50 protein-coding genes, 4 tRNA genes and 1 pseudogene are annotated in these 45,732 nt (G+C 67.4%); 30 read left to right on the top strand and 25 right to left on the bottom strand.

What is annotated here, in order from left to right; genetic code table 11:
- Positions 1 to 168 precede the first annotated feature (168 nt).
- Positions 169 to 1,065, bottom strand: coding sequence for a M48 family metallopeptidase (locus ACVOK1_RS10620; protein WP_108769401.1), 897 nt, complete (start codon positions 1,063 to 1,065; stop codon positions 169 to 171).
- 89 nt (positions 1,066 to 1,154) lie between these two features.
- A complete protein-coding gene (locus ACVOK1_RS10615) occupies positions 1,155 to 3,026 on the bottom strand; it encodes an SUMF1/EgtB/PvdO family nonheme iron enzyme (protein WP_481561999.1) in 1,872 nt (623 codons plus the stop codon).
- 84 nt (positions 3,027 to 3,110) lie between these two features.
- Between ACVOK1_RS10615 and rnd the strand changes: the two genes are divergently transcribed.
- Positions 3,111 to 4,190 carry a ribonuclease D gene (gene rnd, locus ACVOK1_RS10610; protein ID WP_481561998.1) on the top strand — a complete coding sequence of 360 codons (1,080 nt, stop codon included), beginning with the start codon at positions 3,111 to 3,113 and terminating at the stop codon, positions 4,188 to 4,190.
- Positions 4,191 to 4,389: 199 nt separating this feature from the next.
- Here rnd and ACVOK1_RS10605 read toward each other — a convergent pair whose 3' ends face one another.
- The 4 genes from ACVOK1_RS10605 to ACVOK1_RS10590 all read right to left on the bottom strand — a co-directional run bounded on the left by ACVOK1_RS10605 (position 4,390) and on the right by ACVOK1_RS10590 (position 10,690).
- Positions 4,390 to 5,523, bottom strand: coding sequence for a hypothetical protein (locus ACVOK1_RS10605; RefSeq protein WP_481561997.1), 1,134 nt, complete (start codon positions 5,521 to 5,523; stop codon positions 4,390 to 4,392).
- Positions 5,524 to 5,651: 128 nt separating this feature from the next.
- The gene (locus tag ACVOK1_RS10600; protein ID WP_481561996.1) at positions 5,652 to 7,979 is read right to left on the bottom strand and encodes a TonB-dependent receptor; all 2,328 of its coding nucleotides are present in this window, start codon (positions 7,977 to 7,979) and stop codon (positions 5,652 to 5,654) included.
- 191 nt (positions 7,980 to 8,170) lie between these two features.
- The gene (locus tag ACVOK1_RS10595; protein ID WP_481561995.1) at positions 8,171 to 10,264 is read right to left on the bottom strand and encodes a Cache 3/Cache 2 fusion domain-containing protein; all 2,094 of its coding nucleotides are present in this window, start codon (positions 10,262 to 10,264) and stop codon (positions 8,171 to 8,173) included.
- 120 nt (positions 10,265 to 10,384) lie between these two features.
- On the bottom strand, positions 10,385 to 10,690 hold the full coding sequence (locus tag ACVOK1_RS10590) for a Rho-binding antiterminator (protein ID WP_200751914.1): 306 nt from the start codon (positions 10,688 to 10,690) through the stop codon (positions 10,385 to 10,387).
- Between the two features lie 95 nt (positions 10,691 to 10,785).
- Here ACVOK1_RS10590 and ACVOK1_RS10585 point away from each other — a divergent pair.
- Both ACVOK1_RS10585 and ACVOK1_RS10580 read left to right on the top strand, forming a co-directional pair.
- Positions 10,786 to 10,861, top strand: a tRNA-Ala gene (locus ACVOK1_RS10585).
- A 129-nt stretch (positions 10,862 to 10,990) separates the two neighbouring features.
- Positions 10,991 to 11,428, top strand: coding sequence for a hypothetical protein (locus tag ACVOK1_RS10580; protein WP_481561994.1), 438 nt, complete (start codon positions 10,991 to 10,993; stop codon positions 11,426 to 11,428).
- A gap of 30 nt (positions 11,429 to 11,458) precedes the next feature.
- Here ACVOK1_RS10580 and ACVOK1_RS10575 read toward each other — a convergent pair whose 3' ends face one another.
- Together ACVOK1_RS10575 and ACVOK1_RS10570 are read right to left on the bottom strand one after the other, a co-directional pair.
- Positions 11,459 to 11,635 carry a hypothetical protein gene (locus tag ACVOK1_RS10575; RefSeq protein WP_481561993.1) on the bottom strand — a complete coding sequence of 59 codons (177 nt, stop codon included), beginning with the start codon at positions 11,633 to 11,635 and terminating at the stop codon, positions 11,459 to 11,461.
- 108 nt (positions 11,636 to 11,743) lie between these two features.
- Entirely contained in the window at positions 11,744 to 12,505 is a 762-nt protein-coding gene (locus ACVOK1_RS10570) for a hypothetical protein (protein ID WP_481561992.1), read from the bottom strand.
- A 127-nt stretch (positions 12,506 to 12,632) separates the two neighbouring features.
- Between ACVOK1_RS10570 and ACVOK1_RS10565 the strand changes: the two genes are divergently transcribed.
- The gene (locus tag ACVOK1_RS10565) at positions 12,633 to 13,097 is read left to right on the top strand and encodes a hypothetical protein (protein WP_200751918.1); all 465 of its coding nucleotides are present in this window, start codon (positions 12,633 to 12,635) and stop codon (positions 13,095 to 13,097) included.
- On the top strand, positions 13,094 to 13,561 hold the full coding sequence (locus tag ACVOK1_RS10560) for a hypothetical protein (RefSeq protein WP_313204171.1): 468 nt from the start codon (positions 13,094 to 13,096) through the stop codon (positions 13,559 to 13,561). Before ACVOK1_RS10565 ends, ACVOK1_RS10560 begins: the two co-directional genes overlap by 4 nt.
- Positions 13,562 to 13,597: 36 nt before the next feature.
- Here ACVOK1_RS10560 and ACVOK1_RS10555 read toward each other — a convergent pair whose 3' ends face one another.
- The gene (locus tag ACVOK1_RS10555; RefSeq protein ID WP_159097529.1) at positions 13,598 to 14,626 is read right to left on the bottom strand and encodes an NADP-dependent oxidoreductase; all 1,029 of its coding nucleotides are present in this window, start codon (positions 14,624 to 14,626) and stop codon (positions 13,598 to 13,600) included.
- Positions 14,627 to 15,000: 374 nt separating this feature from the next.
- Between ACVOK1_RS10555 and ACVOK1_RS10550 the strand changes: the two genes are divergently transcribed.
- The 7 genes from ACVOK1_RS10550 to dxs all read left to right on the top strand — a co-directional run bounded on the left by ACVOK1_RS10550 (position 15,001) and on the right by dxs (position 21,390).
- Positions 15,001 to 15,076: transfer RNA gene (locus tag ACVOK1_RS10550), tRNA-Phe, on the top strand.
- A gap of 72 nt (positions 15,077 to 15,148) precedes the next feature.
- Positions 15,149 to 15,224 (top strand) — tRNA-Phe (locus ACVOK1_RS10545).
- A 107-nt stretch (positions 15,225 to 15,331) separates the two neighbouring features.
- Complete coding sequence (locus tag ACVOK1_RS10540; protein WP_481561991.1) at positions 15,332 to 15,910, top strand: lipocalin family protein; 579 nt, start codon at positions 15,332 to 15,334, stop codon at positions 15,908 to 15,910.
- 178 nt (positions 15,911 to 16,088) lie between these two features.
- Entirely contained in the window at positions 16,089 to 16,565 is a 477-nt protein-coding gene (locus ACVOK1_RS10535) for an LEA/WHy family protein (RefSeq protein ID WP_481561989.1), read from the top strand.
- A gap of 61 nt (positions 16,566 to 16,626) precedes the next feature.
- Entirely contained in the window at positions 16,627 to 18,417 is a 1,791-nt protein-coding gene (locus ACVOK1_RS10530; protein ID WP_481561988.1) for an acyl-CoA dehydrogenase C-terminal domain-containing protein, read from the top strand.
- A 294-nt stretch (positions 18,418 to 18,711) separates the two neighbouring features.
- Positions 18,712 to 19,377, top strand: coding sequence for an HNH endonuclease (locus tag ACVOK1_RS10525; protein WP_079222565.1), 666 nt, complete (start codon positions 18,712 to 18,714; stop codon positions 19,375 to 19,377).
- Positions 19,378 to 19,482: 105 nt separating this feature from the next.
- Entirely contained in the window at positions 19,483 to 21,390 is a 1,908-nt protein-coding gene (gene dxs, locus ACVOK1_RS10520; protein ID WP_406235448.1) for a 1-deoxy-D-xylulose-5-phosphate synthase, read from the top strand.
- A 424-nt stretch (positions 21,391 to 21,814) separates the two neighbouring features.
- Here dxs and ACVOK1_RS10515 read toward each other — a convergent pair whose 3' ends face one another.
- The 3 genes from ACVOK1_RS10515 to ACVOK1_RS10505 all read right to left on the bottom strand — a co-directional run bounded on the left by ACVOK1_RS10515 (position 21,815) and on the right by ACVOK1_RS10505 (position 23,503).
- A complete protein-coding gene (locus ACVOK1_RS10515) occupies positions 21,815 to 22,018 on the bottom strand; it encodes a hypothetical protein (protein ID WP_108769416.1) in 204 nt (67 codons plus the stop codon).
- 147 nt (positions 22,019 to 22,165) lie between these two features.
- On the bottom strand, positions 22,166 to 22,705 hold the full coding sequence (locus ACVOK1_RS10510; RefSeq protein ID WP_481561987.1) for a DUF3011 domain-containing protein: 540 nt from the start codon (positions 22,703 to 22,705) through the stop codon (positions 22,166 to 22,168).
- 138 nt (positions 22,706 to 22,843) lie between these two features.
- Positions 22,844 to 23,503, bottom strand: a complete 660-nt coding sequence (locus ACVOK1_RS10505) for a response regulator (RefSeq protein ID WP_481561986.1) — start codon at positions 23,501 to 23,503, stop codon at positions 22,844 to 22,846.
- Positions 23,504 to 23,749: 246 nt separating this feature from the next.
- Here ACVOK1_RS10505 and ACVOK1_RS10500 point away from each other — a divergent pair, with 246 nt between their 5' ends.
- The 8 genes from ACVOK1_RS10500 to ACVOK1_RS10465 all read left to right on the top strand — a co-directional run bounded on the left by ACVOK1_RS10500 (position 23,750) and on the right by ACVOK1_RS10465 (position 28,005).
- Complete coding sequence (locus tag ACVOK1_RS10500; RefSeq protein ID WP_481561985.1) at positions 23,750 to 24,457, top strand: hypothetical protein; 708 nt, start codon at positions 23,750 to 23,752, stop codon at positions 24,455 to 24,457.
- Positions 24,454 to 25,005 carry a GTP-binding protein gene (locus ACVOK1_RS10495; protein ID WP_481561984.1) on the top strand — a complete coding sequence of 184 codons (552 nt, stop codon included), beginning with the start codon at positions 24,454 to 24,456 and terminating at the stop codon, positions 25,003 to 25,005. Before ACVOK1_RS10500 ends, ACVOK1_RS10495 begins: the two co-directional genes overlap by 4 nt.
- Complete coding sequence (locus ACVOK1_RS10490; RefSeq protein WP_481561983.1) at positions 24,998 to 25,375, top strand: roadblock/LC7 domain-containing protein; 378 nt, start codon at positions 24,998 to 25,000, stop codon at positions 25,373 to 25,375. Before ACVOK1_RS10495 ends, ACVOK1_RS10490 begins: the two co-directional genes overlap by 8 nt.
- Before the next feature lie 60 nt (positions 25,376 to 25,435).
- The gene (locus ACVOK1_RS10485) at positions 25,436 to 25,798 is read left to right on the top strand and encodes a hypothetical protein (RefSeq protein WP_406235440.1); all 363 of its coding nucleotides are present in this window, start codon (positions 25,436 to 25,438) and stop codon (positions 25,796 to 25,798) included.
- A gap of 111 nt (positions 25,799 to 25,909) precedes the next feature.
- Entirely contained in the window at positions 25,910 to 26,365 is a 456-nt protein-coding gene (locus ACVOK1_RS10480; RefSeq protein ID WP_481561982.1) for a pilin, read from the top strand.
- A gap of 139 nt (positions 26,366 to 26,504) precedes the next feature.
- The gene (locus ACVOK1_RS10475; RefSeq protein WP_481561981.1) at positions 26,505 to 26,972 is read left to right on the top strand and encodes a pilin; all 468 of its coding nucleotides are present in this window, start codon (positions 26,505 to 26,507) and stop codon (positions 26,970 to 26,972) included.
- 79 nt (positions 26,973 to 27,051) lie between these two features.
- On the top strand, positions 27,052 to 27,519 hold the full coding sequence (locus ACVOK1_RS10470; protein ID WP_481561980.1) for a pilin: 468 nt from the start codon (positions 27,052 to 27,054) through the stop codon (positions 27,517 to 27,519).
- Between the two features lie 66 nt (positions 27,520 to 27,585).
- A complete protein-coding gene (locus ACVOK1_RS10465; protein ID WP_481561979.1) occupies positions 27,586 to 28,005 on the top strand; it encodes a response regulator in 420 nt (139 codons plus the stop codon).
- 18 nt (positions 28,006 to 28,023) lie between these two features.
- Here the strand turns inward: ACVOK1_RS10465 and ACVOK1_RS10460 are convergent, their stop codons facing one another.
- Positions 28,024 to 28,230, bottom strand: a complete 207-nt coding sequence (locus ACVOK1_RS10460; RefSeq protein ID WP_481561978.1) for a hypothetical protein — start codon at positions 28,228 to 28,230, stop codon at positions 28,024 to 28,026.
- 396 nt (positions 28,231 to 28,626) lie between these two features.
- Here ACVOK1_RS10460 and ACVOK1_RS10455 point away from each other — a divergent pair, with 396 nt between their 5' ends.
- From ACVOK1_RS10455 to ACVOK1_RS10435, 5 genes and pseudogenes are all read left to right on the top strand, one after another.
- On the top strand, positions 28,627 to 28,902 hold the full coding sequence (locus ACVOK1_RS10455) for a hypothetical protein (protein ID WP_481561977.1): 276 nt from the start codon (positions 28,627 to 28,629) through the stop codon (positions 28,900 to 28,902).
- A gap of 9 nt (positions 28,903 to 28,911) precedes the next feature.
- Entirely contained in the window at positions 28,912 to 29,145 is a 234-nt protein-coding gene (locus ACVOK1_RS10450; protein ID WP_079222578.1) for a DUF1653 domain-containing protein, read from the top strand.
- A gap of 72 nt (positions 29,146 to 29,217) precedes the next feature.
- Positions 29,218 to 29,985: a transporter gene (locus tag ACVOK1_RS10445; protein WP_481561976.1), complete on the top strand. Its 768-nt coding sequence runs from the start codon at positions 29,218 to 29,220 to the stop codon at positions 29,983 to 29,985.
- Between the two features lie 51 nt (positions 29,986 to 30,036).
- Positions 30,037 to 30,609: a TetR/AcrR family transcriptional regulator gene (locus ACVOK1_RS10440; RefSeq protein ID WP_481561975.1), complete on the top strand. Its 573-nt coding sequence runs from the start codon at positions 30,037 to 30,039 to the stop codon at positions 30,607 to 30,609.
- 8 nt (positions 30,610 to 30,617) lie between these two features.
- Positions 30,618 to 30,686, top strand: a pseudogene (locus ACVOK1_RS10435) (QacE family quaternary ammonium compound efflux SMR transporter); the annotation flags it as partial.
- Between the two features lie 32 nt (positions 30,687 to 30,718).
- Here ACVOK1_RS10435 and ACVOK1_RS10430 read toward each other — a convergent pair.
- Together ACVOK1_RS10430 and ACVOK1_RS10425 are read right to left on the bottom strand one after the other, a co-directional pair.
- Positions 30,719 to 30,892: a DUF1328 domain-containing protein gene (locus ACVOK1_RS10430; protein ID WP_200751934.1), complete on the bottom strand. Its 174-nt coding sequence runs from the start codon at positions 30,890 to 30,892 to the stop codon at positions 30,719 to 30,721.
- A 95-nt stretch (positions 30,893 to 30,987) separates the two neighbouring features.
- Positions 30,988 to 31,626, bottom strand: a complete 639-nt coding sequence (locus ACVOK1_RS10425) for a LysE family translocator (RefSeq protein WP_481561974.1) — start codon at positions 31,624 to 31,626, stop codon at positions 30,988 to 30,990.
- Positions 31,627 to 31,775: 149 nt separating this feature from the next.
- Between ACVOK1_RS10425 and ACVOK1_RS10420 the strand changes: the two genes are divergently transcribed.
- Positions 31,776 to 32,501 (top strand): aspartate/glutamate racemase family protein, encoded by a 726-nt coding sequence (locus ACVOK1_RS10420; protein WP_481561973.1) that lies wholly within the window; start codon positions 31,776 to 31,778, stop codon positions 32,499 to 32,501.
- A 9-nt stretch (positions 32,502 to 32,510) separates the two neighbouring features.
- Here ACVOK1_RS10420 and ACVOK1_RS10415 read toward each other — a convergent pair whose 3' ends face one another.
- From ACVOK1_RS10415 to thrS, 10 genes are all read right to left on the bottom strand, one after another.
- Positions 32,511 to 32,903 (bottom strand): hypothetical protein, encoded by a 393-nt coding sequence (locus ACVOK1_RS10415; RefSeq protein WP_481561972.1) that lies wholly within the window; start codon positions 32,901 to 32,903, stop codon positions 32,511 to 32,513.
- A gap of 224 nt (positions 32,904 to 33,127) precedes the next feature.
- Positions 33,128 to 33,204: transfer RNA gene (locus ACVOK1_RS10410), tRNA-Pro, on the bottom strand.
- A gap of 68 nt (positions 33,205 to 33,272) precedes the next feature.
- Positions 33,273 to 33,629: a MerR family transcriptional regulator gene (locus ACVOK1_RS10405; RefSeq protein ID WP_053518690.1), complete on the bottom strand. Its 357-nt coding sequence runs from the start codon at positions 33,627 to 33,629 to the stop codon at positions 33,273 to 33,275.
- On the bottom strand, positions 33,610 to 33,909 hold the full coding sequence (locus ACVOK1_RS10400; protein WP_005410432.1) for an integration host factor subunit alpha: 300 nt from the start codon (positions 33,907 to 33,909) through the stop codon (positions 33,610 to 33,612). Before ACVOK1_RS10400 ends, ACVOK1_RS10405 begins: the two co-directional genes overlap by 20 nt.
- 27 nt (positions 33,910 to 33,936) lie before the next feature.
- Positions 33,937 to 36,333, bottom strand: a complete 2,397-nt coding sequence (pheT, locus tag ACVOK1_RS10395; protein ID WP_481561971.1) for a phenylalanine--tRNA ligase subunit beta — start codon at positions 36,331 to 36,333, stop codon at positions 33,937 to 33,939.
- An 87-nt stretch (positions 36,334 to 36,420) separates the two neighbouring features.
- Entirely contained in the window at positions 36,421 to 37,416 is a 996-nt protein-coding gene (pheS, locus tag ACVOK1_RS10390) for a phenylalanine--tRNA ligase subunit alpha (RefSeq protein WP_150455548.1), read from the bottom strand.
- 196 nt (positions 37,417 to 37,612) lie between these two features.
- Entirely contained in the window at positions 37,613 to 37,972 is a 360-nt protein-coding gene (gene rplT / locus ACVOK1_RS10385; RefSeq protein ID WP_005410435.1) for a 50S ribosomal protein L20, read from the bottom strand.
- A gap of 11 nt (positions 37,973 to 37,983) precedes the next feature.
- Positions 37,984 to 38,181, bottom strand: coding sequence for a 50S ribosomal protein L35 (rpmI, locus tag ACVOK1_RS10380; RefSeq protein WP_005410436.1), 198 nt, complete (start codon positions 38,179 to 38,181; stop codon positions 37,984 to 37,986).
- A 254-nt stretch (positions 38,182 to 38,435) separates the two neighbouring features.
- Complete coding sequence (infC, locus tag ACVOK1_RS10375) at positions 38,436 to 38,978, bottom strand: translation initiation factor IF-3 (protein ID WP_079222586.1); 543 nt, start codon at positions 38,976 to 38,978, stop codon at positions 38,436 to 38,438.
- Between the two features lie 48 nt (positions 38,979 to 39,026).
- Positions 39,027 to 40,928 (bottom strand): threonine--tRNA ligase, encoded by a 1,902-nt coding sequence (gene thrS, locus ACVOK1_RS10370; RefSeq protein WP_200751938.1) that lies wholly within the window; start codon positions 40,926 to 40,928, stop codon positions 39,027 to 39,029.
- A gap of 360 nt (positions 40,929 to 41,288) precedes the next feature.
- Here thrS and ACVOK1_RS10365 point away from each other — a divergent pair, with 360 nt between their 5' ends.
- The 4 genes from ACVOK1_RS10365 (at position 41,289) to ACVOK1_RS10350 (ending at position 45,591) form a co-directional block, all read left to right on the top strand.
- On the top strand, positions 41,289 to 43,373 hold the full coding sequence (locus ACVOK1_RS10365) for a TonB-dependent siderophore receptor (RefSeq protein WP_481561970.1): 2,085 nt from the start codon (positions 41,289 to 41,291) through the stop codon (positions 43,371 to 43,373).
- A 61-nt stretch (positions 43,374 to 43,434) separates the two neighbouring features.
- Positions 43,435 to 43,746, top strand: coding sequence for a hypothetical protein (locus tag ACVOK1_RS10360; RefSeq protein ID WP_164072853.1), 312 nt, complete (start codon positions 43,435 to 43,437; stop codon positions 43,744 to 43,746).
- On the top strand, positions 43,746 to 44,009 hold the full coding sequence (locus ACVOK1_RS10355) for a hypothetical protein (RefSeq protein WP_481561969.1): 264 nt from the start codon (positions 43,746 to 43,748) through the stop codon (positions 44,007 to 44,009). The genes ACVOK1_RS10360 and ACVOK1_RS10355 overlap by 1 nt, the downstream gene beginning before the upstream one ends.
- A 22-nt stretch (positions 44,010 to 44,031) precedes the next feature.
- Positions 44,032 to 45,591 carry a PepSY-associated TM helix domain-containing protein gene (locus ACVOK1_RS10350; RefSeq protein WP_481561968.1) on the top strand — a complete coding sequence of 520 codons (1,560 nt, stop codon included), beginning with the start codon at positions 44,032 to 44,034 and terminating at the stop codon, positions 45,589 to 45,591.
- Positions 45,592 to 45,732: the final 141 nt, after the last annotated feature.

Raw genomic sequence — 45,732 nt, 5'->3', positions numbered from 1 at the left:
GTTGAGGGGGTGTGAGCGGCATGGATGCCGCGACCAAGCCCCCATGGATGGGTTTACGGCGTCCCCCTCAACCGGACCCGCCCCGCCAACCCACGGATAGCCGGCTTTTGACGTTGCCGTTGATTAAAGCAGGTGCAGGGCTGCAAGCCCTGCAAAACAAACACCACCCTACTTCGCCTGCTCGCAGAACTTCTGCCGGTACTCCAGCGCCTTCGGCATCAGCGCCTGCAGGTTCTGGATCCGCGTCCCCGGGTTGGGATGCGTCGAGGAAAACTCCGGCGGCGACTGCCCGCCACTCGCCTGCCCCATCCGTTCCCACAACGGCACCGCCTCTCGCGGGTCGAAACATGCCGCTGCCGCCAGCATCAGCCCCACCTCATCGGCCTGGGTCTCGTGGCTGCGCGCATACGGCAGCAGATAGCCATAGCCCATCGCCGACATCATCATCTGTTGCTGCTGCGCATCCATGCCGCTCGCCGCGCCTGCCACCTGGCCGATCTGCGTCAGCTTCTGCTGCGCCATCCGCTGCGCACCATGGCGCAGCAGCGCATGGGCAATTTCATGGCCCATCACCACCGCCATCGCATCGGTCGTGCGCGCCACCGGCACCAGGCCGGTGTACACCGCCATCTTGCCGCCCGGCAGGCAGAACGCGTTGGCCTGGTCGGACTGGATGACGTTGACCTCCCAGTCGAAATCACGCGAGAAATGCCCCGGCTGCACGCCGTGTTCCTGCGCCAGCGCGGTCTCCACCACGTCCACCTTGGCGATCAAGCGCTGCGCGATGGCGCGGATGTCACGCGAGATCTGCGCGTTCGGATCCAGCGGCCGCTCCTGCGACAGGATCTCCTGGTAGGCCTGCAGGCCCAGCGCCTTTTCCTGGCTGGCATCCAGCGTGCTGTCGATCAGCACCTTCTCGCCGGTATAGGGATCGACCGTGCGGTTGGAAAACCAGTAGAACGCCGCGTAACCGGCCGCCAGCAGCAGCACCCACCAGCGGATGTTGCCGAACAGGCCGCGCCGGGGGCCCTGTTGCGGCGAGCGGGAAAAGGGATCGTTGCGCATCGACAGGTCTTCCAGCAGACCCCGCCGGCCGGCGGGCACGGCGCAATCTTAGTGCGCCGCCGCCCATGTCGGGTGAAGCCGGGGTCGCCTCAGATGCCGCGCACCAGGCGGAAGCCGATGCGCGCGCTGGTGGTGTCCGAATCCTGCGACTGGCGCCAGGCCGCGCGGGTCTGTTCCGGGGCATTGGCCCAGTTGCCACCGCGGATCACCCGCGAACGGCAGCCCGGGTTGAACCAGGCCGCACCATCGGACGGCGCGCGCCGGTAGCTGGCGTGCCAGCAGTCGGCCACCCACTCGCTGAGGTTGCCGGACAGGTCATGCAGGCCGAAGGCATTGGCCTGGAAGGTCGCCACCGGTGCCGGCCCCCACCAGCCATCGCCATAGCCGACGAAGGCGTTCTGCCAGTGCCGGCCCGACGGCGAGACGTCGCGGCTGCCGGTGTAGTTGCCGTTGCCTTCCGGCGGCAGGCCGGCATCGCCCCAGGGGTAGCGGCCGCTGTTGCCACCGCGCATCGCGTATTCGAACTCGGCTTCGCTGGGCAGGCGGTAGGAACGCCCGGTCTGCTCGGACAGCCACGTCGCATAGTTCTCGGCGTCGCGCACGCTCACATGCATCACCGGCGAATTGCCCATCGCCAGGCCGCCGTCGTAATCCGAGCGCCAGTCCACGCCGCTGCGGCGGATGAAGTTGCCGCTGCGCTCGTCGTAGACCACCGAATGGCCACGCCGCGTCGCGCGCGGACGGGCGTTGGTCGCCTTCACGTAGCGCTCAAAGTCACTCACGGTGACCTCGGTGATGGCCATCGCAAAGCCGCGTTCGAAGCGGACGTAGTGCGAGGGTCGCTCGGCGTCGCTGGCGCCGGGCTCGGTATCGCCGGCGCCCATCTGGAAGCCGCCATGCGGCACCACGATCATCTGCGGGCCGCGGCCGCCGTCACGCAACGCATCGCTGAACACCTGGCCCGGGCGGAAACTGCCGTAATGGGTGGCCAGGTCGATGCGCTCGCGCAGCTGTGCCACCACCGGGTCACCTGGCAGGGCGATGCGCAGGGCTTCGGCCAGCTTCTCGCGCGCCGGCTTCAGGCCCTGCGGGGTGGTCAGGTCGCGCAGGCCACCGTCGCGCAGCTGCACCAGGGCGGCGGCACGGATCTGTTCGATGCGCTCGAAGGCATCGGCAATCGTCGGCGAGGAATCGCGCACTTTGCTGGCCTCGGCCAGCCAGGCACCCGCACTGGCGAAGTCGCGCGCACGCGCGGCGTCCTCGGCACGGCGGATCAGCCCGCTCTCGGCCGCGGCCAGGCCCTGCCGCGCACGCTGGTTGTCCTCGTCCAAGGCCAGGGCTTCACGGAAGTTGGGAATCGCACCGTCGCCGTCTTCACCGATGCGGTCGGCACGCAGGTCCTCCTCACCAGCACGGTTGTAGGCCACCACGCGCTGCGCGGTCTCCACCCGGCCCTGCAGCGCGCGCACTTTCCCGTCCTTCGGGGCGAGGGTCAGCAGCACCAGCGCCTGGCGGCTGGCCTCGGCCAATGCTTCGCGCTGCTTCAGCGGCCGCGCCAGCAGCGCATCGGCCTGCTGCAGCAGGCGCTGCCGTGCACGCTGCAGGCCGGCGCGGGCCTGGCGATCGTCCGGATCGACCTCCTGCACGGCCAGCCACAAGGGAATGGCCGCCTCGGCATCCTCATAGAGGTGGTCGCGGACGAAGGCCTGTTCGGCCGCGCGCCGCAGCTGTGCCTGGCTGCGCTGCTGCCGGTCCACCCGCGGCGGCGTCCACTGCTGGATGTCCTCGGCCGCATCATCATCGGCGATGGTCACCGTGCCCTGCCCCGGTGCCTGTGCCGGCTGCTCCCGGGCCGGGCGCTCGTCAGCGGCCCCGTCGGCGGGCACCGGAGGCGGCGGCGTGCAGCCAGCCAGGGCCACAGCCAGGGCGGCGCACAGCGCGGACGACAGCGGAAAACGCAAGCGGGAGCTCCTTCAACACGGACGCGGACCGACGTTAGGCTATTCTCCCCTGCCTGAGCAAACCCGAGTAGTAGGCCCTGACCCGTGGCAACCTGGATCACCACCCCCGCCGAGCTGGACACGTACCGCCAGCAGCGCCCGAGCCGCATCGGCCTGGACACCGAATTCATCCGTGAACGCACCTTCTGGCCGCAGCTTGCGCTGGTGCAGATGGCCGTCGGCGATGACATCCTGCTGATCGACCCGCTGATTCCCGGCATGCCCGAGGCGCTGGCGCCGTGGCTGGCCGACGAATCCATCACCAAGGTGATGCACAGCGCCAGCGAAGACCTGGTGGCCTTCAAGTGGACCTGCGGGGTGATGCCGCGGCCGCTGTTCGACACCCAGATCGGCGCGGCGCTGGCCGGCATCGGTGCCGGCATGGGCTACCAGAAGCTGGTGCAGGAAATCACCGGTGTCGCCCTGGCCAAGGGTGAAACCCGCTCGGACTGGATGCGCCGGCCGCTGTCCGAATCCCAGCTGCAGTACGCCGCCGACGATGTCGAGCACCTGTTCGCCCTGCATGATGCGATCGACGGCAAGCTGCAGGCGCTGGGCCGCCAGCGGTGGCTGCACGACGATGCCGAGCGCCTGCTGGCCAGTGTCGCCAACGATGAAGAGCGCTGGCCGCACCTGGGCATGCGTGCGGCGCAGTTCCTCGATGCACCGGCCCAGCACCGCCTGCTGCGCCTGCTGCGCTGGCGTGACGTGCAGGCCCGCAGCAGCGATCGCCCGCGCAGCTGGATCCTGGACAACGAACTGGCCGCCACCCTGGCGCGCACGCCGCCGGCCGATGCGGCCGCGCTGGGCAAGCTGTTCGAGCAGTTCCCGAAGGCACCGCGCAAGTTGGCCGGCGCGGTCTGGCAGGCGCTGTCCACGCCGCTGGACGACGAAGCCGATGCGCCGCTGGCCATGCAGGCCACCGACACCAACAAGCAGCTGGTGAAGAAACTGCAGGATGCGGTGGCCGAGCGCAGCCGCGAGCTGGGCCTGGCCGACGGCGTGCTGGCCTCGCGCAAGCATCTGGAAAGCTACCTGGAGCGCCGCCAGTGGCCGGCCGCCCTGGCCGGCTGGCGCCAGCAGGAACTGGAAGCCCGCCTGCAGGCCTTGCTGCCGGCACGTTGATGGCACGGCGCCGGCTCGTGCCGGCGCCATCCGCAGCGCAGCCCGGCTGGGTAGAGTCGACCGCTGGTCGACCATATACATCGCCCGGTAGAGTCGACCGTTGGTCGACTATCGCGCGCAGCGCGGGTATTCGCCTGCATCGTTCAAAGCAGTCGACTGACAGTCGACTCTACCTCGGCTCCGCCGCCTGCACCGTCGCTCAGACGTAACCGCGTTCCTTCAACCGGGCCCAGCGCTCCGGCCCGATCGCCCGGCGCATCCCGGGCAGCGGATCGATGCTGCGCGTGTTGTCGGCCACGGCCACCACGAAATCATCGGTGGTGTTGAGCAGTGCGCGGCGCTCGGGCGCGTCCAGCCAGGCCGCGACGCTCTTCAGCACCCGCTTGGCCGACACGTCACTGCGGCGCAGCTCCATGTACTGCGAATGGCGCTTGCAGGCCTCGACCAGCGCCTCGTCATCGAACCAGCATTCGCCCGCATCGCCCTGCCCGCCGCGCATCTCATCCGGCGCCCACAGGTAGTACGCCACATCCTCGCCACGCGACAGCACCGCTTCGCGGTATGACTGTCGGCCCCACACCAGGAACGGTGGCCAGGCCGCGGTGAAGTCGCTTTCGGTGAAGCACAGCAGCAGGCAGTACAGCGGTTCATCACGTGGGACGCGGGGCAGCTGCGCGGTGATCGCCTCGACCAACCGCCGCTCGACCTCGGCGGTGACCGTCGCCAGCGTCTCGCCCGGGCGTGGCCGCTGGTACTGCAGGCGGCGCTGGCCGGTGGCGCGGCCATTCCTGTCCAGGTACTCCAGCACGATGCGGTCGAGCTGGCCGGCATCGTCATAGCTGTAGACATCCTGGCACCACCACGTGCGCCCCGCCGTGCTCCAGTTGCACATCACTTCACGCAGCAGGCGGTCGCCTTCCCAGTGGTAGGTACGGTCGATGCCGCGACCCTCGTCCACCAGATCCAGTGCCTGCAGTCGTCCCTCTTCCTCGCGGAGTTCCCAGGCGGCGTTGATCCGACCACCGTCATGGAAGCTGAGGTACTGGCGATGACCCGGCGCATGCAGCCACACGCCGATGCGGCTGGACGGGCTGCGCTCGAACACGATGCGCCCTGCCTCATCCAGGCCGTGCTGCACGTGCTTGCGCGCATCCACCTTCGCTTCGGCGACCCAGCGCGGCGGCGGCGTGCCGCTGGATTCGCGCGGGAACGGCGTGAGGTACCCCATCGATGCAGCCGCCCAGCGCCAGCTGACCACCTGCGCTTCGCAGCGCGCCTGCAGCGCGAGGGCGGCGGCGGGTTCGGCGTGGGCCTGGTACAGCGCCTTGAGCATGGTCGAGATCCATTCAACACGGCGCGCGACCATAGCATGTGCATCCGCGCCGTCATGGCACGCAGGTCGCGGAAACGACAACGCCCCGCGGGTGCGGGGCGTTGCCGGGTGCTGCATGGAACCGGTGCTTACCAGTTCATGTTCAGCGAGACACCCACGGTGCGCGGTTCGTTGTAGACCGCCGCCATGTAGTTCTCGATCACGCCCTTGAGGTTCTTCTCGTTGGTGATGTTGCGCGCGAACAGCGCCACTTCGTAGGCACCGTAGTTGCCGGAGTAACCCAGCTTCAGGCCGCCTTCGAAATCACCCTTGGAGTTGAACTCCTTGCTGTCGTACAGGACGAAGCTGGTGTAACCCTGCTTGTTCCAGTCGGTGGACACGAACATGGTGCCGGCATCGCTGACCGGGAAGTCATAACGCGCAGCGAAGTTCACGTTGTACTTCGGCGCGTTCGGCAGCGGGTTGCCGTCGATCTGGGCGAAGGTGTTCGCACCGACCTTGATGGTCGGGTCGTTCACGGTGCACACCACGGCGCCGTTCAGCGCGCAGACCTGCGCATACACGCGCTTGTCCTGGATCTCGCTGTGCAGCAGGCTCAGGCCGGCGCTCAGGGTCAGGTTCGGGATCGGGCGCAGTTCCATGTCGGCTTCAAAGCCGTAGGCCTTGGCCTTGTCGGCGTTGAACAGCACGCCGTTGCCGTCCGAATCGTTGCCGTTGAGCTGGATGTCGTTGACGGTGTAGGTGAACGCGGTGGCGTTCAGGCGCAGGCGGTTGTCCCACAGGCTGCTCTTCACGCCCGCTTCCCACGACAGGATCGTTTCCGAATCGGCGGTGGTGAAGTCGGCGTTGAACACGGCCGAACGGCCCTGGATGGTCGGGCCACGGAAGCCACGTGCCACCTTCGCGTAGACGCTCACGTTCGGGGTGAACTGGTACATCGCGCTCAGGTCCCAGCTCGGGGTGGTGTCGGACATCTTCACGTCCGTACGGCCCTTGTAGGTGACCACGCCAGCAGCGGTGTCAGCGGTCTTCAGCAGGCGGGTGTGCTTCTCGTCCTTGGTCTGGCGCAGGCCGGCGGTGATGCTGAACTTGTCGGTGAAGGCGTAGCTGATCTGGCCGAAACCGGCCCACGAGGTGTTTTTGTTGCGCAGGCGCACCCAGTTGTTCGGGTTGCGGGCCGCGCCCTGCAGGAACCACGCGCGCTGGTAGAAATCGGTGGTGTCGCTGCCGTTGAAGTAGAACGCGCCGGCCTGCCACTGCAGAGCATTGTCGTCATGGCTGGCCAGGCGGAATTCCTGGGTCCACTGGTCCAGGTCGCGGATCTGGCCCATCGACTGGCCGTAGCCATTCGGCACGCCGTTGACCGGGAAGTTCACCGCGGCGCCGCCGTCGGTGTCGCCACGGCTGTAGCCGGAGGTGGTTTCGTAGGCGGTGATCGAGGTGAAGTCGACCGCGCCGAAGTCATAACGCGCCTTCACCGAGCCGCCGTAGGTCTTGTAGGCCTGCGGGTTGTTGTCGGCTTCGTCGTAGGCGACCTTGTCGCGCGGCACGTCGGTCTGGTTCGAGCCCTTGGTCAGCGCGTCGCGCAGGAACAGGGTCGAGGTACCTTCATAGTCGCGGGCGTGGGCCGAGGCCAGGATCGAGAACTGGTCGCTCGGGGTCAGCAGCAGCTGCGCGCGCACGTTGCGGTCGTCGAAGCCGCCCATGGCGTTCTTCTTCGGGCTGACCGTGCCATCGGCGCTGGGGCCGGTGTAGGTGTTGTCGACGTAGTCGTCGCGGTGCTGGTACAGGGCCGACACGCGGAACGCGGCGACATCGTTGATCGGGCCGCCGAAGCCGCCGTCGATCGACACGCTGTTGTAGCTGGCATAGCTGGCGCTGACGCGGCCGCTGTAGTCTTCGCTCGGCTTGATGGTGTCGAACTTGACGATGCCGGCGGTGGTGTTGCGGCCGAACAGCGAGCCCTGCGGGCCGCGCAGCACTTCCACCTGGTCCACGTCATAGACCGGGTTGGACTTCAGCACCACGTGTTCCAGCACCACGTCGTCCTGGATGATCGACACCGGCTGCGAGGCACCCAGGTAGAAGTCGATGTTGCCCAGGCCGCGGATGTAGAAGCGCGGGAAAATGCGGCCGGTGGTGGTTTCCGCATACAGGCTCGGCACGCGGCCGGACAGCGCCAGCAGGGTGTCGTCGCCGCCGGCGGTGAAGTCACGCATGCGCTCGCCCTGCACCACGCCCACCGACACCGGCACTTCCTGCAGGTTCTGTTCGCGGTGCTCGGCGGTCACGGTGATCGTGTCCAGCGCGGTCGCGCTCGGCGCGTGGTCCTGCGCGGCGGCGCCGAAACTGGCGGCCAGGGCCAGGCCCGCACAGGCCAGGGCCAGCGGATGGCGACGGAAGGAAACAACGGACGACATGCCCGACGAACGGCGGGAATCGGTATGGGAAGGCATCGAGAGCTCTGAGGAGGCATCCGTGCGGCCTGCGCGAGCCGGGCGGTAGAAAAGGGAGACGCTGCGCAAGCGTTCATTATCGCCCGAATTGTTACGATTTCGTTGCGCACTCCGTCGCAGTCAGGTTGCCGCCCACTGCGGCAAAGTGGGGGCGGCAGCCGATGCCACCGCCTCCCCGGGCCCTGCTCCCCTTACACGCCTGCGCCCACCGGCGGGCGATCCAGCACGAAGCGGCCGGCGGCATCCTGCAGCGCATGCGCCTGGCTGCTCATCGCCCGCGCCGAAGCCGACGCCTCCTCCACCAGTGCCGCGTTCTGCTGGGTCACGCCGTCCATCTGCACGATGCTCTGGTTGACCAGCTCGATGCCGGCGGCCTGTTCCTGGCAGGCATGGGCGATCTCGCCCACCAGACCACCGAGTTCGGTCACCGACGCGACCACGTCCTGGATGGTCCGCCCGGCATCACCGGCCAGCACGTTGCCTTCGGCCACCCGGGCGACCGAATCCTCGATCAGCCCCTTGATCTCCGCGGCAGCCAGCGTGGAACGCTGCGCCAGCGCGCGGACCTCGCTGGCCACCACCGCGAAGCCACGGCCTTCCTCGCCCGCCCGCGCCGCTTCGACCGCGGCATTCAACGCCAGGATGTTGGTCTGGAACGCGATGCCATCGATCACCGCGATGATCTCGGCGATGCGCCGCGAGGCGGCATCGATCAGGCCCATCGTGGCCTGCATCTCCGCCATCGCCGCGCCACCGCGCCCGGCAACCTGTGCGGCCTCGCTCGCCAGCCGGTCGGCGCGGCGCGCATGGTCGGCGTTCTGGCGCACGGCCGAGGTCATCTCCTCGATCGACGCCGCCGACTCTTCCAGGTTGGCCGCCTGCTGTTCGGTGCGACGGGACAGATCGTCGTTGCCGGCGGCGATCTCCGCGGCCGCCAGGCTCACCGCGCCGGCCGCCTGCTGGATGCGGCCGACGATGCCGGTCAGCGCCCCAACGGTAGCGTTGGCGTCCTCGCGCATGCGCGCGAACACACCTTGCGACTGCCCGTCGATGCGGTGCCGCAGGTCACCCTCGGCGAGGTTGCGCAGCAGACCCGAGAGCGCCATCAGGTTCTCATCGGCCGTGCCCATCACGCTGTTGAGGCCCTGCACCATCTGCCGGAAATCGTTGGCGAAGGCCTGCGCATCACCGCGCACGCTGAAATCGCCGGCGGCAGCGGCGGCCACCAGGCGCTTGATCTCGCCATTGATGCCCTGCAGCTTCGAACGCACGCCATTAAGCGCGCCGGTGATCGCCACCTGCTCACCGGGCAGCACGTCCATCGTCTGCTGCAGGTCGCCCTCGCCGTAGCGCTGCGCCGAGACAAACCAGGCCTGCTCGGTGCCGCCAGCGGCCGGGCGCAGGTGCAGGCGCGCCTGCGTGCTGCTGCCGTCCAGCAGCGCCTGCAGCGCGGGAAGATCCTGCGCGGCCACCTGTTCCTGCAGTACGCCACCCTCACCTTCCGCGGCGGCCAGCACGCGGCCGCGCTCCTTGCCTGCGCGGGTGTCCACCACGATGAAGCGCCCTTCGCGGCCCAGCGTGGCCTCGCGCAGGCGCGTCTTCAGCGCGGCCAGGCCCTGCGAATAGTCCTGGCCGACGAAGGCGATGCCGGCCACGCTGCCATCGGCAGCGAGGATCGGCATGTAATGGGTCATGTAGTCGGTGCCGAACAGATGCGCCGGGCCGGTATAGCCCTGCCCCGCGCGCACCCGTGCATAGGCCGGATTGGCGTGATCGAGCACGGTGCCGAGCACGCGCTCGCCCTGCGCATTGCGCAGCGAGGTGGCGACGCGCACGAAGTCATCGCCATCGCGCACGAACACCGTGGCCACGCCACCGGTGGCGTCGGCGAAGCGATCGACTTCGGTCGACGTCGGCCCGATCGACTGGCTGCCCAGCCGCAGGGTCGGCGCGCTGCGGCCGACCACGTCGATGGGCGCAGCGCCATCGGCCTGTGCCTCGCCCTGCGGCAGCATCGCGCGGAAGGTGCCGGCGATGCGCTCGGTGCTCTCGCCCAGGCTGCGGTCGTACAGCTGCACCGAATCGCGCATCAGCACGGTGGCGGTGTCCAGGCCGGCGCTCACGCGCTGCTGGTAGCTGTCGGCGGTATCGCGGTAGATCAGGATCGCCAGCGCAGCGAAAGCGACGGTGGTGATCGCGGCCATCAGCAGCGCCAACCGCGAGGCGATGGTCAGCGAACGGTACGGGGGCGAGGCGGAAAAACGGGATGCAGCGGGGGTCATCATGGGAAAACAGATCCGTGGAAGGGAGCGCTCGAAAGCGCCCCCTGTTAACCGCACCGTTCCGGTCCTCTTTACGCCTCCCGCCTAGCCGGATCTGGCTATTGACGCTGCCAAGCCATTGATTCAGAAACCTTGTTCAGCTTCGCCACTGGCGTCGGTGGGCCCGGGGCCCAGCACCGTGCGCTCGCCGGGAATGCCATCGGCGCCTACGGTCGCTACCGCATGCAGCTGGTCCAGGCGGACCCGGCGCTCGCCGTCGGGCGCATCCAGCAGCAGGAATTCCTCCTTCTCCGCAGTGCTGACGGTGGTCCGCGCACGCGCCACGAAGCGGCTGCCATCGCGCAGTTCGACCTGCAGCAGGGCGTGGTGCAGGCAGGCGATTTCCAGCACATCGTGCAGGTCGCACTCGATCGGGCGGTAATCGGTCATGGGGCGTCCCTCGGCGGTGAAGGTGCCCAGCCTGCCACGGCTGCCGGGTCGCTGCTTGGCAAGCCCCGGAGGCAGCGCTACACTGGATGCGCCGTGGGGCCATAGCTCAGCTGGGAGAGCGCGTCGTTCGCAATGACGAGGTCAGGAGTTCGATCCTCCTTGGCTCCACCACTATTCAGAGAAGCCCGTAGATCCCAGTGATCTGCGGGCTTTTTCTTTGGGCCGCCGTCGCGGTGGCGGTCACCCATCCCCACGCCCTGCGCTAGGATCATCATCTCGACACCTACCGAGGATGCACGGATGCATGCAGTCACTGCCCTGCTGGCGCTGGTCGCGCTGGCCGTTCCCGCCGCCCCTGCACTCGCCGCCGATGCCGCGCCGGAAGACAGTGCACAGTGGGGCCTGCGCAAGGAAAGCCCGATCAAGGTATGCCAGCCTGCTGGCCAGCAGGCCTATCTCGAACAGCTGGTCTGCAGCGACCAGACACGCCCGCGTTTCGAGCGTGGCGGCAACGTCGGCAGCCTCAATCCACCGTCCAGCGACCGTGCCGTCAGCGCACGTCAGTTCGAGGCGATGATGACCTTCGCGCCGCTGGCCGAAGGCACGCCCGACTACCACGTCATCGACCGTTACGACGTGCACTGCGGCGAGACCACCACCGCGGTCTACATGGACATGTACCACTGCCCAGCCGTACCTGTGCCGCGCGCGCCTGCCGGGTTCATGCTGCAGGACTGAACGCCCGGGCAGCCACAGCCGTCGCCGCCCTCAACCCGGCTCCTGGCTCCCATCCTTGCGCCGCGGCCGGCGCGAATGCGCGTCATACACCTGCTGGTCCTGCTGGCCGGGCCGCTGCTTTGCCACCTCGTCCTGACGGCGGTCCTGGCGGCTTTCCTCGGCACCTTCGCGGGCCTGCTGCTGGTTGGGGTTCTGCTTGTCGTTCATGGGGGCGCTCCGGCCGGCAACAGGCCGGCCCGGTCAACGCACGCTAGACGCGCGCCGGTGATGCGATGGTCAGGCCGCCGCGAGCGCCGCGTGCAGGGCGCCTGCGGCTCAGGCCTGCACGCACTCGCGCACCGCGAACGGATGTCCGCAGGCACTGCATTCGGAATGACCGAAGGCCAGTTCCAGCAGCTGCTCGGCGCGGGTATCGCCATCGCCGCGCACCTGCTGCAGCAGCCACTGCTCGGCCACGCCGACCGGTTCACCGGGCAGCAGCGCAGACGTCGCCGACGGGGCACCGGACACCGGGTCCTCATGGCAGACATACGGGGCTTCGACATCCAGCGTGCAGTACAGATCGGCCGAACAGGCCACGCACTCCCCCACGATCTCGCCCTCGGCAAGCCGGTCCAGGTGCTGTGACCAGGCTTTTTCACCACTCAGCCCCAGCCAGGCCTGGCGCAGCCAGCCACGCTCACCATGCCCATCCTGCGACAGCGGCACCGCCTCCCGGCCACTGCCCCGCAGGCGCTTCTGCACCTTGCTGCGCAACGCCTGGATGACATCACCGTGCGGCACCAGTCCCGGGTCGCCCACGTCCGAGCCGGCGACGATCGCACCGGCCAGCAGCAAGGCATCATCACTGTCGCTGCGCCCGGTCTGCCGTGCGATCGAGAGCAGCACCGGCAGTGCGGCGTGGCTGGCCGGGTAGACCGTGCCCTGGTGGCACAGATGCGACCAGATGTCGTTCCAGTCCTGCTGGTGCTGCGGGTCCATCAGCGCGGCCAGCAGTGCACCCGCTTCAGAGGCGTCGCCATAGGCACACTGCAGCGCGCCCCAATCGATGGCATGAACGTCGGCGGTCCTTGGCATGTCCTTCCCTGGTCGATGCGATAGGCGCCCAGCATGACCCATCGGCGGGCCGATTGGACAGCGCGCTTGTGGCTGCAACCCGCGCGCGGCCACAATCGGCACATCCACCGCCGCACAAGGAAGCGCCATGAATCGCCCCGCCCTGCTGGCTTCACTGCTGGTCCCGTTGCTGCTGACGACCGGCTGCGCCCATCGCCTGGCCGCCGCGCCGCCGCCGGTGTCCGGCTACATCGGCAACTACGAAGCCGTGCGTGCCGCGCAGGACGATCCGGCGCGCGGCATTTCCGGCACCTTCGCCATGAGCGTGCAGGCCGTCGGCAGCGACGGTGGCCGCATCTACCTCAACAGCGAACGCGACTACCGGCACCCGCTGAACATCACCCTCAGCATGGATGCCGCGCTGCGCCCCGCACTGGAAGAAGCGCTGGGCCTGAAGCTGGACTACCTGCAGAACCGCCGCCTGCTGGTAGGCGGCACCGCGCGCCGGGTCCGCATCGACTTCATCAACGCCAGCGGCCAGCCCAGCGGCAAGTACTACTACCAGACGCAGATCAGCGTCAGTGATCCACGCCAGGTGCGTTTCGCCCCGTGAGTGCGCGCGGCAGCGCACTGCGGGCGCTTGATTTCGATGCCGCCGACGGCAGCATCGGCCTGGGTGAGCTGCCGCTGAGGATCGGGCCGACGCTCACGCTGGCACAGGCCCACGCGGGTTTTGCCGCGCTGCTGCAGGACAGCCGCGACCTCGGCAACGGCTACCAGTGGCTGCACCTGCGAAGCCTGCAGCTGCAGGGCGTGCCGGCGGCAGTCGCCCTGTGCTTCCACGGGCAGGCGCTGTCGATGCTGTCCATCGGCGTGCAGCTGCCCGGCGCGCCGATGGAAGACGGCTGGCCCACCCAGGCCGCCATCGATGCCGAAGTCACGTTCATGCGCCGTGCCCTGGCCAAAGCGCTGGGACGCCCGCTCAACGCCGGCCGCGCCCGTTTCGAGTGGGGCGAGGCCTGGGCAGTGTTCGACCCGAAGGGCTTCATGGCCAGCAGTGGGTTGTCCTACCGCTAGCGCGGCGCCCTGCCCGGCCGAATCGCCGTGGCAGGTTCAATCAAGCTTCACCACCAGCTTGCCGAAGTTGCGCCCCTGCAGCAGGCCGAAGAAGGCTTCCGGGGCACGCTGCAATCCTTCCACCACGTCCTCGCGGTACTGGATGCGCCCTTCGCGCAGCCACTGCGCCATCTCGCGCTCGAATTCCGGCCACAGGTGCTTGAAGTCATGCACGATGAAGCCGCGCACGGTCAGCCGCTGGCGCAGGATCTGGCTGAACAGTGCTGGCAACCGGTCCGGACCCGGTTGCTCGACACCGCGTGCGTTGTAGGTGGCGATGGTGCCGCAGACCGGAACACGCGCGAAATCGTTGAGGAGAGGCAGCACCGCGTCCAATACATGGCCGCCGACGTTCTCGAAGTAGACGTCGATGCCATCCGGCACCGCGTCGCGCAGCTGCGCGGCGAAGTCTGGCGCGCGATGGTCCAACGCCACGTCCACGCCCAGCGTGTGCAGGTAGGCCTGCTTGGCTGCACCCCCGGCGATGGCCACCACACGCGCGCCCTGCAGGCGCGCCAGCTGGGCAACGGTGGCGCCGACCGGCCCGCTCGCCGCCGCCACGACCAGCGTCTCGCCCGGCTTCAAGCGGGCAATTTCATGCAGGCTGGAATACGCGGTGAAGCCAGGCATGCCGAACACGCCCAACGCCGTGCTCAGCGGCAACCCGGCCACGTCGAGGCGGCGCCCCAGCGCGGCGGCCGGCAGCACCGCATGGGTCTGCCAGCCACCCGGTGCCAGCACATGGTCACCCACGGCAACATCGGCCACGGTGGACTGCAGCACCTCAGACACGGTCTGCCCTTCCATCACCGCGTCCAGCGCGACCGGCGCAGCATAGGACGGGCCATCGTCCATGCGTCCGCGCATGTACGGGTCCAGCGACAGGTAGCGGTTGCGCAGCAGCACCTCGCCTGGCTGCAGTGCCGGCAGCCGGGCCTGCTCGAGGCGGAAATTGGCATCGGTCGGCGCTCCCTGCGGGCGTGAGGCCAGGACGATGCGCGTGGTGTTGGTCGGGGTATCGGACATGGCAAGGGTCTCTGCTGCGGGCAGCATCGAAAAGGGAAAGCCGACGGTACGCCTCCGCCCCCGCCTTGGGCGGCGACGGAAACAGCGTTCCACCGGCCGCTGCACACGCAGCCCGGCACAGCCCCTGCCGCTGCGACTTTGCCGATATCGGCGCACCGCTGATTTCCGTCGCGGAGCACGCTCGCGGTGCATGCCCCCGCGCTGCCGGCATCCCCCGCCAACCAGCGGCCCGCATTCCGCCGCGCACGCAGGATCAAGCACTTGCGCGCGCGCAGACGGCAATGTGAAGGTTTTTTGCCAAAACGCTTGCCGAATGCGGTCTACCTCCGTAACATGCGCGTCCTCGGCAGCGACCTCGCTGCAACGAAACAAGTGGCCGAGTAGCTCAGTTGGTAGAGCAGGGGATTGAAAATCCCCGTGTCGGCGGTTCGATTCCGTCCTCGGCCACCACTTTCGAAGGCCTGCAGAAATGCAGGTCTTTTTTTTCCGGCCACTGCGTCCGCGCGGTTGGCCTGCCAAACTGGCCGAGTAGCTCAGTTGGTAGAGCAGGGGATTGAAAATCCCCGTGTCGGCGGTTCGATTCCGTCCTCGGCCACCAGTTTGAAGACCTGCAGAAATGCAGGTCTTTTTTTTTGCCCACTCGCGACATTCACACCCCACCGCCGCCACTCGCCTACGCTCGAATCTCTCGCCCGGAGCCCGCCCATGCCGATGCGCCTGCGCCCTGCCCTCCTGACCTGCCTGTTGACCTGCCTGCTGCTGGCCGCCGCGCCCGCCTTCGCTGCCGAACCCGTGCGCGCAGTCGAGGCCCTGGACATCGATCGCTATGCCGGCCAATGGCACGAAATCGCGCATCTGCCGGTGTCGTTCCAGAAGCAGTGCGTGGGCGAGATCACCGCGAACTACGGGCTGCGCCGCGATGGCCGCATCAGCGTCACCAATGCCTGCCGCAACCGCGAGGGCGAACGGGTGGTGGCCGATGGCGTGGCACGCCCGGTGGAAGGCCAGCCCGGCCAGCTGCAGGTGCGCTTCGCCCCGGACTGGCTGAGCTGGGTACCGCTGGTCTGGGCCGACTACTGGGTGATCGCGCTGGACCCGGAGTACCAGTGGGCGGTCGTTGGTGAACCCGACCGCAGGTATCTGTGGATCCTCTCGCGCCTGCCGGAGATGGACCGCACGCTGTTCGAGCAGCTCAAGGCCAAGGCCGAAGCGATGGGCTACGACCTGGCGCCGCTGAAGATGATGGCCCCGCTGCGCGATTCCGCGCCCACGCCGGCCGACTGAACCCGCCCCTCCCGCCACTCACGGAGCCCCCTGCGGTCGCTCCGCGCGCGGCTGCGCGTCGCGCCCCTAACGTTGATGTTCACGCGCTACCCTCTGCGACGGGTCGCCGCGGGCGATCCATTCCACCATACGCCGTAGTATGCTTATCCCACGCACCCCCTATAAAGGACCTGCGCCCATGTTCCACCGTTTCCGTTTCGCCTTGATCGTCCTGTGCACCCTGGCCCTGGCTGCTTGCAGCGATGGCATCGTCAAGCGTGTTTCGGAACCGGCGGCCAGCCTGCAGCAGCTCACCGTGGGCGCCGACGGCAACTGGACCGTGGCCCTGCGCCTGCAGAACTACAGCTCGATGCCGATGACCTTCGACGCTGTCTCGCTGACCCTGACCGTCGGCGACACCGAAGCGGGCACCCTGCAGGCCAAGCCGGCCATCTCCATCGGCGGCACTTCGGCCGACGTCATCAACCTCAACCTGGTGCCCAGCTCCGGCGCGCGCCTGGTCGTGGCCGACGCCCTGGCCGGCAACCGCACCCTGGCCTATGGCCTGAAGGGCACGGTGGCCGCCACCCCGCAGGAAAAGAAGCAGCGCAGCTTCGACATCAGCGGGCGCAGCACCCTCAACCAGGCCCCGGGCCTGCCCGGCGTGCTGCGCTGAGACTCCCCTTTCGCCGCGGCATCGCCTGCCGCGCCCATTTGTCCTGATCGAGACGTCACCGATGAGCAGCTACACCGCCCCGCTTTCCGACCTCCGTTTCGCCCTGCACGACGTGCTCAAGGTCGAACCGCTGTTCGCCCGCCTGGGTTTCACCGACGCCACCGCCGACGTGGTCGATGCCGTGCTGGAAGAAGCCGGCCGCTTCAGCGCCAGCGTGCTGGCACCGCTCAACAGCGTGGGCGACGAGATCGGCTGCGTGCTCGACCAGGCCACTGGTGAAGTGACCACCCCGCCCGGCTTCAAGCAGGCCTACGACCAGTTCGTCGATGGCGGCTGGACCGGCCTGACCGCCGCACCGGAGCTGGGTGGCCAGGGCCTGCCGCACACCCTGGGTGTGCCGCTGAACGAAATGATCAACGCCGCCAACCTGGCGTGGGGCAATTTCCCGCTGCTCTCCCACGGCGCCATCGAAGCGCTGAAGCAGCACGGCGAGGCCTGGCAGCACGACGCCTTCCTCAAGCCGCTGATCGAAGGCCGCTGGACCGGCACCATGTGCCTGACCGAACCGCATTGCGGCACCGACCTGGGCCTGCTGAAGACCAAGGCCGAACCGAATGCCGATGGCAGCTACGCGATCACCGGCACCAAGATCTTCATCACCGCCGGCGAGCACGACCTGACTGAGAACATCGTGCACCTGGTGCTGGCCAAGCTGCCCGACGCCCCTCCGGGCGCCAAGGGCATCTCGCTGTTCGTCACCCCCAAGTACAAGGTCGACCGCGATGGCAACGTCGGCGAGCGCAATGCACTGCGCTGCGGCGCGATCGAGCACAAGATGGGCATCAAGGGTTCGGTCACCTGCGTGATGAACTTCGATGGTGCGCAGGGCTACCTGGTCGGCCAGCCGCACAAGGGCCTGCAGGCGATGTTCACCATGATGAACACCGCACGCCTGGGCGTCGGCCTGCAGGGCATCGGCCTGTCCGAGCGCGCCTACCAGAACGCGCTGAAGTACAGCCGTGAGCGCCTGCAGTCGCGCGCGCTCAGCGGCGCCAAGTTCCCGGAGAAGGCCGCCGACCCGATCCTGGTGCACCCGGACGTGCGCCGCATGCTGCTGACCATCAAGTCGCTGGTCGAAGGCAGCCGCCTGCTGGCCCTGCATGCGGCCACGCTGATCGATGTGGCGCACAGCGCCGACGATGCCGCCGAGCGTGAGCGCGCCGACACCCTGGTCAGCTTCCTCACCCCGATCTCCAAGGCCTGCCAGACCGAATGGGGCATCGAGAACACCTACAACGCCCTGCAGTGCTTCGGTGGCCACGGCTACATCCGCGAGCACGGCATGGAGCAGCTGGCCCGCGACGCGCGCATCACCACGCTGTATGAAGGCACCACCGGCATCCAGGCGCTGGACCTGATCGGCCGCAAGACCGCGTCCAGCCAGGGCGCCGGGCTGAAGCTGATGCTGGCCGAGATCGAAGCGTTCGCGAAGGAACACGAAGGCAACGAGGCACTGGCCGAGTTCATCGGCCCGCTGCAGGCCAGGGCCGCCGAGTGGGGCAAGCTGACCATGGACGTGCTCAAGCGCGCCGCCGGCAACCCGGACGAACTGGGCGCCGCCAGCTACGACTACCTGTTCTATTCGGGTTACGTGGTGCTGGCCTACTGGTGGGCCCGCAGCGTGGCCGCCGCCGACGCCAGCGCACACGGCGCCGCCTTCGCCCAGGGCAAGCGCGAAACCGCCCGCTTCTACTTCGCCCGCGTCCTGCCGCGCACCCTCGCCCACGCCGCCGCGATGCAGGCCGGCGCCGCCCCGCTGATGGCGATGGACGACGAGCGCTTCGGCGCCTGAGCCCAAGGGGTCGGATCCCTTTCCCAACGGGAAGGGGCTCTGACCCCGACCTCGACACCCCAGTAGATCCACGCCACGCGTGGACACCCCGGTTGGATATGGGGTCAGAGCCCTTTCCTGCGGAAAGGGATCCGACCCCGGCCATGTATCTGGAGGAGAGCCCCCCTTTGTTAAGGGGGGCGCGCCAACGGCGCGGGGGATAGGAGGAATGCGCGGACCCGAATCATTGCGACCTGGATATCTCCTCCAGGCGATATCCAAATCGCAATGATTCGGGTATAAGCTGTTTTCCCGATGGAGACAGACACTACACGCTTGGGTCTGATCGAAGCCGGAGCCTCGATTTCTGCTCCGGGCGCCGCGTCATCGCCCAATGCCAGCCCGCTGCATCGCCCCGGCACCGTCCGCCTGCTCTCGCTTGACGCCCACGGACGCGTCCTGGATTGGATCACCTGGCAGGACGCCGCCTGTCTCTACGCCCGCAATGCGGTGTCCTGGACACTGGGCGACCCGTGCCTGCACATCCACGGCGGCACCAACCGGCTCAGCGGCCTGCAGAGCGGCATGGACCTGCATCCGATCATCGCCGCCCGCGGCCACGCCCGCTCGCGCGCCCCGGACCCCACGCCGAACCTGACCAACCCGGCCCTGTTCGCCCGCGACGCCCACCTGTGCCTGTACTGCGGCCAGCAGTTCAACCGCCCCACCCTCACCCGCGACCACGTCATGCCGCTGTCCAAGGGCGGCCTGGATTGCTGGGAAAACGTGGTCACCGCCTGTTTCCAGTGCAACTCGCGCAAGAGCAACCGCACCCCGCAGCAGGCCAACATGCCCCTGCTGGCCATCCCCTACCGGCCCAGCTGGATCGAGCACCTGATCCTCTCCAACCGCAACATCCTGGCCGACCAGATGGCCTTCCTGAAGGCGCAGCTGCCCAAGCGATCCAAGCTCAGCACCTGAACACCGGCACCGGCAACCCTCACCGTCCTGTCACGGGCGGCGGCGTTTGCTTGCCCCACCCCCGATTGAGGGCGAAAATGGGCGTTCAGAATAAGTGCGAACACGATGATCGACTCTGCCCGCTATCCCCGCCTCGCGCGCATCCAGACGCCCGATGACCTGCGTACGTTCGACGAATCCGAAATGCGCGCGGTCGCCGATGAACTGCGCGCCTACCTGATCGAATCGGTGGGCAAGAGCGGTGGCCATTTCGCTGCCGGCCTGGGCGTGATCGAACTCACCGTGGCCCTGCACTACCTGTACCAGACCCCGCACGACCAGCTGGTCTGGGACGTCGGCCACCAGACGTACCCGCACAAGATCCTCACCGGCCGCCGCGACGAGATCCACACCGTCAAGCAGAAGGACGGCGTGGCGCCGTTCCCCAAGCGCGAGGAAAGCGAGTACGACACCTTCGGCGTCGGCCATTCCTCCACCTCGATCTCGGCGGCGCTGGGCATGGCCATCGCGCGCCAGTCGCAGGGCGATGACCGCAAGGTCGTGGCCGTCATCGGCGACGGCGCGATGACCGCCGGCATGGCTTTCGAGGCGCTGATGCACGCCGGCGGCATGGATCCGGAACCGAACCTGCTGGTGATCCTCAACGACAACAACATGTCGATCTCCGAGGCCGTCGGCGGGCTGACCAAGATGCTCGGCCGCGCCACCGGCAGCCGCACGCTCAACGCGCTGCGCGAAGGCGGCAAGAAGATCCTTGGCGACAAGAAGAACAATCCCGCGCGCTTCGTCAAGCGCTGGGAAGAACACTGGAAGGGCATGTTCGTGCCGTCCACCATGTTCGAGGAAATGGGCTTTCACTACACCGGCCCCATCGACGGCCACGACATGCCCGCCCTGCTGTCCACGCTGAAGACGCTGCGCGCCTCCAAGGGCCCGAAGCTGCTGCACGTGATGACCACCAAGGGCAAGGGTTACGAGCCGGCCGAGGGTGACCAGATCGGTTACCACGCGGTCGGTCCGTTCGATCCGGACAAGGGCCTGGTCGCCAAGACCGGCGCCAAGAAGCCGACCTATACCGACGTCTTCAGCGACTGGCTGTGCGATGCCGCCGCCGCCGAGCCGCGCCTGTACGGCATCACCCCGGCGATGCGCGAAGGCTCCGGCCTGGTGCGCTTCAGCAGGGAGTACCCGCAGCGCTACTTCGACGTGGCCATCGCCGAGCAGCATGCGGTGACCCTGGCCGCGGGCATGGCCACCCAGGGTGGCAAGCCGGTGGTGGCGATCTACTCCACCTTCCTGCAGCGCGCGTACGACCAGCTCGTGCATGACGTGGCCATCCAGGACCTGGACGTGCTGTTTGCGATCGACCGCGCCGGCGTGGTCGGCCCGGACGGTGCGACCCATGCCGGCAACCTGGACCTGAGCTTCCTGCGCTGCGTGCCGAACATGGTGGTGATGGCGCCGTCCAATGAAGCCGAATGCCGGCAGATGCTGAGCACCGGCCTGCAGCACCCGGGCCCGGCCGCCGTGCGCTACCCGCGCGGCACCGGCACCGGCGTGGAGGCCGGCAGCGACCTGTCGACCCTGCCGATCGGCAAGGGCGAACTGCGCGTACAGGGCAGCCGCGTCGCCCTGCTGGCCTTCGGCAGCAGCGTGGCCGCCGCCGAACAGGTGGGCCGCGAGCTGGGCCTGAGCGTGGTCAACATGCGTTTCATCAAGCCGCTGGACCGCGAGCTGGTGCTGGCCATGGCCAACAGCCACGACGGCTTGGTGACGATCGAGGACAACGTGGTGGCCGGCGGCGCCGGTTCGGCCGTGGCCGAGCTGCTGAATGCCGAAGAGGTGCTGCGCCCGATCCTGCACCTGGGCCTGCCCGACAGCTTCCAGCACCACGCCAGCCGCGAGGACCTGCTGGCCGAAGCCGGTATCGATGCCGCCGGCATCCGCGCGGCAGTGCTGAAGCGCTGGCCGAAGCTGGCCAACGGTACGCCGCCGCTGAGCGCGGCGAGCTGAGTAGATCCACGCCGTGCGTGGATGACGCCCCCAGTAGATCCACGCCATGCGTGGATAAGGGGTCAGAGCCCTTTCCTGCGCAAAGGGATCCGACCCCAACCTCGACGCTCCAGTAGATCCACGCCATGCGTGGATGAGGGGTCAGAGCCCTTTCCTGCGGAAAGGGATCCGACCCCAACCCCGACGCCCCAGTAGATCCACGCCATGCGTGGATAAGGGGTCAGAGCCCTTTCCTGCGGAAAGGGATCCGACCCCAACCTCGACGCCCCGGTAGATCCACGCCGTGCGTGGATAAGGGGTCAGAGCCCTTTCCTGCGGAAAGGGATCCGACCCCAACCTCGACGCCCCGGTAGATCCACGCCGTGCGTGGATGAGGGGTCAGAGCCGCTTCCTGCGGAAAGGGATCCGACCCCGACGTAGACGCTCAGCCGTAGCTGACCGCCTCGACGAACGCGCCACTGGCTTCCACGCGCACCGCGGCACGCTGGCCGGTGTCGGTGAAATGCAGGCGCGCGAGGGTTTCGGCGAAATCGAAGGCGCGGACACCGTCGCGGAACTCGATCGGTTCCGGCTTGTCCGGGTGCAGCACGCGCCACTGGCGCTGCTCACATTGCAGACGGATCAACATGCGTTGCTCACTCCTTGAACAGCGTATCGATGACGGTGGGCACACCGGGAGGCGCACTGCCCCCGGGTGCCGACGATACGAGGAATGAACTGTGATCACCATCAGATTAATCTGAATCTGAATAACGAAAACGCCGACGTCGTCCGATCAGTTGATCTGGAACTGGGCCCGGCAGCCATCGCTGACCCACACACCGCGGCGGTCCCAGCCCCAGGTGCGGCCTTCCACGCAGGGGCTGCGCGAATCCTGCTTGACCAGGCGCACGTCGCGGCGGATGCGCGCGTCGCAGTACTTCTGCCGGCGATCGTTGGAATGGCAGGCGATCACCTGGCCACCGTTGCCGCCCCAGCCGCCGCCATGGCCCCAGCCACCGCCGCGGGATTCACCCACGAACTCGGCGCGGCAGCCCTGGGTCACCCACACACCACCGCGCGACTGGCCCCAGGTGCGGCCCTCCACGCACGCCGAGCCGGACAACTGCCGGATCAGCCGCGGACGCCCGTCCAGGCGGCATTCGTTGCTGCGGTTCTTGACCGACTCGCAGCGCACGATGCCACTGCCACGGTTGTCGTAGCGGTCGTCATGCCCATAGTTCTGCGCCTGCGCCGCACCGGCGGCCGCCAGCATCGGCAGCACCAGGCACGCCACGGTGCCCCACCCCAGTCCCCAGCCTGATCCCTTGCCCATTGCCACTTCTCCCGATGAATACGATGGCGCAAGCATCCGGGATTCCGCGCGCGGCGCACAGAGGGGGAAAGCGGCGCGGTTCCCAATCCGTTCAAGCAACCCAACCGGGCCTGACCGGAGCTGCGCCGGGGCCTGGGATCAATGGCCGATGGCAACGCCGCCATGCGGCGTACCCAGCTTTTCCTCGAACGCATAGGCAAACAGTTCGGCGTCGTTGCTGATGCCGAGCTTGCGCATGGCCGAGAGACGTTGCCGGCTGATGGTGCTGACGGTACGCCGCAACTGCGCGGCGATCTCGGTGATCGACGGCCCGGACACATACAGACGCAGCACCTCCAGCTCCTTCGGCGACAGGACCGACAGCGACCGCTCGCGTCCGGCCTCCTGCAGGCAGGGCGCCAGCACGGGGTCCAGGTAGAGGCGCCCTGCCAGCACGACGTCCACGGCTTCGCGCACGTTGTCCACGCCACTGCCCTTGTGGACCAGGCCACGCACGCCCGAACGCAGGGCCATGTGCAGCGAGGTCGCGTTGGTGATCATGGTGACGAGAATCACCGGCACATCAGGGTGATTGCGACCCAGCGCCTGCAACATCGCATGGCCATCGGAGCGGCTGCCACCCGGCATGGAGAAATCGGTCACCACCAGGTCCACCGGCTCGCTGGCCAAGCAGGAGAGCAGCTGTTCGGCGCTGTGCGCCTCCGCCACGACGCGGTGCCGGCCGCCTGCCTCGACCACCACGCGGGTACCCAGCAGCACGATCGGATGATCGTCTGCAATGGCAATTCGAGTGAGCATGATGATTATCCCTGTTCAGCTACGCCGCAGTGCGCAGCGAGGACGCTAATAATCCATCCGCACGCCGTCAACTTAACATCGCCCTTTCCAATAATCCTCAGGACACAGCCATTCGCAGGGCTTTCAACTAATTGCATAAACCATCGGAAATCGAAAACAAAACGCAACTTTCCCAATAGTTTCATGGCCTGGAATCCGGAAAGACGATTACATGGCGCTCCCCGATCATTCACTGCGCCGAGCCCCATGGTCCGATTCCGTCGCTCATCTTTCGAGGATCCCAGCGAGCTGTTTGCGCCGCCACCGATGGCGCCGGCGACGCTGCCGTCGGCCGCCCTGCCGTTCGTGCAGCAGCTGCGCATCCACCTCGCCGGCGACACCGCGATGCCGCGCCGGTCCGCCTACGCGGCAGTCGTCCATGATGATGCGACGGTGTGCTGGCTGGATGCGAAGAGCGACCGCATGATGACCACGGCGCCCGCACCGATCGCGCTGACGCTGCTGCAGAAACTGCTGGCCGAGGAGCACCCGGCGTTGAGCCTGGCCCCGGTGCCGCAGGAGCTGTTCGTGCAGCGCGCGATCGTGTCCAGCAACCTGCCGCTGCGCCCGACGCTGTGGAACATCGGCCTGGCTGCAACGCGGCTCGACCGGCTGATGCCACCGCTGCAGATGGACGCAAAGCTGCGCCTGCGCCGCTGGCCGGACTTCCGCATCCTCGCGCACCGCCCCGATCACTTCCGTCTCTGTGCGCTGCTGATCAAACAGGGCGCCTCGGTGCAGGCGTGCTGCGAGATTCTCGACATGCCGCAGCGCGCGGTGCAGTCGTTCTTCAATGCCGCCTTCCTCACCGCCTATGCCTTTCCGGTCATGGGTGAGGACGCACCGGTACGCCCCTCGCCCACCGACGGCCTCGTCAACCTGTGGCGCCAACTTCGTATCCGCTGGAGTGCATGACCGTGCGTGAGCACAAGATCGTAGTAATGGGCCCGCTCGGTGCCGGCAAATCCACCCTCGTGCAGACCCTCACCCAGGGCCGGGCCGTGGTAACCGAAGCGCGCAACACCGACCCCAGCGTGGGCAAGGAGTACACCACCGTGGCGATGGATTACGGCGACATCCACCTGCCCGGCGGCGACCGTCTGCGCCTGTACGGCTCGCCCGGGCAGGAACGCTTCTCGTACATCTGGCCGATCCTGCTGGCCGGTGCCGAAGGCGCGATCGTGCTGGTCGATGGCAGCAAGTGCGTCAACGCCACCCTCGCCGGCCAGCACCTGCAGGCCATTGCCGAACACGCGCCGACCCTGCCGGTGGTCATCGGCATTACCAAGTGCGGCCGCACCGACGACCCGGTGCTGCCGCACTGGCAGGCCTGGCTGGGCGAGCACGCGCCGCACCTGCCCGCACTGCCGCTGGACCCACGCGACATGAAGCAGGCCATCACTGCGATGGACCTGCTGATGAGCCAGATCGAATGCAACGCCATGGCGACCGCCGATGAATGACATCCTCCACGCCGCAGCGGCATTGAACGCGCTGGCACGCGACGTGTCCGGCATACAGGCCATCGTCGTCGCCAGCGCCGACGGTTTCGCACTCGCGCAGGCCGGCCCCAAGGGCAACGTCGCCGATCGCCTGGCCGCGATGACCAGCTCGATGCTGGGCCTGGCCAGCGCGCTCGGCCGCGAACTGCGCTTTGGCGAGCTGGACACGCTGATCCTCGAGGCCGCCGACGGCAAGGTGCTGATGCTGGCCATTCCCGGAACGCAGCCGCGGCTGCTGATGACCGCGTGCGACCACAGCTGCGTCATCGGCAATGCCCTGTGGCACGCCAAGCAGTGCGTGCGCACGCTGGCCGACAACACGACCCGATGAATGTCCCTCTCTCTGCTCAGACGACTGTTTTCCTCCAAACACCCGCAACGGACCACTGAAATGAATACCGCGATCAACAAATGCCTGGACACCCTCATGCAGATCAACGGCGCGCAAGCCGTCGCGCTGGTCGACTACGAGAGCGGCATGCTGCTCGGTGAAGCCGGCTCCGGTGTGGACATGGAGCTGGCCGCGGCCGGCAACACCGAAGTGCTGCGCGCCAAGATGAAGACGGCCGAGGCGCTGAACCTCAATGACAGCATCGAAGACGTCCTGATCACCCTGGGCCGCGCCTACCACGTGCTGCGCCCGGTCTCGGCCAAGAAGGGCCTGTTCTTCTACGTCGTGCTGGACCGGCAGAAGGCCAACCTCGCCCTCGCCCGCCGCATGGTGCTGGACGTGGAAAGCTCGCTGGCGCTGTAAAGCACGACCGACAAACGATAGGAAGGGGAAGGGAATGCCGGGGCCGCTGGGGAGAGCGGCCCCGGCCCGTGGACGTCGTCCTGCAGCACCTACTGCACTGGAGCCAGCGATATGCGGCACGCTTCCACACCACCCGCAGACGACATGCAGCCGCCCCGGGCACGGCCCTGGGTGGCCTTCGCCGTTGCTGCGGCACTGATCACGCTCTCTGCCGTGATCCTGTTGATGCCCGTGACACACAGCGACAGCCAACGAGCACGACTGCACGCCACCGTGACCACGCTTGGCACTGGGATCCAGGCCATCGAAACCAGCTACGCCGAGGGCGAACTGGAACCCAGCGACAGGCATCTCGGGTTGCCTGCCAGCGCCGCGTTCTGCGCGCATCTCAGGCTGCACCTCCCGGACACGGGGCACGCCCGCCTGAGCTGCGAGCTGCACGAGGACGCACGCGTGCACGGCACGCTGATACTTCGTCGCAGCCCGCAGGGTGCCTGGCATTGCGAAGGCGATGTTGCCGATCCCCAGCTGTTGCCCGCGGCGTGCAGTGCCGCTGCATTCAAGTAATCGTAAATGCACCGCTGCCGCGACACTTTTACCAATCCTTGAATATCAACCTGAATGTCCTGGTGATTATCTATGGCCACGCTCTGGAATATCCATTCCACAGCGCCCCATTCAATTAATCCCGCCATGGAGGATCATCATGCAGACCCCTGACACGCTTGCACGCCGCACGCCCACTCGCCTTTCCCGACAGGAGGGTTTCTCGCTCATCGAACTGATGGTGGTGGTGGCGATTATCGGCATCCTGGCGATGATCGCGCTGCCGCAATACCAGTCGTTCTCGGCCAAGGCCAAGCTGGCTGCAGCATTGGCCGAAGTGACGCCCGGCAAGGTCGGTGTTGAAGCCCTGCTCGCCGAAGGCACTGATATCAGCAGCGTCAGCCCGCAGGCACTGGGATTGCCAATGGCAGGGTCGCGATGCGAGTCCTTCGATGCATCGCTGGATGGCATGGGCGGCACCAGCAGCCTGGTCTGCAAGCTCAAGGATGATCCGAGCTACGGCACAGGCAACCAAACGATCAGCCTCGTCCGCAGCGCGGATGGCGTCTGGAACTGCGAGAGCAACATCCATGACCAGAACCTGCTGCCCGAGCCTTGCCGTAGCTGACAGCCGACAAGAAATCACCGGGGGACTTCATGACGGAGTCCTCCCATTGAACTGCAATCTCACCAGCTGGGAGAGTTACATGCATATCTCCGTACCGCCAGCGTCGTTCCCGCCCACCAACTCAGTCCGCAGCCGCGGGTTTTCTCTTATCGAACTGATGGTGGTGGTAGCGATCATCAGTATTCTCGGGATCATCGCCCTGCCTCAGTACCAGCGATTTTCTGCCAAAGCCAAGATCAGTGCCGCGCTGTCCGAGCTCGCAAGCGGAAAGCCCGGCGTGGAACTGGTCATCGCCGAAGGGTTTGGGAATCTAAGTCTCCCATCGCCTGAGCAACTCGGCCTGCCACCGGTCGGCGAGCACTGTGAGCGCTTCCAGATCAGTCGCACTAGTCAGAGCCTGAGTATCCACTGCAGTATAAAAAGTGATCGATACCTGGGGATGTCGGCATCCCTGACCCTCGACCGCGATACCAGTACGCGCGCGTGGAGATGCACGAGCACCATCATGGACAATGACCTGCTGCCCGAAATGTGCCGACGCTTGTGATCCGGACAGGTCCGGCATGGTCATTCCCACCGCTGTATCCCTGCAACAACGCTCCAGGTATTACTGATGGCAGACGGAAGCAATGAACGCAGGTCGCTCTCGGCCACCTTGGTCATCGCCGACGCCAATCCCTGGATTCGTCGCGAGCTGAGTCAGCAGATCCGCCCACACCTGCGCACGGAAACAATCCACGAAGCCCGCTCGCCTTCCGAAGTACTGATGCGGGTCGCCGATCCTCGTTGCAGCCTGCTGGTGATCGACCCCTGCATGCCGACGTTAGGCCAGACCGACGGCACACCTTTGTTGCGCCGCATCTGTTGCCTCCGTCGGGACCTGCACATCCTGGTGCTTGCCCGCCAACCGCAGCAGCTGTTGCGCGACAAGGCGTTTCCCAGGCAGATCGGCCACGTCTGCGGCAAGAACATCAGCGCAACCTGGCTGTGCCGCTTCGTCGAACGGGCCTTGGCGCAGGCCGAAGCCGCCTGACCTTCGTGCGCCACCGCTTCAGTGACCGAAATGCACCGCGTCCACGGTGTTGCCCAGCGCCTCCACGCGCACCGTGCTGTCCTGGCCGGTGCGGCGGTGGTGGTCGCTGGCGCGCAGCAGGGCGGCATCGAAGGCGGCGGCGCCACTGGCGAAGGGTTCGGCGACCGCGGTCGCCGGGTCCAGGACGGACCAGTGCGCGGCACTGCATTTGACGGTAATGACCATAGTGGACTCCTTGAAGGGAAAGGGCTGCGGCGCCGGGGCGCCTGCGGTTGCCGCCCACCCTAGGGAGCTCGTCAGGGAGTGCCTATCGGATTAGTACGAAAATTCCTGACCAGAACGTCAGAACACCACCCCCATCACATCCCTGAGTCCGTTTAGTGAAAGTTTTTCGTGACTCTTGTCACGAAGTCAGCGGCGCTTCACACTACCGTCACTAACAGGGGCCCCTTCCACATGCGCACCTCGCTTCCGATGCAGCGTTCGACCTTGCTGAAGTTCTACTTCGTGGCCAGCTATCTGGTCCTGTTCGAGGAACTGGTGCGCGCCAGCATCAGCTGAGCGCTTGTCGCCCGGGCGGATGCGGCCGACACTGAGGCCCCCGCACCCGAGGCCACGCCGATGAAGACCGCTTTCCTGCCGGTGCTGCTGATGCTGGCCATGGGCGGCTGCGCCCAACCCGAACCCGCGCCTGCCCGCGACCCGACCACCGCCGCGCCGGTTGTCGGTGGTGATCGCGACGAACACGGCTGCATCGGTTCGGCCGGCTACCAGTGGTGCCAGCGCAGCGGACGCTGTGAGCGGCCGTGGGAGCTGGCCCAGGCCCAGGGCCTGGCCAACACCGCCGAGGCCATCGACGCGTGGTGCGCGCTGCCGCCCACGCCCGCGCGGAAGTAAACTTCCCGCATGTCCGACCTCAGCCCCCTGCCCCGCCTCGAGCCGGGCCGTTACCGCCATTTCAAGGGCGGCCTCTACGAAGTGATCGATATCGTGCGCAGCAGCGAGACCCTGCAGCCGCAGGTGCTCTACCGCGCCCTGTATGGCGAAGGCGGCCTCTGGGTACGCCCGTACGCCATGTTCGTCGAGCAGGTACCGGGCGAGCACGGCCCGCAGCCGCGTTTCGCCCGCATCGACGACTGAGCCCGGCGTTCACGGCGCCCCGACGCGCCGGCCGCGCATGCTCGGCACCACCTCCCGGGCTCGTCGGCCAGCATGCGCCAGTGCATCGTTCTGTTCGGCCTTTCCGTGGCCTGCCTGTCCGCACAGGCGGCGCCACCCTCCAGCCCTCCCGACTTTGACCGGCCCGGCCTTGGCGCTGGCACCGACACGGTGCCTCGCGGGGCCGCCGCGCTCGAGTTCGGGCTGCCTGCTTACCTGCGCGAAACCGGCGCCGAGGGTCTCCGCAGCACGACCTGGTCAGGCGATATCCTGCTGCGCACCGGACTGGCGCCCGGCCTGGAACTACAGCTCTCCGGCACGCCTTGGAACCGCCAGCGCCTGCGCGCGCCGGATGGCGCACAGGGCCGCCTGCGCGGGGCCGGCGACAGCAGCGCGGGCCTGAAATGGGCCGGCCCGGGCAGCAATGACCGCACCGCCTGGGCCGTACTGGCCTCAGCCGTGGTGGCGCGCGGCGATGCCGCCTTCAGCGACGGTCGCCAATACGCGCTGGCGGTCAGCGTCGAACAATCCCTCAGCGATCAATGGCAGCTGGCGCTGTTCGCGCAGCAGCAGCGCGGTGCCGGCCAACGCACGACCACCTGGGCGCCCAGCATTTCGCTGCAGGCCACGCCGACGGTGTCCACCTACCTGGAAGCCGGTTTCTTCGACGTCAGCGATGGCCCCGACCCGTCCATTGCCGGCGCGGGACTGAGCTGGCGGGTGCGGCCCAGCGTCCAGCTCGATGTTTCATTCGATGTAGGGCTGGACGATGAGAGCCCGGATCTTCAGTTCGCCACCGGGCTGTCGGTCTACCTGGACTGAGCCGGGCAGCGCTGGGCTACAATGATACCGTCCAGTCGGTTTCCTTCTCCCATGTCCGCATCCCCTGCCCTCACCCGCCGCAAGGCGCCCGATCTCGTGCGCCAGGCCCTGCTGGACGCCACCGCCCGCCTGATCCGGCAGGAAGGATTGGCCGCGTTGACGGTGCAGGACGTCGCCGCTGCCGCCGGGGTCAGCAAGGGCGCCCTGTTCCACCACTACAGCAGCAAGCAGGCGCTGCTGGATGCCACGCTGGGCGCGATGCTCGATGATTTCGAGCAGGACCTGCGCGCGCACATGCAGCGGGCACCCGCCAGCCACGGCTGCTTTACCCGCGCCTACGTCGAGGTCACCTTCGATCACCTGCTGCAGCAGACCCAGTATGACGACATCGGCCTGACGATGGCCAACCTGCTGGAACCGGCGATGCTGGCGCACTGGCGCGAATGGATGCGCGGCATGCTGGCGGAGTTCCCAAGCGAGGCCAGCGACCCACGCCTGTACACGGCGCGCTGTGCCGCCGATGGTTACTGGGCGACGGCCTATGGTCGGCCGCTGGACGAGGAAGAGCGCCGCAATGCGTTGGCCATGGCGGCCGAGGCGATGAAACTGTGCACGCCCGGCTGAGCTGGGCGATCGGCATCGGCCTGATCTGCGCGGGCGTACTGGTGATCAATCTGTTCTCGAAAAGCAGCGCGCACTGAGCGCGCTGCTGCCTGCAGCCGTGGACAGGCGATCAGGCGACCTTCTTGGCAATGCTCATGCCGATCAGGAACAGGATTACCGCGATGATGATGCCGGCCCAGAACAGGAACTTGGCGATGCCGACTGCGGCACCGGCGATGCCACCGAAGCCGAGTACACCGGCGATGAGGCCGATGACGGCGAAGATGATGGCCCACTTGATCATATCGATCCTTTCCCCTGGGGAAGCTGACGGTATGAACAGGTTAAGCAGCTTCCGATGCCCGCCCCGTGAGCGCGCCGCGCGCGCGGCGTGAACATTCAGCGCGGACGGAAACGCAGCAGCGCGACCGCGAAGGCCAGGAACACGCTGCCCACCAGGCGCTCGAACCAGCGCTGCGCGAAGGGCCTGGACAGCCAGCGACGCAGGCTGTGGCCGCCGGCGGCATACATCACGTACCAGAACAGCTCGCAGCTGGCGAAGGTGGCCACCAGCACGGTGTACTGCAGCCCCTGCGCACGTGCGGGATCGACGAACTGCGGCAGGAACGCGGCGGCGAACAGCAACAGCTTCGGGTTGCTCAGGCCCACCAGCAGGCCGCCGCGAAAGACCGCCCCTGCACCGTGGGCCGGCTCCAGCAGCGGTTCGCCTGCGCTGGCCGCCGGGGCCGGCCGACAACTGTCGCGCCACGCCTTGATGCCCAGCCAGGCCAGGTAGGCCACGCCGAGATAGCGCAGCACCTCGAACAGCATCGGCGAGGAACGCAGCAGCGCGCTCAGTCCTGCGGCGGAGGCGGCGAGCACCAGCAGCATGGCCAGCAGGCAGCCCGCCATGGCCGGCACGCTGCGGCGGAAACCGAGGCCGACGCTGCGACCGAGGATATGCAGCATGTTCGGGCCCGGCGTGCCGCACAACACGAAGACCGTGGCGAGGAACCACCACCAGGTTTGCAGGGCCATTGCTGTTCTCGACGCGGGAAGCCCACCAGCTTACGGGCTGGCGCCGCGCGGCGGTACGTACAGCCTGGGGCGCGATCGACGGTTACAGAAGGCGGCCAGCAAGCGGGGCCGGTCTGTGCTGCAATGCGGCTTCCAGCACGGAGACACGCATGAAGACCTTGGGCCTGATCGGCGGCATGAGCTGGGAAAGCTCGGCGCAGTACTACCGCCTCATCAACGAGGATGTCCGCCAGCGGCTGGGCGGTGCGCACTCGGCGCAGCTGCTGCTGTGGTCGGTGGATTTCGCCCGCATCAAACAGCTGCAGCACGACGGCGACTGGGATGCACTGGGCGCGGAGATGATCGATGCCGCGCGACGGCTGCAGGCCGGTGGCGCCGAGCTGCTGGTGGTCTGCACCAACACCATGCACAAGCTGGCGCCGCAGCTGGAAGCCGCCTGCCCACTGCCGCTGCTACACATCGCTGATCCCACCGCGGAGGCCATCCTGTGCACGGGCGTGCGCACGGTCGGTCTGCTCGGCACGGCGTTCACCATGGAAGAGGACTTCTACCGCGGCCGGCTGAGCGAACGCTTCGGGCTGGAGGTGCTGGTGCCGGACGCCGACGACCGCCGCGACGTGCACGACATCATCTACCGCGAGCTGATTGCCGGCGTGGTCAGCGAGGCCTCGCGACAGGTATATGTGGAAGTGATCCAGCGCCTGGTCGCGCGCGGCGCCGAAGCGATCATCCTGGGCTGCACCGAAATCATGCTGCTGGTCCGCGCGCAGGACAGCCCGGTGCCGTTGTTCGACACCACCACCCTGCACGCGCGCGCCGCCGTGGATGCCGCGCTGGCCAGGGGTCGGATCCCTTCGCAACGCGAAGGGCTCTGACCCCGTCTTTCAGCCTTCGCGTATTTCCAGCGCGGTCACCAGCCATTCGACCACCGTGGGCGAATCGCACAGGAAGAACACGGCGTCGCCGCTGCGTGCTTCGCTCAGCATGCGATACACGCTGATGGCCGTGGCTGCCTGGTTGGCAATGAAGACTTCGGTGCTGCGAGGCCCTTCGACCTGCCGCGATTCGCGCTGCAGCGCCTGGCGCGCGGCAACGGTTTCGGCCGGTTCGGCTTCGCGGCTGAGGTCCTCGCCGCGCAGGCCCCAGGACACAAAGACACGCTTGTCCTTGAACGTGGTGTCCAGGACATGGACGCCGGCCGCGCCTGCGCCGGCCGAGCGATGAATGACGATACTGCTGATCAACGCAACCCCCTGTGGTCGTCGTGGTCCGCGCATCGTCCAGCACGCGCGCCGTTGCCGCCGGTGGCCGGAGCCGGGGCTCCGCCTGCTGGCGCGACGGTGGGCACTGGAAGAAAACCGATGCGATAGGATGTCCGCTGATGATAAGGGAACTGCCCGGCTGCATGGGCTGCGGGCCTGAACGCCCGGTATCGCGCGCCACGGGGAGAGCCAACAAAAAAGCCCACGCATCGCTGCGCAGGCTTTCTGTTTCATCACAGTGGTCGGGACGGCCGGATTCGAACCGACGACCCTCTGCCCCCCAGGCAGATGCGCTACCAGGCTGCGCTACGCCCCGACTGATGCTGCGATGTACCCGCCAGTGCGGCGGGCCGTGAAGTATAGCGGATTACGCTGGGTTTTGGATCACCGGCGAAGCAATTGCAGCACTTCTTCCAGCTCCATGCGCACCTGCTTGATGATCTGGTTGCTCAACGCGGATTCCTCGCGCGCATCCGGACCCTCCAGCCGCAGGCGCGCGCCACCGATGGTGTAACCCTGTTCGTACAGCAGGCTGCGGATCTGCCGCACCATCAGCACGTCATGGCGCTGGTAGTAGCGGCGGTTGCCACGGCGCTTGGCCGGCTCAAGGCTGGGAAATTCGGTTTCCCAGTAGCGCAGCACGTGCGGCTTGACGTCGCACAGCTCGCTTACTTCACCGATGGTGAAGTAGCGCTTGGCCGGGATCGGCGGTAGTTCGCGGTTACTGCCCGGATCCAGCATAAGCTTCCACCCTCTCCTTGAGCTTCTGGCCCGGACGGAAGGTGACCACCGTACGGGCGGAAATCGGAATTTCCTCGCCGGTCTTGGGGTTGCGACCCGGGCGCTGGTTCTTGCGCCGCAGATCGAAATTACCGAAGCCGGACAGCTTCACCTGACGTCCCTGTTCCAACGCTTCACGCAGCACATCGAAGAACGCGTCGACGAATTCCTTGGCTTCCCGCTTGTTCAGACCGACTTCGTCGAACAGCTTTTCCGCCATCTCCGCCTTGGTCAATGCCATTGCCTGCTACCCCTGAGTGCTTCCCGCTCAGCCGCGGATCCGTGCGTGGTGTTCACGTTCGATCGCAGTGACCGCCTCGGCCACCACCGCTTCCACGTCGCGGTCCGTCAGAGTGCGCGACTTGTCCTGCAAAATCAAGCCCATAGCGAGACTCTTGAATCCCGGCTCGACCCCCTGGCCAACGTAGCGGTCGAACAGGTTCAACTCGCGCAGCAGCGGGCCGGCGGCCTGGCGGATGGTCGCGGCCAGGTCGCTCCACGCCACCTGTTCAGGCACCAGGAACGCGAGGTCGCGGCGCACGGCCGGGAAGCGCGACAGCTCGCCGGCACGCGGCAGGGCACGGGCCGACAGCGCCTCCAGGTCCAGCTCGAACGCATAGACGTCGGCGTCGATGTCCATGGCCTTGGCCAGGCGCGGGTGGATCTGGCCGATCCAGCCGATCACCACGCCATCGCGGTACACCTCGGCCGAGCGGGCCGGATGGCCGAAGGCGCGGGTCGAGGGGCGGAATTCGAGCACGGCACCGCTGGCGGCGGCCAGCGATTCCAGGTCGCCCTTCAGGTCATGGAAGTCGACCTTGCGGGTCGGCAGGCCCCACTGCACGGCCTGCGCATCGCCACAGACGGCGGCGGCCACGCGCGGGGTTTCCAGCGGTGCGGGCCGGCTTTCGCCGGGCGACGTCTCGCCGGTCTGCTGGGCGAACACCCGGCCGACCTCGAACAGGCGCACGCGGCCCAGCTGGCGGGCGGCATTGCGGCCCAGGGTGGCGACCAGGCCCGGCAGCAGCGCCGGGCGCATCACCGCCAGCTCGGCCGACAGCGGGTTGGCCAGCGGCACCAGGTTGTCGCGCAGCTGCCACTGGGTCAGCAATGCATCGTCGACGAAGGCAAAGTTCAGGGTTTCCTGCAGGTCGCGGGCGACCAGCTGGCGACGCACGCTCAGCACGTCCAGCTGGGTCTCGGTCGGCATCGCCACGCGCGCCGCGCCACCCGGCAGGGTGGTCGGGATCTGCTCGTAGCCGTGGATGCGGGCCAGCTCCTCGATCAGGTCTTCTTCGATGGCGATGTCGAAGCGCCGGCTCGGCGCGGTCACCTGCCAGCCTTCGCCGGCCGCGGTCACACCCATGCCCAGCGCGCGCAGGATGCGCTCGACTTCGGCGTCTTCAATGGTGATGCCCAGCACGCGGGTGATGCGGGCGCGGCGCAGGGCGATCGTCGCTGCCTGCGGCAGATCGGCCTGATTGACCGCCTCGGTGACCGGCGCCGGGGTACCGCCGGCCAGGTCCAGCACCAGGCGGGTGGCGTATTCGATGGCGGTGCGCGGCAGCGCCGGGTCGACGCCACGCTCGAAGCGGTGGCCGGCATCGGTGTGCAGGCCCAGCTTGCGGCCACGGCCCATGATGGCGGCCGGCGCGAAGTGCGCGGCCTCCAGGAACACGGCGGTGGTATCGTCGGTGACGCGGGTGTCGAAGCCACCCATCAGGCCGGCCAGGCCGACCGCACGGTCGGCGTCGGTCACCACCAGGAAGCTCTCGTCCAGCACCGCATCGCGGCCGTCCAGCAGCTTGATGGCTTCGCCGGAGCGCGAACGGCGCACGCCGATGCTGCCCTGCAGGGTGCCCAGGTCGTAGGCGTGCATCGGCTGGCCCAGTTCCAGCATCACGTACTGGGTGATGTCGACCAGCAGCGAGACCGGACGCACGCCGCTGCGGCGCAGGCGCTCGGCCATCCACAGCGGGGTCTTGGCGGCGGCGTTGACGCCTTCGATGACGCGGCCCAGGTAACGCGGCGCTTCGGCGCCGGCGTCGAGCTGGATGGACAGCTCACGGCTGCCGACCGCGGCAATGGCGTCGGCGGCGAAATCCAGCACTTCGCTGCGGGTGGCCGCGGCCACGTCGTAGGCGATGCCACGCACGCTGAAGCAGTCGGCGCGATTCGGGGTCAGCTTGATCTCGATGCTGGCGTCCGGCAGGCCCAGGTACTCGACCAGGGTCTGGCCGACCGGCGCGTCATCAGGCAGTTCCAGCAGGCCCGAGGCATCGGTGTCCAGGCCCAGTTCCTTGGCCGAGCACAGCATGCCGTTGGATTCGACGCCGCGCAGCTTGGCCGGCTTGATCGCCAGATCGCCGATCTGCGCGCCGACCATGGCCAGCGGTGCAACCAGGCCCGGGCGCGCGTTCGGCGCACCGCAGACGATCTGCAGCAGTTCGCCCTGCCCTGCGTCGACCTTGCACACCTGCAGGCGGTCGGCTTCGGGATGGCGCACGGCTTCGACGATGCGTGCCACGACCACGTGCTGCAGGCCGCTGCCGAGCGCGGTCACTTCTTCCACTTCCAGGCCGATGGCGGTCAGCACCGCGCTCAGTTCATCGCGCGAAGCGGAGGTCGGGACGTGGCTGCGCAGCCAGTTTTCGGAGAATTTCATGGTGTCACCCTGGTGGGCCCGGCGCATGCGCCTGGGCCTGCGAATTTAGGAGCAGCCGAGCATGGCTCGGCTCTACATGGTTGCGGCTTACGCGAACTGTTTCAGGAACCGCACGTCGTTCTCGAAGAACGCGCGCAGGTCGTTGACGCCGTAGCGCAGCATCGCAAAGCGCTCCACGCCCAGGCCGAAGGCGAAGCCGGTGTAGCGCTCCGGATCGATGCCGACGTTGCGCAGCACGTTCGGGTGGACCATGCCGCAGCCGAGCACTTCCAGCCAGCGGGTGCTGCCGTCGGGCTGCTGCCAGGCGATGTCCACTTCCGCGCCGGGTTCAACGAACGGGAAGTAGCTGGGGCGGAAGCGCATTTCGAAATCGCGCTCGAAGAAGGCACGGACGAATTCGGCCAGCGTGCCCTTCAGGTCGGCGAAGGTGGAGTGCTCATCCACGAGCAGGCCTTCGACCTGGTGGAACATCGGCGAATGGGTCTGGTCGCTGTCGCTGCGGTACACCTTGCCGGCGGCGATCATGCGCAGCGGCGGCTGGTGCTCGCCCATGTAGCGCACCTGCACACCGGAGGTATGCGTGCGCAGCAGGCGGCCATCGCCGAAGTAGAAGGTGTCGTGCATGGCGCGCGCCGGGTGGTGCGGCGGGAAGTTCAGCGCCTCGAAGTTGTGCCAGTCGTCCTCGATTTCCGGACCCTCGGACAGCTCGTAGCCCAGCCGGCCGAAGATGCCGGTGATGCGTTCCAGGGTGCGGGTGATCGGGTGCAGGCCGGCGCGGTCGCCGTTGCGGCCCGGCAGGGTGATGTCGATCGCTTCGGCGGCCAGTCGCGCATCCAGTGCGGCGTTTTCCAGCACGGCCTTGCGCTCGCCCAGCGCGCTGGACAGCGCGTCACGGGCCTGGTTGATGGCTTCACCGGCGGCCTTGCGCTCGTCGGCCGGCAGAGTGCCGAGCTGCTTGAGCTGGGCGGTGATGCTGCCGCTCTTGCCGAGCAGGGCCACGCGCAGCTGTTCCAGCGTGTCGGGGCTCTGTGCGGCGGCCACATCGGCCAGCGCCTGGGTGGTGAGGGATTGGATGTCGCTCATGGGGGGCCGGAACTCCAGTCGGTCTGCCATCGCGATGCGCGAAGGGCCGACCCCTGTCGCCACCGCCGGTCCCCGCACCGCGCGCCTGCGGCGTTGCCGGGACCCAAAAAAGAATGGGGAAGGACTTGCGCCCTTCCCCATGCATTGCCTCTACCTGACACCGTTCCCGTTGAACGGCAACGGCATCGGGAAGGACTTATGCCGCCAGTGCGCCCTTGGCCTTTTCGGCCAGTGCAGCAAAACCAGCTGCGTCGTGCACGGCGATATCAGCCAGGACCTTGCGGTCCAGGGTGATGCCGGCCTTCAGCAGGCCGTTCATGAAGCGGCTGTAGCTCAGGCCGTTGATGCGGGCAGCCGCATTGATACGGGTGATCCACAGCGAACGGAAGTTGCGCTTCTTCTGCTTACGGCCGATGTAGGCGTACTGCTGTGCCTTGATGACCGCCTGCTTGGCGACGCGGAAGACCTTGCGACGGGCATTGTAGTAGCCCTTCGCCAGATCAAGGATTTTCTTGTGGCGGCGACGCGCCTGTACGCCACGCTTAACTCGTGCCATTTTTCAGTTCCTCAGAGGTAAGGGAGCATGCGGTCCAGACGGCCTGCGTCTTCTGCACGGACATGGCCCGTCTGACGCAGATTACGCTTACGCTTGGTCGCTTTCTTCGTGAGGATGTGGCTACGGTTGGCGTGGCCGCACTTGTACTTGCCCGAGGCGGTCTTGCGGAAACGCTTGGCCGCTGCCCGGTTGGTCTTGATCTTGGGCATTGCAATGTCCTTGATGGGGGTGACCCTGGTTTCTGACTGATCTGGCGGTGGCCGTGGCCACTCTTTCCGTCCTGCCATGATCGGCGTACGACCCGTCCTGGGTGGGTCGAGCCGGGCATGATACAGGCAAAACCGCCCTGTCACCAGCCCCTGCAACCCTTTTTCCGTCCTGCTGCAAAAGCAAAGGGACGCCAATGGCGTCCCTTCACCCTGAACCATTCAGCCAAGCGCCCCGAAAGGCAGCCCTGCAGGCCTCAGGTCTTCTTCTTCGGCGCGATCATCATGACCATCTGACGCCCTTCCAGGCGCGGACGGGATTCGATGACGATGTCCTCACCCAGATCGGTCTCGATCCGGTTGGCCATCTCGCGCCCCAGTTCCTGGTGGCTCATTTCACGGCCACGGAAGCGGATGTTGACCTTGATCTTGTCGCCTTCCTCAAGGAAACCGCGCATCTTGCGCAGCTTGATCTGGTAGTCGCCCTCGTCCGTGACCGGACGGAACTTCACTTCCTTGATCTCGACCTGCTTGGTCTTCTTCTTGGCCTCGCTGGCCTTCTTCTGCGCTTCGAACTTGAACTTGCCGAAATCCATGATCTTGCAGACCGGCGGATCGGCCTGCGGCTGGATTTCAACCAGGTCCAGGCCTTCATCTTCGGCCATGGACAGCGCTTCGTCGCGCGACAACACGCCGATCATTTCTCCGTCACTGCCGATCACGCGAACGCGCGGCACACGGATTTCCTGATTCTTGCGGTTCTGTTTGTTGTCAGGGGTGCTGATATTACGTTCTCCCAAGGGTATCGAACCGGTCCGGGTGCCTGTGCGCCCGGACCGGACCTTTGCTTACGCGCCCTCGGCCTGGAGCCGCTCGATGAAGGCCTGCAGGCTCATGCTGCCAAGGTCTTCGCCAGAACGCGTACGCACCGCCACAGCTCCATTTTCCTTCTCGCGGTCACCGATGACCAGCAGGTAAGGCACGCGCTGCAACGTATGCTCGCGGATTTTATAGCCGATCTTCTCGTTACGCAAATCGGAGCTGACGCGGAAGCCTTGCTCCGCAAGGGTTTTAGTCACGCCCGCGACGTATTCAGCCTGGGCGTCGGTGATGTTGGCCACCACCACCTGGGTCGGGGCCAGCCAGGCCGGGAACTGGCCGGCGTGGTGCTCGATCAGGATGCCCAGGAAACGCTCCATCGAGCCGACGATGGCACGGTGCAGCATGACCGGGTGCTTCTTCTGGCTGTTTTCGTCCACGTACTCGGCGCCCAGGCGGCCCGGCATCATGAAGTCGACCTGCATGGTGCCCAGCTGCCAGGTACGGCCGATCGCGTCCTTCAGGTGGTACTCGATCTTCGGGCCGTAGAAGGCGCCCTCGCCCGGCAGCTCCTGCCATTCCACGCCACAGGCGGTCAGCGCCGAGCGCAGCGCGCCTTCGGCCTTGTCCCAGGTGGCGTCATCACCCAGGCGCGATTCCGGGCGCAGGGCGATCTTGATCTGGATCTCGTCGAAACCGAAGTGCTGGTAGACCGCCAGCGCCTGCTGGTGGAACGCGGTCACTTCCGATTCGATCTGGTTCTCGGTGCAGAACACATGGCCGTCGTCCTGGGTGAAACCACGCACGCGCAGGATGCCGTGCAGCGCGCCGGACGGCTCGTTGCGGTGGCAGGAACCGAATTCACCGTAGCGGATCGGCAGGTCGCGGTAGCTGTGCAGGCCCTGGTTGAACACCTGGACATGGCCCGGGCAGTTCATCGGCTTGACCGCGTAGGTGCGCTTCTCCGATTCGGTGAAGAACATGTTGTCCTGGTAGTTGTCCCAGTGGCCGGACTTCTTCCACAGGCTGACGTCCAGGATCTGCGGGCAGCGCACTTCGCCGTAGCCGCTGCTGCGGTAGACCTTGCGCATGTACTGTTCGACCACCTGCCACAGCGCCCAGCCCTTGGGGTGCCAGAACACCAGGCCCGGGGCCTCTTCCTGCAGGTGGAACAGGTCCTGCTGCTTGCCGATGCGGCGGTGGTCGCGCATTTCGGCTTCCTCGATGCGCTTGATGTACGCCTCGAGCTGCTTCTTGTCGGCCCATGCGGTGCCGTAGATGCGCTGCAGCTGTTCGTTCTGCGCATCGCCACGCCAGTAGGCGCCGGAAATGCGGGTCAGCTTGAAGGCCTTCAGGAAGCGCGTGTTCGGCACGTGCGGGCCGCGGCACATGTCCACGTATTCCTGGTGGTAGTACATGCCCATCGCCTGGATGTCGTCGGACATGTCCTCGATCAGGCGCAGCTTGTAGTCCTCGCCACGGGCCTTGAAGATCTCGACCACTTCGGCGCGCGGCGTCACCTTCTTGATGACGTCGTAATCCTGGGCGATCAGCTCGCCCATGCGCTTCTCGATGGCGGCCATGTCTTCCGGCGTGAACGGGCGCTCGGAATAGATGTCGTAGTAGAAGCCCTCGGCGATGACCGGGCCGATCACCATCTTCACGTCCGGGTACAGCTGCTTGACGGCGTGGCCGACCAGGTGGGCGCAGGAGTGGCGGATGATTTCCACGCCCTCCTCGTCCTTGGCGGTGATGATGCGCAGGCTGGCATCGTGGTCGATGACGTCGCTGGCATCGACCAGCACGCCATCGACGGCGCCGGCGATGGTGGCCTTGGCCAGGCCGGCGCCGATCGACTGGGCGACGTCCATGACGCTGACGGGATTTTCGAATTCGCGGCGGCTGCCGTCGGGAAGGGTGATATTGATCATCGCAATGGCTTCGTGCGGGGCCCGCTCGGGCGGGCTGGAAAGCGTTCCGGGCGGTGCCCGGGCAATAAAAAAGCGCCGCGAGGGCGCCTGCGGAACAGGGCCTTCGGGGGCAGGTCAGCGGTGGGCGGTGGTAGTGCTCATGTCGCACGCTCGGCCGGCGCTGGGCGCGGGCCACCTTGTTCCAGTCAGGGTTCTGCGACGATCTTAAACCAGCGCGCGGCAAAGCCCAAGCCAGCCGGGCCGTGGCCCTGCCGGGACGGCTGAATGGCGTTCGCTGGCGGGGCCAGATGTCAATGATTACCATACGCAGGCGTTTCTCACTCGCGTGTGGCGCGCCCCTTCCCGGCTCTGGATCCGCCCATGTCTACGCAGTCGCTGCCGGTCCGTACCGGCCTGTTCCGTGCCCCGCTGTCGGCCCTCGCGCTTGCCCTTGCCACTGTCGTATCCGGCACGCTCCCGGCCGTAGCCCAGGCCGACGAGGCGCGCACCCTGGACACCGTTCAGGTCACTGCGCCGATCGCCACCGAGAGCGGCAGCGCGACCAAGACCGACACCCCGCTGCGCGAGATTCCGCAGTCGATCTCGGTCATCACCGACCGGCAGATGCGCGACCGTGGCATCCACGGCGTGGAGGAAGCGGTGTGGTACACCGCCGGCGCCCAGGGCGGCCAGTACGGCGAGGACACCCGCAGCGACTGGCTGCTGGTGCGCGGCTTCAAGCCCGCCCGCTACCTCGATGGCCTGGCCACGGTGGAAGGCACCTGGACCGGTGAATCGCGCATCGAGCCGTATGGCCTGGAGCGCATCGACGTGCTGAAGGGCCCGGCCTCGGTCAACTACGGCGCGATGCCGCCGGGCGGCCTGGTCAACTTCGTCAGCAAGCGCCCCAGCGCCAACCCGCTGCAGGAAGTGGAACTGCAGGTCGGCAACTACGGCCTGAAGCAGGCCGCCTTCGACATCGGCGGCGCGCTCAATGACAGCGGCAGCGTGCTGTACCGCCTGGTCGGCCTGGCCCGCAACAGCGACAACGTCATCGACCAGGTGCATGACGACCGCTACTACCTCGCGCCGTCCATCACCTGGACGCCGGACGAAGCCAATTCGCTGACCGTGCTGGCCCGCTACCAGAAGAACGATACGGTCGAGACCGGTGGTTTCCTGCCCTACCAGGGCACGGTGGTGCCCGGTGCCAACGGCCGTTACATCTCCCGCCATTTCTTCAGCGGCGAGCCGGGCGTGAACGACTACACCAAGGAAGCCGCGTCGCTGGGCTATGAGTTCCGCCACGATTTCGGCGACGGCACCGTGTTCAACCAGAACGTGCGCTACAGCTGGGCCGAAGTCGATGCCAGCCACGGCAGCCTGGGCCTGTTCGGTCTGGTCGCGCCGGACAGCACCGAGCTGGTGCGCTATTACTATCCGCGCATGAACACCTCCGAGAGCGTGTCCATCGACAACAACCTGACCTTCCGCTTCCACAGCGGCCGCGTCGAGCACACCGTGCTGGCCGGGCTGGACTACCGCCGCGCGCGCGACGATTACGCCTCGGCATTCCTGTTTGGCGCCCCCACCCTCGATGCCTACAACCCGGTGTACGGCGCGCCGGTGCAGGTGCCCGACTACACCTCGCGGCAGGTGCAGACGCAGGGCACGCTGGGCCTGTACCTGCAGGACCAGATCCGCATCGACCGCTGGCTGGTGACCCTGGCCGGCCGCCAGGACTGGGTCGGCACCGATACCGAACAGCGCATCGGCGGCACCGGCACCGCGCACCAGAGCGATGACCAGTTCTCCGGCCGGGTCGGCGTGAACTACCTGTTCGACAACGGCGTCAGCCCCTACGTCAGCTGGTCGCAGTCGTTCCAGACCACCATCGGCACCGATTTCGAAGGCCGCGCATTCGTGCCGACCACCGGCGAGCAGTTCGAGGCGGGCGTGAAGTACCAGCCCGAAGGCGGCCGCCTGCTGCTGACCGCCGCCGCCTACCAGATCGAGCAGGACAACACGCTCACCGTCGACCCGCAGCACACCCTGTTCTCGATCCAGCAGGGCCAGACCCGCGTGCGCGGCGCCGAACTGGAAGGCCGCTGGAACATCGGCCAAGGCCTGAGCGTGTACGGCAGCTACACCCGCCTGGACGCCAAGGTCCGCCGCAGCACCGATGCCGCTTCGCTGGGCAAGCGGGTGGCGCTGGTACCGAAGGAAAGCGCCTCGCTCGGCGCCGATTACACCTTCACCGCCGGCGCGCTGAGCGGCTTCGGCTTCGGTGCGGGCGTGCGCTACAACGGCGGCATCTACGGCGACATCTACAACGATTGGTATACCCCGTCGTTCACCCTATTCGATGCCAGCGTGCATTACGACCGTGGCCCGTGGCGCCTGCAGGTGAACGCCGCCAATGCCACCGACAAGAAGTACGTGTCGGCCTGCAACAGCGCCACCTGATGCTATTACGGCTATCCGCGCACCGTCACCGCCAGCCTGCGTTACCAGTGGTGAGCCGACGATGATCACCGTGGGCCTGTCGACGCTGGGCTTCTGCAGCCTGGCCGTGCTGTCGGCGATGTTTTCCGCGCTGGCGTTCTACGCGGCCTCGCCGCACTGCCGCTGGCCGCGCCTGCGTCGCGCCGGCCGCCTGGGCCGGCAGATCGGCCTGGTCGCCGCGGTCGCCTCGCTGTGGCTGTGGATGGCCGAACTGGGCGTTGCCGCCGGGCTGGTGGCGATGCTGTGCACCTGGATGCTGGTGGCCCTGCTGCTGCCGGCGCTGGCCGCCTGGCACCGCCCGGCGGTGGATGGCAGCGCACGGGAGCCGCGCTGATGTGGATGCGTGCCCTGTCCGGCATCTTCGTCGGGTTCTTCCTTGCCGCCGCCGCCACCGGCCTGCTGACCTGGCTGCCGCCGGGGCCGTGGCCGAGCGCGGTGGTGCCGGCCTTGATCGCCTTCGTCCCGCTGTGGATGCTGGCAGCGCTGTGGGCCTTCAGTTTCCGCACCGTGGCGCACGCCTGGCTGGTACCTGCCGGCTGCGCCGCCGCCGGCTTCGCCGTGTTGTGGCTGCTGCGCCTGAGCGGCGCGGTGCAATGAGAACGAGCGCAGGACATCCCGCATGAAATTCAGTTCGCAGACCCTGCGTACCTTCACCACCCTGCACACCTGGGTCGGCCTGGTGGCCGGCTTCGGCCTGTTCGTGGCGTTCTACGCCGGTGCCCTCACCCTGTTCCACCACGATCTGCCGCTGTGGCAGACGCCGGGTGCGGCCAGCGTGCTGCCGGCCGGTCTGGACGACGCGCAGTACCTGCTGGACGACGTGCTGGCCAAGCACCCGGAAGCACGCCGTCATGTCGGCATGACCTTCCCCGGTGCCGAGCACCCGCAGCCGCTGGCCTACTGGCAGGGTGCCGACGGCGGCTGGCGCTATGCCTGGCCCGGCAATACAGGCGGCAGCGCCACGCCGCCGCAGGCGGGCCTGGCCGAGCTGGTCAACGAACTGCACTACAGCCTGGGCCTGCCGGTGGCCGGCATCTACGTGATGGGCATCGTCAGCCTGCTGTACGGCATGGCCCTGCTCAGCGGCCTGGTCATCCACCTGCCCAAGCTGCTGGGTGACCTGTTCGCGCTGCGCCCCGGCCGCAACCTCAAGCAGATGTGGCAGGACGCGCACAACGTGATCGGTGTGCTCAGCCTGCCGTTCCACCTGATGTTCGCGGTGACCGGTGCCCTGCTCTGCCTGGTCTTCATCCAGATCGCCCTGCTCAACCCGCTCATCTTCGAAGGCAAGGCCATGCAGGTGGTGCCGGCGGCGATGGATACCGCGCCGGTGCGCGAAGCTGCGGGCGTGCCGGCCGCGCCGGGCAGCCTGCGCGAGCTGCATGCGCGTGCGCTCGAAGTGGCCCGCGCACAGGGCGTGGCCGATTTCGAACCGGCTTACCTGAAGCTGGCCAATGGCGGCGATGCCAACGCCACCATCGAGATCACCGGCGAATCCAGCGGCACGCTGGGCCCGCTCGGCTCGGTGGCGCTGGACGTGGCCAGTGGCCGCGTGCTGGCCAGCCAGCTGCCGGGCCATCGCGATGCCAACCACGCCACGCTCAGCGCGGCCTATGCCCTGCACTTCGGCGAATTCGGCAACGGCGTGGTGGTCTGGCTGTACTTCCTGCTGGGGCTGGGCGGTGCCTTCCTGTTCTATTCGGGCAACCTGCTGTGGATCGAATCGCGACGCAAGCGCCGGCAGCCGCAGCAGCCGCGCGCAGGGGTGAACATGGCGCGGGCCACGGTGGGGGTGTGCATCGGCCTGTGCGTGGCGATCTCGGTGGCCTTCGTCACCGCGCTGGTGCTTGAACACGTGGCCCCGGCGACGGTGGACCACGGCATCCGCTGGGCCTGCTTCGGCACCTGGGCGGCGTGTGCGCTGTGGGCGGCGCTGCGCCGGCCGGCACAGGCCGCGCGCGAGCTGTTGTGGGCCGCGGCCATCAGCACCGCGCTGGTGCCGGTGATGCATGGCGCGCTCAGTGGCGACTGGCCGTGGCTGACCGCCGCACGCCGGTTGTGGCCGCTGTTCTGGATCGACATGGTGGCCCTGGCGATGGCCTTTGGCTTCGCCCGGCTGGCCGTGGCCAGCCAGCGCCGCGCCCGCGATGGCGACCCCAACAGCGTGTGGGCCAATTGAGGAAACCGCCGGGCATGGCCCGGCGCTACCGCTACACACCGACTTTGTAGAGTCGGGGCGGCGGGGGGGGGGGGGGGTTTTGGGGCCCACGGGCACGGGCCGGGGGGGGGGCCACCAACAGCCGGGGGCTGGGCCCCCCCG

Source organism: Stenotrophomonas sp. STEN087, assembly GCF_056759115.1.
The sequence above is the reverse complement of the archived record's forward strand: the minus strand, read 5'-3'. Positions and strand labels throughout refer to the sequence as shown.

Excerpts from the sequence above, each read along its gene's own strand:
- dxs (WP_406235448.1), top strand. The coding sequence starts at position 19,483 with ATGATCGACTCTGCCCGCTATCCCCGCCTCGCGCGCATCCAGACGCCC.
- ACVOK1_RS10620 (WP_108769401.1), bottom strand. The coding sequence starts at position 1,065 with ATGCGCAACGATCCCTTTTCCCGCTCGCCGCAACAGGGCCCCCGGCGC.
- ACVOK1_RS10590 (WP_200751914.1), bottom strand. The coding sequence starts at position 10,690 with ATGACCGATTACCGCCCGATCGAGTGCGACCTGCACGATGTGCTGGAA.
- ACVOK1_RS10470 (WP_481561980.1), top strand. The coding sequence starts at position 27,052 with ATGCATATCTCCGTACCGCCAGCGTCGTTCCCGCCCACCAACTCAGTC.
- thrS (WP_200751938.1), bottom strand. The coding sequence starts at position 40,928 with ATGATCAATATCACCCTTCCCGACGGCAGCCGCCGCGAATTCGAAAAT.
- ACVOK1_RS10555 (WP_159097529.1), bottom strand. The coding sequence starts at position 14,626 with ATGTCCGATACCCCGACCAACACCACGCGCATCGTCCTGGCCTCACGC.
- pheT (WP_481561971.1), bottom strand. The coding sequence starts at position 36,333 with ATGAAATTCTCCGAAAACTGGCTGCGCAGCCACGTCCCGACCTCCGCT.
- ACVOK1_RS10565 (WP_200751918.1), top strand. The coding sequence starts at position 12,633 with ATGAATCGCCCCGCCCTGCTGGCTTCACTGCTGGTCCCGTTGCTGCTG.
- ACVOK1_RS10485 (WP_406235440.1), top strand. The coding sequence starts at position 25,436 with ATGAATACCGCGATCAACAAATGCCTGGACACCCTCATGCAGATCAAC.
- ACVOK1_RS10480 (WP_481561982.1), top strand. The coding sequence starts at position 25,910 with ATGCGGCACGCTTCCACACCACCCGCAGACGACATGCAGCCGCCCCGG.
- ACVOK1_RS10420 (WP_481561973.1), top strand. The coding sequence starts at position 31,776 with ATGAAGACCTTGGGCCTGATCGGCGGCATGAGCTGGGAAAGCTCGGCG.
- ACVOK1_RS10490 (WP_481561983.1), top strand. The coding sequence starts at position 24,998 with ATGAATGACATCCTCCACGCCGCAGCGGCATTGAACGCGCTGGCACGC.
- ACVOK1_RS10430 (WP_200751934.1), bottom strand. The coding sequence starts at position 30,892 with ATGATCAAGTGGGCCATCATCTTCGCCGTCATCGGCCTCATCGCCGGT.
- ACVOK1_RS10570 (WP_481561992.1), bottom strand. The coding sequence starts at position 12,505 with ATGCCAAGGACCGCCGACGTTCATGCCATCGATTGGGGCGCGCTGCAG.
- ACVOK1_RS10540 (WP_481561991.1), top strand. The coding sequence starts at position 15,332 with ATGCCGATGCGCCTGCGCCCTGCCCTCCTGACCTGCCTGTTGACCTGC.
- ACVOK1_RS10350 (WP_481561968.1), top strand. The coding sequence starts at position 44,032 with ATGAAATTCAGTTCGCAGACCCTGCGTACCTTCACCACCCTGCACACC.
- ACVOK1_RS10365 (WP_481561970.1), top strand. The coding sequence starts at position 41,289 with ATGTCTACGCAGTCGCTGCCGGTCCGTACCGGCCTGTTCCGTGCCCCG.
- ACVOK1_RS10450 (WP_079222578.1), top strand. The coding sequence starts at position 28,912 with ATGTCCGACCTCAGCCCCCTGCCCCGCCTCGAGCCGGGCCGTTACCGC.
- ACVOK1_RS10475 (WP_481561981.1), top strand. The coding sequence starts at position 26,505 with ATGCAGACCCCTGACACGCTTGCACGCCGCACGCCCACTCGCCTTTCC.
- ACVOK1_RS10495 (WP_481561984.1), top strand. The coding sequence starts at position 24,454 with ATGACCGTGCGTGAGCACAAGATCGTAGTAATGGGCCCGCTCGGTGCC.
- ACVOK1_RS10525 (WP_079222565.1), top strand. The coding sequence starts at position 18,712 with ATGGAGACAGACACTACACGCTTGGGTCTGATCGAAGCCGGAGCCTCG.
- ACVOK1_RS10460 (WP_481561978.1), bottom strand. The coding sequence starts at position 28,230 with ATGGTCATTACCGTCAAATGCAGTGCCGCGCACTGGTCCGTCCTGGAC.
- ACVOK1_RS10580 (WP_481561994.1), top strand. The coding sequence starts at position 10,991 with ATGCATGCAGTCACTGCCCTGCTGGCGCTGGTCGCGCTGGCCGTTCCC.
- pheS (WP_150455548.1), bottom strand. The coding sequence starts at position 37,416 with ATGAGCGACATCCAATCCCTCACCACCCAGGCGCTGGCCGATGTGGCC.
- ACVOK1_RS10505 (WP_481561986.1), bottom strand. The coding sequence starts at position 23,503 with ATGCTCACTCGAATTGCCATTGCAGACGATCATCCGATCGTGCTGCTG.
- ACVOK1_RS10595 (WP_481561995.1), bottom strand. The coding sequence starts at position 10,264 with ATGATGACCCCCGCTGCATCCCGTTTTTCCGCCTCGCCCCCGTACCGT.
- ACVOK1_RS10400 (WP_005410432.1), bottom strand. The coding sequence starts at position 33,909 with ATGGCATTGACCAAGGCGGAGATGGCGGAAAAGCTGTTCGACGAAGTC.
- ACVOK1_RS10440 (WP_481561975.1), top strand. The coding sequence starts at position 30,037 with ATGTCCGCATCCCCTGCCCTCACCCGCCGCAAGGCGCCCGATCTCGTG.
- ACVOK1_RS10455 (WP_481561977.1), top strand. The coding sequence starts at position 28,627 with ATGAAGACCGCTTTCCTGCCGGTGCTGCTGATGCTGGCCATGGGCGGC.
- ACVOK1_RS10355 (WP_481561969.1), top strand. The coding sequence starts at position 43,746 with ATGTGGATGCGTGCCCTGTCCGGCATCTTCGTCGGGTTCTTCCTTGCC.
- ACVOK1_RS10575 (WP_481561993.1), bottom strand. The coding sequence starts at position 11,635 with ATGAACGACAAGCAGAACCCCAACCAGCAGCAGGCCCGCGAAGGTGCC.
- rpmI (WP_005410436.1), bottom strand. The coding sequence starts at position 38,181 with ATGCCCAAGATCAAGACCAACCGGGCAGCGGCCAAGCGTTTCCGCAAG.
- ACVOK1_RS10515 (WP_108769416.1), bottom strand. The coding sequence starts at position 22,018 with ATGTTGATCCGTCTGCAATGTGAGCAGCGCCAGTGGCGCGTGCTGCAC.
- ACVOK1_RS10425 (WP_481561974.1), bottom strand. The coding sequence starts at position 31,626 with ATGGCCCTGCAAACCTGGTGGTGGTTCCTCGCCACGGTCTTCGTGTTG.
- ACVOK1_RS10415 (WP_481561972.1), bottom strand. The coding sequence starts at position 32,903 with ATGCGCGGACCACGACGACCACAGGGGGTTGCGTTGATCAGCAGTATC.
- ACVOK1_RS10405 (WP_053518690.1), bottom strand. The coding sequence starts at position 33,629 with ATGCTGGATCCGGGCAGTAACCGCGAACTACCGCCGATCCCGGCCAAG.
- ACVOK1_RS10445 (WP_481561976.1), top strand. The coding sequence starts at position 29,218 with ATGCGCCAGTGCATCGTTCTGTTCGGCCTTTCCGTGGCCTGCCTGTCC.
- ACVOK1_RS10605 (WP_481561997.1), bottom strand. The coding sequence starts at position 5,523 with ATGCTCAAGGCGCTGTACCAGGCCCACGCCGAACCCGCCGCCGCCCTC.
- ACVOK1_RS10465 (WP_481561979.1), top strand. The coding sequence starts at position 27,586 with ATGGCAGACGGAAGCAATGAACGCAGGTCGCTCTCGGCCACCTTGGTC.
- ACVOK1_RS10535 (WP_481561989.1), top strand. The coding sequence starts at position 16,089 with ATGTTCCACCGTTTCCGTTTCGCCTTGATCGTCCTGTGCACCCTGGCC.
- ACVOK1_RS10360 (WP_164072853.1), top strand. The coding sequence starts at position 43,435 with ATGATCACCGTGGGCCTGTCGACGCTGGGCTTCTGCAGCCTGGCCGTG.
- rplT (WP_005410435.1), bottom strand. The coding sequence starts at position 37,972 with ATGGCACGAGTTAAGCGTGGCGTACAGGCGCGTCGCCGCCACAAGAAA.
- ACVOK1_RS10510 (WP_481561987.1), bottom strand. The coding sequence starts at position 22,705 with ATGGGCAAGGGATCAGGCTGGGGACTGGGGTGGGGCACCGTGGCGTGC.
- ACVOK1_RS10600 (WP_481561996.1), bottom strand. The coding sequence starts at position 7,979 with ATGCCTTCCCATACCGATTCCCGCCGTTCGTCGGGCATGTCGTCCGTT.
- ACVOK1_RS10500 (WP_481561985.1), top strand. The coding sequence starts at position 23,750 with ATGGTCCGATTCCGTCGCTCATCTTTCGAGGATCCCAGCGAGCTGTTT.
- ACVOK1_RS10530 (WP_481561988.1), top strand. The coding sequence starts at position 16,627 with ATGAGCAGCTACACCGCCCCGCTTTCCGACCTCCGTTTCGCCCTGCAC.